At 34.5% G+C, this 48,361-nt stretch carries 39 protein-coding genes and 1 pseudogene (1 of these 40 only partly in view); 37 read left to right on the top strand and 3 right to left on the bottom strand.

Annotated features, from left to right (window positions below):
• Positions 1-228 precede the first annotated feature (228 nt).
• The 11 genes from JOD07_RS06105 to JOD07_RS06055 all read left to right on the top strand — a co-directional run bounded on the left by JOD07_RS06105 (position 229) and on the right by JOD07_RS06055 (position 13,066).
• Positions 229-1,032, top strand: a complete 804-nt coding sequence (locus JOD07_RS06105; RefSeq protein WP_204612843.1) for a hypothetical protein — start codon at positions 229-231, stop codon at positions 1,030-1,032.
• Between the two features lie 287 nt (positions 1,033-1,319).
• Entirely contained in the window at positions 1,320-2,837 is a 1,518-nt protein-coding gene (locus JOD07_RS06100) for a type I restriction-modification system subunit M (protein WP_158739484.1), read from the top strand.
• Positions 2,838-2,852: 15 nt separating this feature from the next.
• Positions 2,853-4,154: a restriction endonuclease subunit S gene (locus JOD07_RS06095; protein WP_204612841.1), complete on the top strand. Its 1,302-nt coding sequence runs from the start codon at positions 2,853-2,855 to the stop codon at positions 4,152-4,154.
• A 168-nt stretch (positions 4,155-4,322) separates the two neighbouring features.
• On the top strand, positions 4,323-4,901 hold the full coding sequence (locus tag JOD07_RS06090; protein WP_158739486.1) for a hypothetical protein: 579 nt from the start codon (positions 4,323-4,325) through the stop codon (positions 4,899-4,901).
• 28 nt (positions 4,902-4,929) lie between these two features.
• Positions 4,930-8,124, top strand: coding sequence for a type I restriction endonuclease subunit R (locus JOD07_RS06085; RefSeq protein ID WP_330636173.1), 3,195 nt, complete (start codon positions 4,930-4,932; stop codon positions 8,122-8,124).
• A 48-nt stretch (positions 8,125-8,172) separates the two neighbouring features.
• Positions 8,173-8,886, top strand: coding sequence for a M48 family metallopeptidase (locus JOD07_RS06080; RefSeq protein ID WP_204612837.1), 714 nt, complete (start codon positions 8,173-8,175; stop codon positions 8,884-8,886).
• Positions 8,887-9,149: 263 nt separating this feature from the next.
• Positions 9,150-9,536, top strand: coding sequence for a hypothetical protein (locus tag JOD07_RS06075; RefSeq protein WP_204612835.1), 387 nt, complete (start codon positions 9,150-9,152; stop codon positions 9,534-9,536).
• 560 nt (positions 9,537-10,096) lie between these two features.
• Positions 10,097-10,471 carry a helix-turn-helix domain-containing protein gene (locus JOD07_RS06070; protein ID WP_158739490.1) on the top strand — a complete coding sequence of 125 codons (375 nt, stop codon included), beginning with the start codon at positions 10,097-10,099 and terminating at the stop codon, positions 10,469-10,471.
• A gap of 13 nt (positions 10,472-10,484) precedes the next feature.
• A complete protein-coding gene (locus tag JOD07_RS06065; protein WP_158739491.1) occupies positions 10,485-11,279 on the top strand; it encodes an ImmA/IrrE family metallo-endopeptidase in 795 nt (264 codons plus the stop codon).
• Positions 11,276-12,145, top strand: coding sequence for a hypothetical protein (locus JOD07_RS06060; RefSeq protein ID WP_158739492.1), 870 nt, complete (start codon positions 11,276-11,278; stop codon positions 12,143-12,145). The genes JOD07_RS06065 and JOD07_RS06060 overlap by 4 nt, the downstream gene beginning before the upstream one ends.
• 402 nt (positions 12,146-12,547) lie before the next feature.
• The gene (locus JOD07_RS06055; protein ID WP_158739617.1) at positions 12,548-13,066 is read left to right on the top strand and encodes a GrpB family protein; all 519 of its coding nucleotides are present in this window, start codon (positions 12,548-12,550) and stop codon (positions 13,064-13,066) included.
• A 101-nt stretch (positions 13,067-13,167) separates the two neighbouring features.
• On the opposite strand, the pseudogene JOD07_RS15370 reads toward JOD07_RS06055, so the two are convergent.
• Positions 13,168-13,281, bottom strand: a pseudogene (locus tag JOD07_RS15370) (integrase core domain-containing protein); the annotation flags it as partial.
• Between the two features lie 38 nt (positions 13,282-13,319).
• Between JOD07_RS15370 and JOD07_RS06050 the strand changes: the two are divergent.
• From JOD07_RS06050 to JOD07_RS06040, 3 genes are all read left to right on the top strand, one after another.
• The gene (locus JOD07_RS06050; protein ID WP_204612833.1) at positions 13,320-14,498 is read left to right on the top strand and encodes a metallophosphoesterase family protein; all 1,179 of its coding nucleotides are present in this window, start codon (positions 13,320-13,322) and stop codon (positions 14,496-14,498) included.
• Positions 14,499-14,891: 393 nt separating this feature from the next.
• The gene (locus JOD07_RS06045; protein WP_204612831.1) at positions 14,892-15,566 is read left to right on the top strand and encodes an ATP-binding cassette domain-containing protein; all 675 of its coding nucleotides are present in this window, start codon (positions 14,892-14,894) and stop codon (positions 15,564-15,566) included.
• Between the two features lie 133 nt (positions 15,567-15,699).
• Positions 15,700-16,479 carry a hypothetical protein gene (locus JOD07_RS06040; protein WP_204612829.1) on the top strand — a complete coding sequence of 260 codons (780 nt, stop codon included), beginning with the start codon at positions 15,700-15,702 and terminating at the stop codon, positions 16,477-16,479.
• 167 nt (positions 16,480-16,646) lie between these two features.
• Here the strand turns inward: JOD07_RS06040 and JOD07_RS06035 are convergent, their stop codons facing one another.
• Positions 16,647-17,669: a LacI family DNA-binding transcriptional regulator gene (locus JOD07_RS06035; RefSeq protein WP_204612827.1), complete on the bottom strand. Its 1,023-nt coding sequence runs from the start codon at positions 17,667-17,669 to the stop codon at positions 16,647-16,649.
• A gap of 344 nt (positions 17,670-18,013) precedes the next feature.
• Here JOD07_RS06035 and JOD07_RS06030 point away from each other — a divergent pair, with 344 nt between their 5' ends.
• The 23 genes from JOD07_RS06030 (at position 18,014) to JOD07_RS05920 (ending at position 45,735) form a co-directional block, all read left to right on the top strand.
• Entirely contained in the window at positions 18,014-19,504 is a 1,491-nt protein-coding gene (locus tag JOD07_RS06030) for a sugar ABC transporter substrate-binding protein (RefSeq protein ID WP_204612824.1), read from the top strand.
• 79 nt (positions 19,505-19,583) lie between these two features.
• Complete coding sequence (locus JOD07_RS06025; RefSeq protein ID WP_158739498.1) at positions 19,584-20,936, top strand: carbohydrate ABC transporter permease; 1,353 nt, start codon at positions 19,584-19,586, stop codon at positions 20,934-20,936.
• 4 nt (positions 20,937-20,940) lie between these two features.
• Positions 20,941-21,813, top strand: coding sequence for a sugar ABC transporter permease (locus JOD07_RS06020; RefSeq protein WP_243429255.1), 873 nt, complete (start codon positions 20,941-20,943; stop codon positions 21,811-21,813).
• A 12-nt stretch (positions 21,814-21,825) separates the two neighbouring features.
• A complete protein-coding gene (locus JOD07_RS06015; protein WP_158739500.1) occupies positions 21,826-23,151 on the top strand; it encodes an alpha-amylase family glycosyl hydrolase in 1,326 nt (441 codons plus the stop codon).
• Between the two features lie 89 nt (positions 23,152-23,240).
• Positions 23,241-25,622: a glycoside hydrolase family 31 protein gene (locus tag JOD07_RS06010; protein WP_243144537.1), complete on the top strand. Its 2,382-nt coding sequence runs from the start codon at positions 23,241-23,243 to the stop codon at positions 25,620-25,622.
• A 303-nt stretch (positions 25,623-25,925) separates the two neighbouring features.
• Positions 25,926-28,019 (top strand): putative bifunctional diguanylate cyclase/phosphodiesterase, encoded by a 2,094-nt coding sequence (locus tag JOD07_RS06005; RefSeq protein WP_204612816.1) that lies wholly within the window; start codon positions 25,926-25,928, stop codon positions 28,017-28,019.
• 39 nt (positions 28,020-28,058) lie between these two features.
• Positions 28,059-28,424, top strand: coding sequence for a hypothetical protein (locus tag JOD07_RS06000; RefSeq protein WP_204612814.1), 366 nt, complete (start codon positions 28,059-28,061; stop codon positions 28,422-28,424).
• A 63-nt stretch (positions 28,425-28,487) separates the two neighbouring features.
• Complete coding sequence (locus JOD07_RS05995) at positions 28,488-29,351, top strand: HDOD domain-containing protein (RefSeq protein WP_204612812.1); 864 nt, start codon at positions 28,488-28,490, stop codon at positions 29,349-29,351.
• A 330-nt stretch (positions 29,352-29,681) separates the two neighbouring features.
• A complete protein-coding gene (locus tag JOD07_RS05990) occupies positions 29,682-31,217 on the top strand; it encodes an ATP-binding protein (RefSeq protein ID WP_204612810.1) in 1,536 nt (511 codons plus the stop codon).
• Between the two features lie 23 nt (positions 31,218-31,240).
• A complete protein-coding gene (locus tag JOD07_RS05985) occupies positions 31,241-32,326 on the top strand; it encodes a response regulator (protein ID WP_204612808.1) in 1,086 nt (361 codons plus the stop codon).
• A gap of 169 nt (positions 32,327-32,495) precedes the next feature.
• Positions 32,496-32,651, top strand: a complete 156-nt coding sequence (locus tag JOD07_RS05980) for an aspartyl-phosphate phosphatase Spo0E family protein (RefSeq protein WP_204612807.1) — start codon at positions 32,496-32,498, stop codon at positions 32,649-32,651.
• Between the two features lie 27 nt (positions 32,652-32,678).
• Positions 32,679-34,565 (top strand): bifunctional diguanylate cyclase/phosphodiesterase, encoded by a 1,887-nt coding sequence (locus JOD07_RS05975; RefSeq protein WP_204612805.1) that lies wholly within the window; start codon positions 32,679-32,681, stop codon positions 34,563-34,565.
• A 325-nt stretch (positions 34,566-34,890) separates the two neighbouring features.
• Positions 34,891-36,063 (top strand): phosphopentomutase, encoded by a 1,173-nt coding sequence (locus JOD07_RS05970; protein WP_204612802.1) that lies wholly within the window; start codon positions 34,891-34,893, stop codon positions 36,061-36,063.
• Positions 36,064-36,077: 14 nt separating this feature from the next.
• Positions 36,078-36,503 carry a cytidine deaminase gene (locus tag JOD07_RS05965; RefSeq protein ID WP_204612800.1) on the top strand — a complete coding sequence of 142 codons (426 nt, stop codon included), beginning with the start codon at positions 36,078-36,080 and terminating at the stop codon, positions 36,501-36,503.
• Positions 36,504-36,523: 20 nt separating this feature from the next.
• Positions 36,524-38,056, top strand: a complete 1,533-nt coding sequence (locus JOD07_RS05960) for an ABC transporter ATP-binding protein (protein ID WP_204612860.1) — start codon at positions 36,524-36,526, stop codon at positions 38,054-38,056.
• Positions 38,046-39,143, top strand: a complete 1,098-nt coding sequence (locus tag JOD07_RS05955; protein ID WP_204612798.1) for an ABC transporter permease — start codon at positions 38,046-38,048, stop codon at positions 39,141-39,143. The genes JOD07_RS05960 and JOD07_RS05955 overlap by 11 nt, the downstream gene beginning before the upstream one ends.
• Positions 39,140-40,093: an ABC transporter permease gene (locus tag JOD07_RS05950; protein WP_204612796.1), complete on the top strand. Its 954-nt coding sequence runs from the start codon at positions 39,140-39,142 to the stop codon at positions 40,091-40,093. The genes JOD07_RS05955 and JOD07_RS05950 overlap by 4 nt, the downstream gene beginning before the upstream one ends.
• A 24-nt stretch (positions 40,094-40,117) precedes the next feature.
• Positions 40,118-41,443 carry a pyrimidine-nucleoside phosphorylase gene (locus JOD07_RS05945; protein WP_204612794.1) on the top strand — a complete coding sequence of 442 codons (1,326 nt, stop codon included), beginning with the start codon at positions 40,118-40,120 and terminating at the stop codon, positions 41,441-41,443.
• An 11-nt stretch (positions 41,444-41,454) separates the two neighbouring features.
• Positions 41,455-42,294 carry a purine-nucleoside phosphorylase gene (locus JOD07_RS05940; RefSeq protein ID WP_204612792.1) on the top strand — a complete coding sequence of 280 codons (840 nt, stop codon included), beginning with the start codon at positions 41,455-41,457 and terminating at the stop codon, positions 42,292-42,294.
• A gap of 29 nt (positions 42,295-42,323) precedes the next feature.
• A complete protein-coding gene (gene deoC / locus JOD07_RS05935; protein ID WP_204612790.1) occupies positions 42,324-42,989 on the top strand; it encodes a deoxyribose-phosphate aldolase in 666 nt (221 codons plus the stop codon).
• Positions 42,990-43,004: 15 nt separating this feature from the next.
• Positions 43,005-44,144 (top strand): BMP family lipoprotein, encoded by a 1,140-nt coding sequence (locus JOD07_RS05930; RefSeq protein ID WP_204612857.1) that lies wholly within the window; start codon positions 43,005-43,007, stop codon positions 44,142-44,144.
• A gap of 117 nt (positions 44,145-44,261) precedes the next feature.
• Entirely contained in the window at positions 44,262-44,879 is a 618-nt protein-coding gene (locus JOD07_RS05925) for a YczE/YyaS/YitT family protein (RefSeq protein WP_204612788.1), read from the top strand.
• Between the two features lie 124 nt (positions 44,880-45,003).
• The gene (locus JOD07_RS05920; protein ID WP_207756839.1) at positions 45,004-45,735 is read left to right on the top strand and encodes a Crp/Fnr family transcriptional regulator; all 732 of its coding nucleotides are present in this window, start codon (positions 45,004-45,006) and stop codon (positions 45,733-45,735) included.
• Positions 45,736-45,846: 111 nt separating this feature from the next.
• Here JOD07_RS05920 and JOD07_RS05915 read toward each other — a convergent pair whose 3' ends face one another.
• Positions 45,847-48,361 carry the 3' portion of an EAL domain-containing protein gene (locus JOD07_RS05915; protein WP_330636174.1) on the bottom strand. 296 nt of this gene lie beyond the right edge of the window, so only the last 2,515 of its 2,811 coding nucleotides appear in the window; its start codon lies off the right edge, out of view — the gene reads right to left on this strand; its stop codon occupies positions 45,847-45,849.

Below are 48,361 nucleotides of genomic sequence, written 5' to 3'. Positions count from 1 at the left end.
CTGAGAAGTATAAAGAATAGTGGCTATATTATATGAGTTATCCCAAAAAGAGGGTTAACCTGCTTTTTAAAAACCGAGAACAAGTTGACACTGACACAATGCAGTTTGCTGTTGACAAACGAATATTGCAAATTGTAACATCAAAATATAGATAGAGAGGATATGTAATGATTTTGTGGTCATTAAAGGCCAAATTATATTCAGTTTTAGTATAAAAAGGAGAAAAATATGAGTGTAATGATTAAAAAGGATTCATGGAAAAGGTTTATTTTAGCAGCTGTCCTGCTGGCAGCAGGCCTTGCAGGGTTGACTGGTTCAGAAAGCCTTGCAAGTTCTAATGATATGATCAATAGCAATATTCTTTCCAAGAATATTATTGACTTTAACAAAGATTCATATAATGAAAATCTTATCTTAAAAATGACTGATGGCAGGTATTATGAAGAAAAAGAACCAGGGCCATATATGGGTCCCAATTGGGAGGGCAAGTTTTATATTCAACTTATTGACCAAAAAGGAAAGATCCTTTCGGAACTGGACCTCAATAAAGCATTCAATGAGCAGAAGCTGATTTTTCAGAGCGTTTTTAATATAGAATTTGATGATTACAACAATGACGGCAGTATGGACTTTGCTATTGGACAATATGTTTCAGGCAACAGTAATGCCTATAAATTGTTCACGATCACCTCTGATGGAAAAATAGAAGAACTGCCCATAAAAGACCAAGCAGAAATTCTTAGCAGCGGTGGCAATAAGTATTCTAAAGAGTTTGAGAAGATAGATGAAGTTTCTTTTAAAAATCAATGCTATGACAATATCAAAGGAGAAATGGTTGAAACTTGTTATACATGGTCGGATACTGAAAAACAATTTATAAAGTATGTACTCCCCCTTACTCCTGAAATCCAAAAGATTATTGCAGATGATTATGTAAAAGATATGAAATGTACCAGGGAAGTATTGAAAAGATCTTTAAATTTATATTTTTCATGGGCTAGCAGGACGCTTCCTGTTTATATGTGTTTTTAATAAACTTGGATATGGCCAAATTTACATCATAAGTGTTAAAAAAATAAATAGTGTAGAATTTTATTATAGAATCTAAAAATTTTGAGAGAAGAGATGGTTTAATCCCGTTTTTTCTCTTTTTATTTTTTATTATATTTATAGAAGAAGATCATTCTTTGTATATAAAGTTATATTCGAAAGGAATAAAAGTAAGAAAAGTATGAACAGAATATGAGAATATGGTAAAATATAATTTACAAAAACTGATGATTTTTTATTTTATTATACATATGCAGGGAGAGAGAACTATGGAGAAACTGACACAACAGCAATTAGAATCAAAACTTTGGGCTTGTGCTGATGTACTTAGAGGAGAACTTTCGGCTACCCAATATATGGATTATATCTTTGGAATGTTATTTTTAAAAAGAATGAATGATGAATTTAATTCTGAGAGAGTCATTAGGGAAAAAGAATTTAGAGAACAAGGGATGGAAGAGGAAGAAATCCAGGAGCTTTTAAACGATCCTTCTATATATGAAACTTTCTATGTTCCAGAACAGGCCAGATGGGATAAGTTAAAAAACTTAAATCTAAACATTGGACCTGAATTGGACAAGGCATTTAAAGCAATTGAAGATGAACCTAAAAACAGTGAATTAATAGGGGTCCTAACGACCGTAAATTATAATGATAAAGAAAGAGTACCCGATAAGAAATTAAATCAATTACTACTTATATTTGATAGTATGAATTTATCCAATGAATGTATAGAGTCTGAAGATATTCTCGGAAATGCCTATGAATATTTAATTAAGCAATTTGCTGATGAAGGTGGTAAAAAGGGAGGAGAATTCTATACCCCTACAGAGGTCGTTAAAGTGATGGTCAATCTATTAAAACCCCAGGAAGGAGATCGCATCTATGACCCTACCTGTGGTTCTGGTGGTATGCTGATTCAGAGTCTTAGATATATCAAAGAGCATGGGGGTAATTACAAAAATATTTCTTTATATGGACAAGAAATCAATCTTTCTACCTGGGCTATTTGTAAAATGAACATGATTTTACATGGGGCTAAAGGAGCAGATATTCAAAAAGGTGATACTATAAGAGAACCAAAACATACAGAAGGTGGAGTATTAAAGACTTTTGACAAAGTTCTTGCAAATCCTCCGTTTTCACTAAAGCATTGGGGATCAGAAGAGGCAAGTACCGATCAATACCACAGATTTCCTTATGGAATACCTCCTAAGTCATATGGTGATTTGGCTTTTGTGTCCCATATGATTGCAAGCTTAAATGCAAAGGGTAAAATGGCTTCTGTAGTTCCTCATGGTGTTTTATTCAGAGGAGGAGCAGAGGGAAAGATCAGAGAAGGATTTCTTAAAGATGATTTGATAGAAGCAGTCATTGGACTGCCACAAAACATCTTTTATGGAACAGGTATCCCCGCAGCGATCCTTGTGATTACTAAAAATAAGGATGAAAAAAGAAAGAATAAGGTTCTCTTTATTGATGCAAGTAAAGACTTTGTTAAGGATGGTAATAAAAATAAATTAAGAGATGAAGACATTGAAAAGATTGTAAAAACTTTTGATGCATATGAAGATGTCGAAAAATATGCCAATGTCGTAGATTTGGATACCATAAAAGAAAATAATTATAACCTGAATATAAGCAGATATGTGGATACTACAGAAGAAGAGGAAGAAATAGATATTGATTTGGTATTGCAGGACATAAGAGAATTGAAATCTAAAATAGCAGATGCAGAAGAGCAGTTAAACCAGTACCTCGAGGAACTAGGATTTGACATAATATAGAGGCAGGTGAGAAGAGTGGAAAAGGCTAGAGAAGGATATAAGATGACAGAACAGGGAGAGATACCTATCCACTGGGAAATTGAAAAATTAGAAGATCTTTTTAACTTTTATAGTGGAATATCTATTTCAAGAGATAATTTATCAGAACATGGTATCTATTATTTGCATTATGGTGATATCCATAAAAAAAATAAGAATTACTTTAGTATAAAAGAAGATAGTGACTGGTTACCTAAAATTGATATTGAAGTTAACAAATTAAAAGAAGAATTATTGTTGAATACAGGCGATGTAGTTTTTGCAGATGCGTCCGAAGATTATGAAGGTATAGGAAAAAGTGTAGTAATTATTAATGATAATAATGAAAAATTTGTAGCAGGTCTACACACTATTGTTGCAAAAGATAAAATTAAAAAACTCCATACTTTATATAAAAAATATTGTTTTAGTACAACACAAGTTAGAAAGCAATTTGTAAAATTAGCCACAGGTGCGACAGTATATGGAATATCTAGATCCAATATAAAGAATATAAAAATATTAGTTCCATCTATTGAAGAACAAAAAAAGATAGCATCAATTCTATCATCTGTAGATAAGCAAATAGAAATTACTGATAATCTTATAGAAAAAACAAAGGAACTGAAAAAAGGACTTATGCAGAGGCTTCTTACAAAAGGAATTGGCCATAGTAGGTTTAAGGATACGGAGCTAGGAAAAATACCAGAAGAGTGGGAAATACTCAGGATCAAAGATGTAGGAGATACTATAAGTGGAGGGACTCCAAGTAGATCTCATAAAGAGTATTACGAGAACGGGACTATTCCGTGGTTAAAAACTGGTGAGCTGAACCAAAAATATATTTTCGATTCAGAAGAAAAAATCACAGAAAAAGCTGTTTTAAAATCATCAGCTAAATTAATACCCATTAATTCAGTTTTGATAGCTATGTATGGAGCAACAATAGGTAAAGTATCGATATCGAAGAGAGAGCTAACAACTAATCAAGCCTGTTGTGCGATTATATGTAAGGAAGAAATACTAAGTTATGAATATCTATATTATATTTTGAGTTTTAATAAAGAAAATTTGATTGAATTAGGAGCAGGGGGAGCTCAACCAAATATAAGTCAAATGATTATTAAAGAATATAAAATCGCTGTGCCTTCTATTAAAGAACAGGAAAAGATAGCTACAATTTTATCTTCTGTAGATGAGCAAATAGAACAATATGAATTAAAAAAAGAAAAACTTCAGAAACTCAAAAAAGGACTTATGCAGAAACTTTTAACAGGAAAGATTAGGGTAAAAGTTTAGAGTAGGTATATGTAATAAGGCATGGAAAAGTTTGATATGAGATACTATTAAAACATTTTTAGAAAAATATAAAAATTGTAAATAAATCCACACAAGACGCATAAATGAACTGCAGAAATTTTGGATTTTGTATATTGAGAGGTTATAGAGGTATAGGGGAATAGATTGATGAATGAAGCGATAATTCAGAATTTTACCAATAAGATTTTATCAGTAGATTTAAAAGAAATTTTTATTAATGGAAATCAATTCATATTAAACAAGGGACATAGTTATAGTATTAATAATCAAGCTGGCGATTTGGCGGAAACTAATTTCTTTGGTAAAGACTTAGAGTTTACAATAGTAAGTAATGATTTTGAAATGCCAATTTCTATTCAGTTATACGAAAACATTTCAGGATATTATAGAATTTTTGTATATAACAATAGAGGGATGCTGACATCGATTAATTTAAGTATGGGCTATTCTGATGGAGAAATTAGTTTGGAAATACAGCTAAAATTATTTAGTAGAAACATGACAAAAGAAGAAAGAGAAAGAAATAGAGATATGCTAGTTATGGATCTTGCAAGAGAGGGAATTGATATAGTAAAAAAGAATACGGTTTGTTTTGGAAAATATGATGTCATTAATGATAAATTTATAGATACAACCGAAAAAAAGTTTTTAGAGCAACTCATTAAAGTTGCAATAATTAAAGGACATTATATGAAAAATAAAGGGTATGAGTTAGCTATATTATAAAGTAAAGGGTAAGATGTGGGGGATCATAGTGAGTAATTATCTTGGTAATGAAGAAACACTTGTAGAACTTCCAGCTATTGAATATATGCAGAATGTCTTACATTACGACTTTATCCATGGGAAAGAACTGATTCCTGAGAAGGGAGAAAGGGAAACTTTTACAGAAGTCATATTGGGGAATAGGTTAAAAAAGGCTTTAAGAAGACTTAATCCATGGATGGATGAAGATAATCTTAATAAGTCTGTTCGGTACCTAAGCAGACCAGAGAATCTGGGGACAAGCCTTTTGGAGATCAATGAAAAGCTATATGACGCCATTGTAGACTTAAAATTTACTGTAGACCAGGACATTTACGGGAATGGTCAAAAGAAGCCTCAAACCGTATATTTTATCGATTGGGAGAATGTAGATAATAACGATTTTCTAGTCACAAGGCAGTTTGAAGTAAAGACCCTTTCGGGGAAATCGATTTTTCCTGATATCGTAGTGTTTGTCAATGGCATTCCTGTAGTGGTTTTAGAATGTAAATCTCCTTTTTTAGAGAGAGGGAAGAATGAAAACATAGGAAAAAAAGAAGCCTTCGAACAACTAAGACGATATATGAATGAAAGAGACAGAAATACTTTAGAAGGCAATCCACGACTTTTTTATACCAACTTTTTTACAGGGATACTTAATAAATATCATGCCTATGTTGGAACCATCAGCTCAAAATACAATCACTATTTGGAATGGAAAGATCCCTATCCAATAAAAAGAGATCAGGTTTCAGGGATTAAAGAAAATGGGCAGAATTTATTTTTACAAGGGCTATTAGAAAAAAATAATCTCCTTGATATTATGAGAAATTTCATTGTGTTTGAAACCGATAATGGAGTCACTATAAAGAAAATTTGCAGATATCAGCAGTTTAGAGCTGTAAATAAAGCTATTAAAAGACTTAAAGAAGGTAAAGATCCCCTGTCCAGGGGTGGGGTTGTGTGGCATACCCAAGGATCAGGAAAATCTTTGACGATGGTTATGCTGGCAAGAAAGATCAAGAGGACTAAGGAACTTTCTGACGCTACCATTGTGATTGTTACAGACAGAATTGATTTAGACAAGCAAATATATGCTACATTCATAAGAACCTTATCTAAAATCACTACACCGGAAAGAGCTGACAAAATCGCTACTATGAAGCGGCTCTTGTCAGAAGCTCAGCCCAAGATTATTATGACCACCATTCAGAAGTTTGAAAGTGAAACAGAAGAAAGAGAAGTTATTGAGAATGGAAAAAAGATAAAAAAGAAATTTATCCTCCCTTATCCGGTATTAACTACAAAATCCAATGTTATTGTTTTGTCCGATGAAGCCCATAGAAGTCAGTATAAAGATACAGCTTCTAATATGAGAACAGCCCTCCCCAATGCAACTTTTATTGGATTTACCGGTACGCCTATTGATAAAAGGGATAAGTCCACACCAAGAACATTTGGAGGATATATAGATAAATATGGAATAAAAGAAGCAGTGGATGACGGAGCTACGGTAAAAATCGTCTATGAAGGCAGGATGCCGCAGCTTCATATCAAAGATTCCAGCCTTGATGAGCTATTTAATGAAGCTTTTGAAGACAGAACAGATGAAGAAAAAGAAGCCATTAAACAAAAATATGCCAATAAAAAGGCGATAGTAGAATCAAAAGATCGGATTAATGATATAGCCATTGATATATTAAAACATTATAGAGACAATATATTGCCTAATGGATTTAAGGCTCAGATAGTATGTGTGAGCAGAGAAGCCTGTGTGAGATACTACAAAGCACTTATGGAACACATGAAAGACATCATTGGAGAAGAACTGGAGTGTAAGGTTATTTTCTCAGGCAATTTAAATGACCCACCCCATTTAAAAGAACATTTTACAAGTAAAGCAGAGCAAGAAATCATTATAGATAGATTTAAAATGCCGATTGAAAAGGATAAACTTTGTTTTATTATCGTAAAGGATATGTTGCTCACAGGCTTCGATGCACCTATCGAACAAGTGATGTATCTGGACAGACCTTTAAAAGAACATAATCTTTTGCAAGCCATTGCAAGAGTTAATAGAACTTGCGTTATGGATGTTACCCGAGTGGATAAGGACAAAGTAAAAAAAGCTAATATTGTGAAGCAATGTGGTTATGTCGTGGATTATTATGGAGTGTCTGACTATCTGGAGGAAGCGCTGGCTATTTTTGACAAAGAAGAACTAGGAGAACCCATGCAATCTATGAACGACTTGTATAAAGAAATGCTTTCCTACAGAGAAGATGTTATGACTCTGTTTAAAGGCATAGATAAAAATAATCTGGATGAACTCATTAAGGTATTAGAGCCAATGAATAAAAGGGCTGAATTTGAGATTGCTTATAAACGTTTTTCAAGTACAGTAGAAATATTACTGCCTTCCCATGTGGGAACAGATATCTTAAATGATTTAAAATGGTTAGGATATATTCGGGCAGGAGCAAAAGCAAAATACAGTCCGTCAGAAGAATTGGATATCAGCGATTGTGGAGAAAAGGTTAGGGAGATTATCGAGGAGTATTTAGAATCCCTTGGAGTGATCCAGTGGATAGAACCTATAACTCTTTTTGAAGATGATTTTAAGAAAAAGATTAATACATTAAAATCTGACGAAGCTCAGGCATCAGCCATGGAACATGCAATAAAACATGCGATACATGTTAAAATGGATGATAACCCGGTATTCTATACCAGTCTGTTAGAAAAGCTTCAAAAAATACTGGATGAGACAAAGAATGACTTCATCGAGCGAAAAAAGAGACTGGAAGAATTTATTAAACGAGAAGTCGAAGAAGGAGTAAAATCCCAATCAGAAAACTTGGGTCTTGATGAAAAAGAATTTGCATTTTTTGAAGTAGTAAAGAAGTATATTGTAGACGAAGCTATGGATGGCCATAGAATAAAGGATGGATCAGAGAGCTACATAGGAAATGATGTCATAGAACTATCAAAAAATATTGCTATTGATGTTCGAAAAGCAGTAGAAGATAATTATGCAGTGGATTGGGTTAATAATCCAACGAAAACCTCCGATATTGAAAGATCTATTTTCATGATGCTCAATAAGAAGTATTTCAAACAAATCAAGCTCAATATCAGAAAACAAATGGTGAATCCGCTGCTAAACTTAGCCAAAAAACATTTTGCACAATTAGAAAAAGAGTAACTTCTTTCCTATTAAAATTAAACGTGAAAAGACATAAGAGGGAATGGCATGGAATTAGAAGTTCAATATGGAACAACCAATTTATCATTTAAAGTAATCTATGCAAAAAGAAAAACTATGGAGATTGCTGTTGAGCCTCCTGATATTATTACAGTCACAGCTCCCATCGATGCAACTATGGAGCAAATTATTGAAAAAGTAAGAGAAAAAGGGAGCTGGATCATTCAAAAACTATATTCTTTTAAGCATATGAATTATCAGCCGATCAAAAGAGAATATGTTAACGGCGAATCCTTCATGTATCTGGGGAGAAACTACTCTCTTGAAATAGGAACAGATACCCGTATTAAAAGGCCGGAGGTAAAACTCTTTAGGGGAAAATTTATTGTTACAGCAAACAATAAAAATGAAGAAATCATAAAAAAAGCTATGGAGCAGTGGTACCGAGATAAGGCTAAAGAAGTGATCAGTGAAAGAGTTAAATACTATCAAAGATTTTTTGATCAAACGCCAACTCATATTAAAATTAAAGAGCAAAAGAAAAGATGGGGGAGTTGCACATCAAAAAATGAACTTTTATTTAATTGGAGATGTATCATGGCGAAATCCAATGCTCTTGATTATATAATAGTTCATGAAATGTGCCATATGTATTATAAAGACCACTCTAAAGAATTCTGGAACCTTTTAGCCTCTGTATTGCCCGATTATGAAGTAAGAAAAGAATGGCTGAAGAACTATGGGGTTAGGATGGATTTATAGATAGTACAGAGGGTTTACTTTAATATTGCTAATTCAAAGAAATGAATTAGTAAAATATTTTTAGTAAAATATTTGAGAGTAAATTTTATCAAACCTTAATATCTGTTTTTTTAACTTTTATAACTTTTTTCTTTATAAGTGATGATATAGCAATAATGAAGCGATTAGGATATTCTTGGGGTGTCATATTTATTTTTGTGTGTTGGATGTTAATTATTGAATCAATTTTAGTTCTAGTGAAATACATTAAGAAGATTTTTTCGATGATACGTGATAATCAATATAGAGATGCACAAAGAGAGCAACAGACTAAAGAAATATTAGAGGCTTTATGGACTAGAGTTGATGAAATGTCATCTGTTGAAAAAGAGTACCTAAAATATTTTATCAATCATAATAACAAACCGTTACTGGATAGAAATATTAGTTATCCTTATGAGCATTTATTAAATTCAGACTGGGTTCATAAAACACAGTATACGGGCAATAAGCTTATTTCACGAAAAGTTAATATAATTAATGATAATGGACAAACTGAAGCTAAAGAATTCACATATTCTGTAAAATATCAATATATTTTGAAAGAACCTATATATAAAATATTAAAGTATTCATGGGAAAGGTATGGGAGAATTTCTCATTTTGATTAAATAAAATATAATTTGACGAAATAGTTTGCTAAACATTATTACATGCAAGTTACTGAATGATTTGGATTCGAATCAATAGAGTAGACACAAAAAGTTTAACTTCCTATTACAGTTCCTTTGTGAACTGAATTAAGAATGATATTATTAGTGGAAGCATGAAGCCTTTTTCAGTCATTCTAGGATTCAATAAATTACAATATCGTCCTTGGGTATATTCCGCTAGGAGCTTCCTAAAAACAGAATATAATTGATGTATATTTCAAAGCTTTCTGTAACAGATGAAATTAATAAAGAAATTAATGTATAGTTGGCATTCGAGAAATGCACTTATGGATAAATTTCCTTTTGGTAGATTTATTTCATAGGTGCATTTATTATATACAAAATAACGTATGAATGAATCATATATTTTAAGCTATTTCAGAATTTTAGATTCTGATGAAGCTTTTTATAATAAATTTTACAACTGAAAGGTAACGGGAGGTAATGTAAAAAAATTTTTTACAAATCCATATCGTCTTTTGTATTTTTGGTATATAATAAAGTAGGAGGTGAAAAAAATGAGTATGGAGTTACTATTTCAAAATAGAAAATTAATTGGAGAAAATATATTAAAGCTTATTAAAGACAATGGGTATACAAAGAATTCTTTCTCAACGCTTATTGATGTTTCAAGACCTACTTTAGACAAGTTAATTAAAGGAGAGATTGATAATCTCACTACATTTAAAAAACATATCCAAAAGATTATGCAAAGCCAAAATATAAATGAAGAACAGCTGTTAAACTATACTCTAAAATACAGTGAGAAAAAAGAACTTGTTTTTGCTTTATCTGATAATGCTCCAGAAAATCATGCGTTAAAACCTACTGCTCAAGAGATGTTTGGTATTTTAGAAGATATAGTTCATATGTACGAACTATATTACAATTAAGAAGGTGTAGAATATGTCAGAATTAATAACCAGTAAGAACCTTGAGCAAGTTATTGAAAAAAATAAACAGATTAAAGATGATATATTAAGATTGATCAATGATTTTACAGTCAGGTTTAATAAGTTAGGAGTAACAGGGCAGGATAAACTAGCTCTTTCAGTATTAAAAGAGAACCATTTAATTCAGATTCCAATAGACGATGAATATTGGGGTGGTGCTATTATTACAAAGGGAAAGATTAAAATACCCGTTATTAATACAGCTCAGCCTCGTGTGTATCAAGATTTTGTAGCGTGGCATGAAATATACCATTTGTTCTATGATCCCAGTTTAAGCGATGAGACTCATAATATTGCCATTGATATGGATTTAAATGAAAGAAAAGCAGATTATTTTGCAGCAAAAATGATTTTCGGAAACGTATACCAGTACTACTATTCATTAGATGATGAAGAGTTTATTGATAGAGTTATAAAATGTATGGATGTATATAAGGCGCCATACAAAGCAGTATTGATAGAACTGTTTGAAGAAGCAATTACAAAATATAATGATTTGGATTTAAAAGAAAAAGTCCTGGAGCATTTTGATGATAAGCCAAAGAACTTGGTTCAGAAGTTTATAGATTTAGAATTAGATCCGAATATAGTAAAGCCTTCATATGTTGTGAATTTTGGAGGATTGGAAAAGAAAATAGAAAAAGCTATAAAAGAGAATTCAGATGTTTCTTATCATCAAGATAACTATCAATTTCTCATTACCTTAAAAAATAGAATTAAAAAAGGAGTGGAGGAGTTGGTTAAATGAAAGAAAACGATATAGATGACTTAAAAAAATACTTCTCCACGAACAAGTCTCTCAAAGTTTGTATCTTGGATAATAACTCTATTGAGTTTTTAACCTGGATACATGCTATTATTAATCCTGAAAAAATATTTAGTTTATATGATATAATTTTTATTCCTCGATGGGTATGGGTTGAAGTTTGTGATAGCGAAAATAGAGAAAGGTATATAAACCATTTAAAACAGATTTCAAAAGTTGAAATTATAGATGAAGTTGATTATTTATCATTAGTTAATTATAAAGAAGTAGAATTATACTATTTCTTTTTGTACTGCTGTTACAATGTGAGCAGACTGGTGAGTTTTATCAAGAGAAATATCTTAAAGAATAGACCTGTAGAAGATTTAGATCCCTATGAACAATGGCTTACTCTTTTTTATGAAGAGGGATTAGACCAAAAAAGGCTTTCAAATGACAGGATTCAAAGGAAAAATGCAGGAGAGATATCTATTGCTGTTTTAAGTTACATCCTTTCCTATTATTATAGTGAAAGTATTGATACGATTACTATCTTTAGTAGTGATAGGGATACCTATGAATTTGTTTCTAAGGCTAGAGAAATGCTTAATAAAGATGAACGCTTTACACACAGGAGCAATACATCTATAACTTTTAAATCAAATGACTTTTTGATTTATGAATGGACAAGGTCTGGATATATAGATGAACAAAGTATATATAACTTTGTAAGAAATTACAGACAGACAAGAAGAATAAAATTCACGAGAAAAAAGCAGGATTATTCCATTGAGGAACAAGAAAAATTAATAGATAATACAGCGTTTTTGGAAATGCTACAAGATAATACACTCCATTTAATCTTTTAAATATACTGGAATATAAAAAGGTTTTAGTAGATTTTTATCTTACTAGAGCCTTTTATTGTTATAGATTATAACGTTAAAACTCTTGAAATGGAAATTTTGAAAAGAATACTGAAAAATGCGCTCAATTAAGCTGAGAGTATTTAAAGTGTATTAAAAGATTACCTGTATTTTCGGTATAGGAATGAGAATAGAATATAAAAACACAGTTATTTAAGAAACTCACTCTTTTTTAACTCTTTTAAAATGAATAGATTTTATTTTGGATTGTAGCATGATAATATTATGCAATTGGGAAAGCCGAATTAAGAAAACAAAGAGCAGACTTTAAATAATTATATGGTGCTGGAATAAGGAGATGTACAGACTATCAGGTTTTCTGCCCATAGAAAGGATGATTATATTATGAAAGTAGAAGTCGTAGACTATAATCCGGAATGGCCCATTTTATTCAGGGAAGAAGCCGAAAAAATTAAGGGTATTCTTGGGGATGAGTTAATCGAGATTCATCATATCGGGAGCACTTCTGTTGAAAATCTAAAAGCTAAGCCTGTTATTGACATTATGCCGGTGGTAAGGGATATTACAAAGATTGATGCCTGCAATGAAGCATTTGAGCGTTTGGGTTATGAGCCAAAAGGGGAATTTGGTATACCTGGCAGGAGATTTTTCAGAAAAGGAATAGAGGTCAGGACCCACCATGTTCATATATTTGACATCAGTAATTCTAAGGAGGTCAAAAGGCATCTGGCAGTACGGGACTATTTAAGAACCCATCCTCAGGATGCTTTTGAATATGGAGAACTAAAGAGTAAATTGGCTGCTCAATACCCTTCAGATATAGAGGCTTATTGTGATGGAAAAGATGCTTTTGTTAAAGAATTAGAAAGAAAAGCATTAAAGTGGAATGAAGAATTCAATTGATAATAAATTAAGAACTTCTTAAAATCGCTCTAAAAGCGATAAATATTTAATAGCAAGTGAATTAAATAAAAAAGTTCATGGATTGTCAACAATTTTCTTGACAACTTTTTAAGGGTAGTCATCCGCTGGTCTCGTGGAGTTAGATATCCCAGCGAAGAATGAATTCGATGATTGTTATACCAATTAACTTAATCAGCTGGTTTATATTTTAATTCATAATTTAGTATTAAAATTTATTAAAAGGATGATAGATGTGAAAGCAAATAAACTAGCTATTATTTCGGATATTAATGGAAATATGTATGCTCTAAATAGTTTTTTGGATTATGTGAATGCAGATCCTCAAATTGAATATGTAATTAACTTAGGAAATTTTATTGGATATGGTGGTTTTTCGAAAGAAATATTTGATTTAATAACAACAGATCAACGCTTTATTAATATCATTGGGCCTAATGAATATCGCATTATGAATCCAAAGGATGATAAAGATAGTATGTCTATTCGGGAAGAATTTGGTGAGCCAAGAATTCAACAGTTAAAAAATATTCCGGGTGTAATGGAGATACAACTTTATGATAAAAAATTTTTAATGATGCATTCGAATAGATATTTGGATAGTTATTCATTAGAGAAAAGACTAAAGTTTTTATTTATGGATGAATATAAAGATACTCACTATGCCCAGCAACATTTTGTGTATGATTATATTTTATATGGCTGCAGTGGGATATCCGAGGTCAGTACATATATTGAACAGCCATTTAAAAGAAAGGCTGAAGTTATAATAAGTCCGGGAGATTTATACATGCATTTTTATAATACGATATGTTTTTGCCTTATGGAGTTTAATGGCAGCAAAGTAGATATTACAATAAAAAATGAAAAAACCAATACAAATAAAATGGTAGAAAAAATCATCAGTATGAATCGAGATCACATATCAGTATTATCAAATTACGGGTATTTTAATGTTGATGGGGATAAAGGAACTTTAATCATTGAATTATTACATGATGAAACGATGTTTTCCCAATACTATAAACATTTTTGGGAGCAATCCATAGAATTTATTTTAAAAGAGGCAGAATATGTTGGATTTGATATACCTAAAAAAGATGAGAAAATAGCTAAGGAATTAAAAGAAAGTCTGTTAGTTTATTCAGAGCACAATAGGAATCGTGAATTCTGTCAGATAGAAGGAAAAATCAATGATGCAGTTAAAAAACTTTTATCAAAAAACTACTTGGATCAGGACCAAAGTTTTAAATGGTCAGAGATTTGGTTATTAGATAAAAATAAGAATTTATTATTTTCATTTTTGAAATATGATGGTAAGTGCCAATTTTGCGATTTGGATGAAGAAAAAATGGCATATATGAAAAGTATCGTTGCAAAATCAGATCAATTAATTTATAGAGTTTATGAGTAAAGTCTTTAATTGAATGAGTAGATTTTAATACCTAAAGTTAGTTTTATACATTGTTATTTTAATTGCAAATAAATTATTGATATTAGCGATAAAAGAACATGTGATGAACGAATAAAGAATTAATTAATCAGATATTAAAAATAAAGCTTGAACTTGTGTCTACTCTATTGATACAAGTTCACAGAATATCATGGATGTATATTAAAATCCCGCAGCAAGTGCAGAGAAGTTTTCATTTGCTGTGGAATTTTTTAGGCTAGGTTTACAAATAGGAAAATAAAGGATATAGGGGTAGATATTTGAACGACAATGGTGTAAAATAAAGGGAATAAAATAGGAATAGTTATAACATATTACCGTTTTATCAAACCGAACTAGGGAAGGACTGTTTCCATGATTGAGGTCAATAACTTATCTAAAAGTTATGCTAATATCCCTGTCCTGAAAAATATAAGTTTAAATTTGAAAGGGAACCGAATTCATTTTATCATGGGCAAAAATGGAAGTGGAAAAACAACTTTCATTAAGTGTCTGTTGGGGTTAGAACATTATGAAGGCACGATCACATATAGCGGTAAAGTATTGGAAGATGTACGGAAAAGTATTTTTGCCATATTTGACGATATTCCACTTTACAATGATCTAAATGGTTTTCAAAATATAAGATTAATGTTATCCGATAAAAAATTCTTTGATAAAAACTATATTTCAGAACTTGGATTATTAACAGACCAGAAGTTAAAGGAGTATGTAAAAAATTATTCATTAGGCGAACGCAAAAAGCTGGCGTTGATTGCAGCGATCCTTAATAAGCCCCGATATCTTATTATAGATGAAATTTCAAATGGACTGGATATTGAAACGCTTGAGAGTTTACAAGAGAAATTGAATGATTTAAGTCATCATTCCTTAATCCTTGCCACAGGTCATCACTTTGAATTTTATGAAAATATCGTTAACGAATTATTGGTCCTTAATGTTGGAACAATAACCCATATTTCAAATTATAAAAAAGGTGGTGACAAGCTATATGAAATCTATAAACAATATATTACAAGTAGCAAATAAAGAACTGTACTATCAATGGCATTCAAAAAAAATTGTGATTTTGGTTTTTATACTTCTTGTCATAAGTACATCACACCTTATAGGGTTACATAATCGTGTAATATCTTCTCATAACAGATATCAGAGGACAGAAATGGCTTATAAAGAAAATGGGATAGATATAGTAGAGGCATTACAGGAACCTAATAATATCTATGTTGAAGACAATTCAAAAATAACAAGCAATCCATTAAAAGATGATTTCATATCCCTTGCCATTGCTATCCAAAACTTAAAGCCACGAAATATTATCAGTAATACTCTTGAGTATTTAGTTTTTGTTTTTTGCACTTTAATTTTCGGTATCTATGCCGCTTATGTTGCTACATATGACTTTAAATACAAGACATACAAATTTGTATCTGTTGGCAACAACCAGAGGGATATCGTTTTAGGAAAGTTATTATCTGTTATTGCTGTAATGATTGGAACAATGTCGTTTATACTTATTTTTACCTTTATAGGATCTCTTGTTGTAAATCCAATTGTTGCTGCCAAAGTACCAGTAAAGAATTTTACAATAGATATTTTTAATTATGAGCATGGAATTATACCACAGTTATTTTTATCATTTATAGTAATGCTGTTTTACGTAATTGTTGGATTTTCACTAGGATTCATTTTGAAAAGTATGGTGATACCAACGATAGGGCTACTGCTTTATGGCTTGCTTATTCCTGTTCTGGGAGCTTATGATTTTAGAAACATTTTTTCCTACTTTTCTTATCAAGTATTTACTTTTACAGCACGATTTGTGATGTTTGAGCCCATACCGATTAATGGAATGATCGGCATACTGCTAACGCTAGCAACAGTAGTATGTCTGTTTGTTCTCCTTTTTACAGTGGCAGGGAAACGCAGTGCATATCATTAAATGATCAGAATTAATACATACCATCCTTTTATGTAGTGGGAATTTTAGGATGCACTTGTGAATGGATCCTCTTTCTAGTGTGTTAAAGTTGGATTTATTTCATAAGTGTATTTTATTATGCAAAAAAACAGATGTTGAAATACATGAATGAACCATGTACTCCAACATCATCTTAATGGTATCGCTGACTGTCTTTCGATGATTTCCACATCAAGGACGGGCCTTTTTTCCGGGGTTGGCTCATCATTAATCTGTTTCATCAGCAAATCAATTGCGCATTCTGCTTTTTTTGGGATATTCTGTGAAACGGTTGTCAGCTTGGGACTACAAAAAATAGAAGCTTCTATATTATCAAATCCGACGATGGATAAATCATTAGGGAGAAGATATCCGTTTAAGCGGGCACCTTCCATGATCCCAATTGCCATAACATCTGCGGTGGCAAGAACTGCAGTAATCTCTCCTTTTCGTTTGCTGATTTCTCTGCCTGCGACTATACCCATGTCATAAACTGGCGCAAAAGGGTATACAAAAGACTCATGGAATTCGATGTTTGCTTCCCTAAGAGCGTCCTTATAGCCTTTAAAACGCTGATTTACAACACATTTAACACCGTCTTCCCCAATTGAACCTGCAAATGCAATCCTGGTGTGTCCCAGGCTGACCAGATATTTTGTTGCAATATAGCCACCTTTGTAATCATCAATACCCACACTGAAAATATCCGGATTATCCGAATAGCTGTCCCAAAAAACCATGGGTAAATCGTTTTGGGCAAGGATTTGATGTGCGATATGATCATAATAAGGGAGCAGGAAAATAGCCCCATCCATATTCCAGGTTTTAAGGAGGGTTGAAATATCCGCAGCATGGATTACAGAGCGCACCATCGCATAATAGCCTTTTTTTCTGAGCAGATGTTCAATCACACCGATTAACTCACTTAAATATGGATCTTTAAAAAAGTTGTAGTCATCATCTCCAACGGGAACGATGATTCCTATAATTTTGGTAGATTTAATGGCAAGACTTTTAGCTGTTAGATTGGGAACATAGTTCTTTTCTTCGAGCAATTTTAAAATCAGTTTAATTTTTTTCTCGGAAACCTTAGAGTAGTTACCATTTATTACATTGTAAACAGTCATTACACTGACGCCGGCTTCCGCAGCAACTTCTTTAATGATGGACATATCTTATACCCTCCCTTCATTTGCACTTGTTTTTTATATTATATTATTTTCATAAGATTGACAAGTTAAAAGTAATTCAGAACTTTATTGGTTTGCTTACTGCTATCCCTCTTAGGTTTAACGATATACCTTTTATAAATTTTTTGAGCAAAGCAGCGCTAAAAATAAGTGCATATATTAACAAAAATGCCAAATACAACGTGGATTCGATATGAGAATATATGAAATTATTACAGTAAAACTTTAAAATATGGAAAAAATTATATTGACAGTGCGCAATAAAAGTGATATGTTTAAACTGGTTTATCGATAAACCAATCAAAACCTAATAGGGGGAAAAGTAAATGAAAAGAATAAGTATTTTGCTACTTACTTTAGCCTTTATATTTTCAATGACTGGGTGTAAAAAGAATGTGACAGCTAAGTTTGCAGAAGATTTGACCTGGGATGAGACTAAACAGGAATATGTATTTGAAAAAGGCGCAAAGTTAAAACTTTGGACAGATAATGAAGCTTATGCGAATAAGATTATTGAGATTTGGAGTGCAAAATATCCTGACGTTCCTCTTACATGGGAAAATGTCGGAGCTGCTGATGTTGCAAATAAGATGAAACTTGATGGACCTGCAGGACTGGGTGCAGATGTTTTCTACATGCCTCACAACAGTGTAGTAGATATGAGAGAAGCTGGACTTTTGTTCCAGATTCCGGAACAAGATGAACAACTATTTAGAGAATTAATGCAGGATTCCGCAGTAGATGTAACTTTATATGAAGATAATATGTATGCCGTTCCTTCCAGTGTTGAAAATATCGCTTTGGTTTATAACAAACAGATTCTTGCTGCGCTTCCTACCTTACCAACCATCCTACCTTTAACAGCCACCAATCTTTTGGAACAAATTGAAAGAGATGAGATTTATCTTGAAGAATTATTTGATGGAGTTGCTTCCTGGGGGAACTCTTTTGCAGGGACAGGAGCAGAAATTCCATATATGCAAGACAGGTTTGAAGACCAGGCTGAAGATAAACATACGGTTTTGGCATGGCAGCTTTATGATGCTTACCATAACTATTTCCTGTTAACAAGAGATGGCTATCGTGTATTTGGTGAAAATAACAATGATCCTACAAAGTTTGATATTACATCACCACAGGTAACCTCTTCAATTCAATCTGTAACAGGTGACTGGTATGGCAACAGAGATGGTTCGAGATTATTCCCGGGCCTGGCTACCATTCAGGATATGACATGGGATCAGGCACCAGCACGTTTCCAGAAAGGGCAGATTGGAATAACCTTCAGTGGTCCCTGGGTAATTGCGGATATGAAAAAGAATTTTGAGGAATGGATTGCAGAAGGGAAATTTGGTTTAACACAGGATTCTAAGCTTTCCGATATCGTTGGAGCAAAGAAGCTACCACGTTTTAATAATGGTGCACAACCGGTTACATTCTCCGGAGTTCAGGTTACCGGTATGAATATTTATACCGATTATCCTAATGCTGCAATGAATCTGATGCGATTTTTAGCCAGTGATGAAGCCATGAATGCTGTTTATAATGTTCTGGGCAAGATACCGGCTGTAAAGAATTCTGACAGCATACCAGGTTTAAATGAGGATGAAATCAGTCAAGGATTCCTGGAACAAGCAGCTTATTCCCATGCAATGCCTGTAATTCAGGAAGGCAATTACATGTGGGATCCGCTTCGTGATGTATGGACCAACATCTTTGATGAAAAAATGTCCATTGAAGATGCTCAGGCCAAGTCAGAAGAAGATTACCAAAGTACTTTGAAAAACTCAGGAAGACAGGAACAAGAACAAGAATAAAGCAATTATATCAGAAAGGAATTGCAAAATCTTTATCATAAGACTTTGCAATTCCTTTGAAAGGTAAGGGGATATTTCTATGAGTGTAAAAAAATCATTAAAATGGTGGCAAAAGTTAATAGGACCCAAAATGACTCCTTCTGGCTGGTTATCATTCTTTGTACTTGGTCTGGGCCAGCTGAGAAATAAACAGAAGGGGAAAGCAGTATTTTTCTTTGTTTTTGAACTTATTTATATATTGATTGAGATACTTACCAGTTCTCTGGTATCGCCTGGCATACCCGGACAGCCTAAACACTGGGGCTATGGCTTTTTCAGAAAGAGTCTTCATGGCTTTATTACTTTGGGAGAAATTACAGGAGGGAAATTCCGGGATAATTCTCCGGTATTAATGATCGAAGGTATTTTGGCAGTATTTCTCCTTCTAGTCCTTGCTGTAATATGGCTTATTAACATAAAAGATGCTAATGAAACTTATATAAATTATAGAGAAACAGGAGAGCTTCAGTCTACCAAAGAGTTTTACAAACAAGTATTTGAAACCAGCTTTGCTTATATTGTGAGTGCGCCAGGTTTGATTCTGATGCTGTTTGTGACCATACTTCCTATTGTCTTTTCTTTCCTGATTGCTTTTACCAACTGGGATGCTTATCATAATCCCCCTGCAGATTTGATCGACTGGGTAGGCTTTTCAAATTTCGGCAATATTTTAAAACTTCCGGGCTGGAGAAGTACCTTCTTTGGTGTGGCAGGATGGACAGTAACCTGGGCTTTCCTTTCTACCTTTACTACCTTTTTTGGAGGTCTGTTTTTTGCTGTAATTATTAATAATAAAAGAGTTGTCTTTAAAAAGATATGGCGTACCATTTTGATCTTACCGTGGGCAATTCCAAATATGGTATCCCTTTTGGTGTTTAAGAATTTCCTCAACCAGACCTACGGTCCCCTGAACCGAATGTTAGGGGCCGATATACCATGGTTAAACGATGCCACACTGGCAAAAATAACTTTGCTGATTGTAAACTTCTGGCTGGGAGTTCCTTATTTTATGATGCTTATGACAGGAATCCTGACCAGCTTTGATAAAACTTTGTATGAAGCTGCAAAAGTGGACGGAGCCAGCAATGCCCAGAGTTTCTGGAAGATAACTTTTCCAATTCTGCTTTCACAGGTTACGCCGCTTTTAATTATGTCCTTTGCATCGAATTTCAATAACTTTGGTGTAGTATTTTTCCTGACAGGAGGGGGACCGAGAAATATCGCTTATGAATATGCAGATCACACAGATATTTTGATCACCTGGATTTACAATATGACAAAGGAATATAAAGTTTATAATATGGCGTCAGTAATGTCTATTTTGATTTTCATTTTGATCGGCAGCATATCTGTGTGGAACTTTTTAAGAAGCGATGCGTTTAAGGAGGATTAGTAATATGGATAAAGTAAAGAAACATAGACGAAAAATGTCCACTAAAGAACGTATTAAGGATATTCTTGCCTACATCGGCATATATACTGTGCTGATAGTTACGGCAATCGCCATATTGTATCCAGTTGTCTGGGTTATAGGGGCCTCTTTTAACCAGGGGTCATCTCTGGCATCAGCCACCGCTATACCTAGTCATCCGACACTTAACAACTATAAACGGTTGTTTGCGGAAACGGATTATGAACGTTGGTATCTGAATACTCTTGCGATTGCAGTGGTAAACATGGTAGTATCTGTAGTATTGGTAGGAACTATGGGTTATGTTTTTGCTCGTCTGAAATTTGCAGGGAAGAAAGTGGGCTTATTAACTATCCTTATTCTTCAGATGTTCCCTTCATTTATGGGCATGATTGCCATATATGTATTGTTCCTGAATTTTGGCCTCTTAAATCAACCTCTGGCTTTGGTATTAATCTATTCGGCAGGGCAGATACCTTACAATACCTGGCTGATCAAAGGCTACCTGAAAAATGTATCCAAATCCATGGATGAAGCTGCTATGATTGATGGAGCAAGCAAGCTTCAGATTTATACCAAAATCATTCTGCCGCTTATGTTCCCTATCCTTACCTTCGTGGCAATAACCCAGTTTATGGCACCATGGTTTGACTACATCTTACCAAGTTTCTTAATTTCATCTACTCATAAAAAGACACTGGCTATAGGCCTCTATGATTTGATCAATTCGCAGACCAATAAGAACTTTACCATGTTTGCGGCAGGTGCGGTATTGGTTGCTGTGCCTATAACGATTCTGTATCTGTTCCTGCAAAGATATCTCATTGAGGGACTCAGTGCTGGTGCAAACAAAGAATAAGGAGGTGAAAAAATGGCCCAAAATACTTCAAAAGCTTTAAGGAACAAAGTAATATACTCTGTCTATGTGAGAAACCATGGGAAGACCGGCAAATTTAATGATGTATTGGAAGATCTTCCGAGAATAAAGAAACTGGGTGTAGATATAATATGGTTTATGCCCATACATCCGATAGGACAGGTGAATAAAAAAGGGATTGGCTGCCCTTATTCCATACAGGATTATACTAAAGTTAATCCTGAATATGGGACAATGGAAGAATTTAAGGAACTGATTGATGCAATTCATGATATGGGCATACAGGTAATGATCGATGTTGTATACAATCATACCTCCCATGATGCCGTATACGTGAAGGAACATCCGGAATATTATTTTAAACGGGACGGACAATTCGCTAATAAGGTTGCAGACTGGTCAGACATTATTGACCTAGATTATAGGCAGCCTGAACTCTGGGACGCTCAGATTAATGCTTTAAAACTCTGGGTTAAACTGGGTGTGGACGGCTTTCGCTGTGATGTAGCGCCTTTGGTCCCTATGGAATTCTGGAAGAAGGCCAGGGAAGAAGTGACAAAAATTAATCCAAATATTATTTTCCTTGCAGAGACGGTTCATCCCAGTTTCATAGAATATGTAAGAGGCAAAGGTTATTATGCAGCTTCTGACAGTGAAACTTTTGAAGCTTTTGATATTTGCTATGACTATGATACTTACGGGGATTTGCTAAACTATTTCAGAGGAAAAGAAAGTCTGGAAAGAGTCCTGGAAAAGAAAAGGCAGCAGGAAGCAATTTATCCAGAGAATTATGTGAAGTTAAGATTCTTGGAGAACCATGATAATCCAAGAGCTGCAGCACTTATTCCAGATGAAACAATGTTACGGATGTGGACTGCTTTCATGTATTTTGAAAAAGGTGCAGCTTTGATTTATGCAGGACAGGAAGCAAAAGATCCACATACCCCTTCTCTGTTTGCTATAGATCCAGTGGATTGGAGAGGACTGGATGAGGACTTCGTGAATTATCTGATCAGACTGAGGAATATTAAAAAGGATAAAATCTTTGCCCATGGCATGTATAAAATACATCCCATGCCAGCGGACCAGGTGATTTATGCCAGCTATTTCCTTGAAGATGAGCTTTTGTTAGGTATATTCAATGTTGGGCTAAAAAGTGGAGAGATTGATCTTACAGTAAATGATGATATATCTGGTTTGATCAACCAGATTCCAGATGGCGAATATCTGAACCTGGTCAATGACAAAGTGGTTACTCTAAAAGAAAGACGTCTGATTCTTGGGAAGGAACCAGTGATATTGCGCATCAAAGCATCATGATTCAAATCATAAATTAAACTTTCAATGTGCATTCATATTGAACAAACAGACTGCACACAAAAAATGGCATAGAGAGGATACTGTTGCGTATGGTGTATCGATTTGAAACTAACCCACTTTGCATTCCGGAAAACGTAGTGCAGGGCGATTGCTATCGTTTTACAATACTGACTCCATACCTTATTCGTATGGAATATGATGAGAAAGGAAAATTTGAGGATAGGGCCAGTCAGACGGTTATTAACAGAAATTTTGAGCCTCAAAATTTTCAGGTCATGGATGATGAGCAGGGCCTTCAGATTATTACAGAGGGTATCCATCTTACATATGATAAGAAGAAGTTTTCTCCCAATGGCTTGACCGTTAAGGTAAAAGGAAATCTTACTGCATACCATAGTGTCTGGCATTATTTAGATCCTGTGAAAGATCTGGGTGGAACGGCAAGAACTCTGGATGAGGCTGACGGACCGGTGAAGCTGGAGCCAGGTGTATTATCCAGAAATGGATTCTCCGTACTCGACGACAGCAAGTCTTTCCTTATCGGGGAAGATGGCTGGCCAGTACCGAGGGAGAATGACTCGATCGATCTTTATTTTTTTGGATATGGCAGGAATTATCTCAGATGTCTTAAAGACTTTTATCGTTTGACTGGTTTCGTGCCACTTCTCCCTAAATATGCCCTTGGCAATTGGTGGAGCAGATACTATCCTTATACTGAGGAAAGCTATAAAAAGCTTATTGAGCATTTTGAAGAAGAAAAAATTCCATTAACAGTTGCTGTTTTGGATATGGATTGGCATTTGGTAGATATTCCTTCAAGGTTTGGAAGTGGCTGGACAGGGTATACCTGGAATAAAGAGCTGTTTCCGGACCCAAAAGGTTTTATGGATTGGCTGCATAAGAAAGGATATCATATTACTCTTAATGTTCATCCGGCTGATGGTGTCAGAGCCCATGAAGAGATGTATGAAGATATGGCAAAAGAGCTTGGAGTGGACTATAAGAATGAAATACCCATTCAATTTGATCTTACAGATCCTGATTTCGTAAAGGCGTATTTTAAATATTTGCATCATCCCAATGAAGAAGCAGGTGTTGATTTCTGGTGGATTGACTGGCAGCAGGGAAGCAAGTCGAAAATAGAAGGACTTGATCCCTTGTGGATGCTGAATCATTTCCATTATCTTGACATGAAGAGGAATGGAAAGAGATCTTTAATTTTATCCAGGTATGCAGGAGTTGGCAGCCATCGTTATCCTATTGGATTCTCCGGCGATACAGTCATCTCCTGGGAATCTTTGAGATTTCAGCCTTACTTTACAGCGACTGCTTCCAATATAGGCTTTTGCTGGTGGAGCCATGATATCGGTGGACATATGTTTGGTAAAAGGGATGATGAGCTGATTACCAGATGGCTGCAGTTTGGTATATTTTCTCCGATTATGCGTCTGCACAGCACAAGAAATCTGTTTGCAGGCAAGGAGCCATGGCGCTATAATGCCATTGCGCATGAAGTTATGAATAACTTCTTAAGACTTCGTCATAATATGATTCCTTATTTATATACCATGAATTATCGCTGTCATATGGAAGCTGAGCCTTTGATTCAGCCGATGTACTACCAGTACCCGGAAAGAGATGAGGCTTATGAGGTGAAAAACCAGTATTATTTTGGCAGCGAGCTTATTGTGGCACCAGTCACAGATCCTATGGATCCAAAGCTGCAACTGGCCTGTGTCAAAGTTTGGCTTCCTGAAGGAATATATATTGATTTCTTTAATGGAAGAATTTATGATGGTGACCGATATGTGGAAATGTATCGCGGACTCGATACGATTCCGGTTCTTGCGAAAGCTGGTGCCATCATTCCCATGAGATACGAGGAAACATATGATAATGACCTTGGTAATCCGATGGATCTTAATATCAGAGTATTCGCCGGAGACAGCGGACATTTTTCTTTGTATGAAGATGATGGAATAAGCCTTGACTATACACAGGGTGCCTGTGTAAAGACTGACATGTATCTTGACTGGCAGGAGGGAGTATTCTGTATTAAAGGAGCAAAAGGCAAGCTGGATCTTATTCCACAGAAGAGGAATTACCGCCTAAGTTTTGTTGGATTTGCTGATTGTGATGAAATCAGTGTGGAGCTGGATGGAGACAAGATTCCCTATGCCAAAAGCTATGATATGGATCAAAATACTCTTATCATTGATCTTGAAGGTGCAAATGTTACAAAGGAACTTAAGGTACAATTTGGCCAGAAATTAAATCTTGCAGTCAATAATATAGAAAAAGATCTCTACCACTTGCTCAATCAGGCACAGATTGAATATCAGCTAAAAGAAAAGATCTATTTTCTGATCAAGAATCAAACAGACCGGTTAAAGACTATTTCCCAGTTACATTCATGGAATTTGCCCCATGGTTTGTTTGGAATGCTGTGTGAGCTTATTTTGGCAAGATAAGGTTATGCCCATAGTAAATCGGACAGAAAGTCTGTTTTACTATGGGTTTTATTTATAAAAAAATTAAGGATTTCACTTTTAAGCCAACATAAAAAGTATGCATAATTAATTACTTAAAATGACAAAACACGGCAAAAATTTGCAAAAATGCTTGTATCTGAACATGAAAACAGTTAAAATATAATTACAAAGTACAATTAAACAAAATTTGAAATTTAACATCGATTTAGATTTCGTTTAACCATAGACTTGCTTTGTTGGGCAAGTCTATTTTTGTAATTAGAGTTATTGGGGGAGAAGCTCATGAAGGCATTTAAAATTATGAAAAGTAATTTGCAGGTAAATGCAAAAGGAGACATTGACTACTATAAGCAGAATAATTACAAAATTAATCCTTTATGGGAAGCTATCAAGTTTACTGCAATTTATGGGTTGGCAGGAGAGTTGTGGATTTTATTATCTGATGAATTAGCCAGACGATTCTCAGGGAATCTGGAAAGGTATCAGGAAATACAAACATATAAAGGCGGAGTATATGTTTTTGCAACAATGATGTTAATCTTTTTCCTGGTATTCAATAAAATGCGCCTTCTGAAAAAAGCCTTCAAAGAAATAACATATCATTATCAGGAACTTAAGTCTAAAAATCAGGAATTAGAACAGTTGGAGCAAGAGCTTAGAATGCAAGTGGATGAATTGGAAAAACACAGAAATGCCCTTGCAGTCAGTGAACAGAGGCTGGAATTGGCTATTGAAGGATCACAGAGTGGTATTTGGAATTGGGATTTAGAAAGCAATATGTTTTATATTTCGCCGAAATGGAAAGCTTATCTTGGATACACACTTGATGAAATTGATGATATGCACAAAACTTGGTTGAATTTGATCCATCCAGAGGACAGAAGTGCAGTTGTTTCAAAAATACGCGCCTATATCCTGTCTCCAAATAATGCCTTTGAACATGTTATTAGGATCAACTGTAAGGATGGAAACTATAAATGGATTCTTACCAGAGGAAAGGCAATAAAAGGCGACGATGGAAAAGTTGTTAGAGTAGCTGGCTCCCTCATTGATATAACGAAAGAAAAGCAGTTTGAGGAAAAACTGCATGTATTAGCTTATTATGATCAGCTTACAGGTCTCCCCAACAGATATTTATTTGAAGAGAAAGTCGATGCACTTATAAATGAAATTAAGGACACAGATAAGAAGTTTGCTTTATTATATATGGACATTGATAATTTTAAGGATATAAATGATACCCTGGGACATACCTCAGGAGATTTACTCCTTCAAAATACTGCACACATATTACAGCAGCAAATCAAAGAACCAAATTTTGTGACGAGATTGGGCGGAGATGAATTTGCAATTATTTTATGTGATATAAAAGGAAGACAAGATATCATAAACCAGGTGCAAAGTTTGACACAAGCTTTGAGAAGACCATGGATTCTTGAAGGCCGGGAATTTTTCATCTCTTTTAGTATTGGTATTGCCATATATCCAGAGCATGGGGATGGTTTGTATACATTACTTAAAAATGCAGATATCGCTATGTATTTGGTAAAGAAAGATCTTAAAGATAATTACTGTTTTTATTCTCAGGAATTGCAATATAAAAGCATAGAACAGATCAAAATGATTAATTATATAAGACATGCCATAGACAATAATGAATTTTATCTTCTGTATCAGCCTATTATTGATTTGAAAAATGGCAATTTAATAGGCGCTGAAGTTTTAATACGATGGGATCATCCGAAACTTGGAATTATTTCTCCTATGAAATTTATACCTTTAGCAGAAGAAACAGGTCTTATATATGATATAGAAAAATGGGTATTAAAAACAGCTTTAATGCAGAAAAAAGAATGGCTGGAGAAGAATTATCCAAACTTAAAAATATCTATTAATATTTCAGGAAAAAGAATTACCAGTGCAGGGATCATTAATGAAATCAGAGAATTATTACATGAAACACAATTAAAAGCTGATGAAATACAGCTTGAAGTAACGGAAACAGCAGTCATGAAGAATTTAGAGACATCCATGGAAATCTTAAATGAAATTAGAAATATGGGGATACACATTGCTCTTGATGATTTTGGTACAGGCTATTCCTCTCTAACATATCTTGAAAAATTACCTATTGATTTTGTAAAACTGGATAGAGAATTCATTAAAAATATATCTATAGAAAATAATGATCGGTTGATCATAGAGCATATTATTAAGCTGATACAGGAATTAAACCTAAAGATAGTGGCTGAAGGTATTGAACTCCAGGAGCAGGTAGCTATTCTGAAAAATAACAACTGTGATTATGGACAAGGGTATTTATTCGGAAAGCCTGTTACCAAAGAGGAGTTTGAAAAATTAATGCTTTCTAATTAGCCTTTTTATAAAATACCCTAGATATTTGAGGAGGAGATTATGCATCACTTTACAAGAGAAGAATTAGAAAATGCTCTGCGTGTGGTATCTTCAACGATTAGTAATTGTGAAAAAATGCAGCCCAAATTCCAGGAAGGTACACCCCAATATACCCTTCTTAAAAACAGGATAAAAGCGCTGTATCTTTCAAAATCTCTCATAATAGGTGAAAACACTGTCTATAAATATACGGATGGAGAATTGAAAGAAGCATTAGCACCAGTATCTTCAATTATCAGCAAATGTGAAAAAGCGCAGTTCAAATGTAAAGAGGGCTCTGCACAATATACCCGATTAAAAAATATAATAAAAGCAATGAATATTTCAAAGCTTTTAATAACCGAAGCAATAGATAAGAGAAGTTAGTACAGAGAGTTTCAATTTTAATATAGAGGTTGTAAATAAATTTAAAGGAAAGTAGGATGGTGTATGGAGAATCATAAAATTATTCAACTCATAAAGAACTCTAATCATTTACCTGAAGTTCCGAAATCTTTTGGAGAAATCTTAAATATGCTTTTTGATCCCTGTAATTATAATATGGATGTATGTATTGAAAAGTTTTCCCATCATCCCCAACTTGAAAAGGTTTTAATTCAGGTATTAAATGATCACTCTAAATTAAAGCGCGAGATTGTAAGTATAAAGGACGCAGTGGTTTATCTTGGCGCAAAAAATGTTAGGATTATTGCAATCGCATATATTATCCGATTATTATTGCCAGACAGAACAGGAAGAGCTCAGATTTTTGACCATAATATTTATATGAAACATTGTATTGGAACATCCATTGCCAGTTCAATGATCGCAGAGAAAACAGGGTTATGCGATAAAGACAAGATGTTTGTTTATGGGCTTATTCACGATATTGGAATTATAGTTTTAGATGTATGTTTGCCTGAATCTTTGGATAAGATTTATGACCTTCAAAAGAAAGGTGTGCATCAAATTGTAGCAGAAAAAATAGTTTTAGGTGGTATAACCCATTCAGAAATTGGTCGATGGATATGTAAAGAATGGGGATTGCCGGATGAAATTGCACAAATTGTAGGATTTCATCATACGCCATTTTTATCGAACCAATATACAACAGAAATACAGATCGTACATTTAGGAGATTCCATCAGTGCGAATTATTATGAAAAATTAATAGGCAATAAAACAGCATTTATTTTTTCTGAAAAGGTGATGGAATCTTTAGGAGTGAATAAAGAATTCGTGATTGAAATTATTAAAAAGCTGCCCAAAGAAGTAGCTAAAATTAATCAAATCATAAACTTCAAGTTTTTATAAACTTTTTAGATAGCCATTTATATTTTATTCTTCATATGTCATACATCCTTCTTCAAGAAATCGTTGCAATAACACGAAGCTAGTATCATCTGGACAAATAATAGACATAAAATAAAGAATTTTGTTGAAAGAGATTAATAATTGCAGTATAATTTCCTTTGTTGGGTTAGCAATTTTTATATAATAATGTAAAACCTTATTTGGATTTCCTTTATATAGGATGAAATGATATAGGGTATAATAAAAGTTTCCGCTGAGAAAAAGCTTTGGCGGAAATTTTTTGAGAATCGACGAAACCAATAAAGGCAGTATGGTTATTGGAGGGATTCGATGATAAAAAGGGACAGGCATTGGCCTAAAGTAGTATTTGGCTTTTTCATATTCGTTTTAGTCAGTTTAGGCGAAATGCAGTATAATTATGCAGAACAATCTCCAAAAAACATACTTATTCTCAATTCTTATCACAAAGAACTTCCCAGGATTGATGACCAGACGAATGGCGTCAATGAGAAGGATATCTATACCTGTTTTGGGATATATCGTGATATAGTCATTATCGCAGTGTTTGTCTTTATTATATTGGCAAGTTTTATTTGTATGTTGCTTTTTCATATCAAAAAGATTAATAGAATGAAAAAAGAGCTAGAAATGAAGCATAAAGAGTTAAGCCATCTTAATAAAGAATTGAGTGCTTCTGATCATAAAATTAAGAGCCAATATAAAGAATTGATAAAGACACAAGAGAATTTGATGCTTAAAGAACATCAATATCGTTTGTTATTTGAAAAAATGTTGAATGGCTTTTTTGTAGTTGAACCCATATTTAATGAAGATAAAAAACTAGTAGATATTAAGTTTTTAAATGTCAATCCGAGTTTTAAAAAACAAGTAAACATACATATTGACAATGTTGTTGGGAAAACATGGGTGGAAGTCTTCGGTTATCCCAACTTAGAACTAAACATTTTTGAGAGAATATTGGAAACAGGCAGGACTGAACGATTTGAAACATATTATGGAAAAGCGAATGCTTATTATATAGTCAATGCTTTTAAGATATCAGACAATCAAATAGGTGTTATTTTTGAGAATATTTCAGAATATAAAATGGCCATCAAAGAAATTAAAAAACTCAATGAAGAATTAGAGGAAAGAGTTTCTGTAAGAACTGCAGAACTTAGTAAGGCGATAGATGAATTAGAATCTTTCACATATACTGTATCCCATGATTTAAAATCACCCCTTAGGGCTATAGACAGTTACAGTCGAATCATGTATGAAGACCATGGAGAGAACCTACATAGCGATGCCGTAGATATTATTCAGAATATAAGAGGCATATGTAAAGATTTAATCAGTATGATTAATCATCTTTTAGAGTATTCCATGACATCAAAAAAAGAATTAAATAAAGAAGAAATTAATATAAAAGAAATGTTTCTTTCCGTATTTAATGAATTACAGCTTACAAATTCAGAAAGAGAAGTCACTTTAGTCATTGAGACAGTCCTTCCCAATGTTTATGGGGATAAACTTTTATTAAGACAAGTAGTATACAATATTCTTTCTAACGCCTTTAAGTTTACAAAAAACACAGAAAAACCAAAAATCACTATAGGCAATACGATTACTTCAGATGAATATATTTTCTATGTCAAAGATAATGGCATAGGATTTAATATGGATTATTCAAAAAAGTTATTTGGAATTTTTCAAAGGTTACATACCAGTGATGAATTTGAAGGGACAGGCATAGGGCTAGTGACGATTAAAAAAATCATAGAAAAACATGGAGGCAGGACCTGGATAGAAGGACAAGTTAACGTTGGAGCCACGATATATTTCACTTTGCCATTTTCCTGGTAAGAAGGTTTAGGAGGAGAGAAAAAGTGCTTAACGTGCTTATTGTGGATGATATGGATATTGTTCGAAGAGAAATCAAGCGGCTTAGGGTATGGGGAGAATCGACAGGCTTTGTCATTTTAGAGGAAGCATCCAATGGACAGGAAGCTCTGGAGATTCTGGAACAAAAATCGATGGACTTAGTGATAACCGATATCAAAATGCCGAAGATCAACGGGTTGGAACTGCTTGAAAAAATTATGGAGAAAGATTTATGTCCATGTGTTGTATTATTAAGTGACTATACAGATTTTACATATACGAGGCAAGGCATTATATTAGGAGCCTTTGACTATATGTCCAAACCTGTTTGTGAAGAAGAGTTTAAGAAATTACTCCATAGAGCCAAAAAGCATATCATAGTCAAAAGCAGGGAAAAAGAAAAATTAAAAAATCTTCGAAAAAATTTAGAAGAAATTGTAGAAGTATTCTTTTCTGATACAGAGGTGAAGCAAATTGCACATCTTATAGAGCATGGAGATATGGAATATATCGAGGCATTATCACGGATGTTAGATAGAATAGAAGTTCATCTGGATTTTGAATTTCTTAAAATAGAAAGAGCTTTAAGAAAGGTATTTCGTGCGATCTTAGACAATATAATAGAGAACAAAAAGTGGCTAGAAAAATTTATTCATTCAAAGGAAATAGATGGGATTGATTTTTTAAATTGCAAGGATATCAGGGAGCTTAGAGAAGCATTCATGGATAAAATAAAAAGTATTTTTGATCTTCTGGATCAATTGTATTGTACTAAAACTTATAATGATACGATTGTTCAAATTTGTGATTGTGTATTGAAAAATTCTGAGGACAAACTTTCTCTCACCTTTATTGCAGAAAAACTATACATGCATAAAAATTATATCAGTGAGGTATTTAAGCAAAAAACAGGAATGTCTATTAAGCAGTATCTTACAAGAATTAAGATGGAGAGGGCTAAAGTTTTGATAGCAGAAGGTAGACTGAAGATATATGAGATCAGTGACATGCTAGGATATAAGGATGTTGAATATTTTAGTAAGATATTCAAAAAATATACTGGTATGACTCCAAGTCAATTTAATAAATAACCTGATTTTTTTCGGGGTATATACTTATTTTTTTACATTCTTTCCAATAAAAAATCTTGTATTATATAGAAGAACATGGTACAAAACTTTTCTTGGAAACGTTTCTGGTAATTCCAGGAGAAGTTATACGATGAATAAAAATTTATAATATAGGTAGGAGAGGGAAAGTGTGTGTAACAAATTAAAAGAGCTACAGGAATCTTTAAACGAAATGATTGCATCAGAAGAGTATACTTATGAAGAAATCTTAAATATCAGTCAGAAGTTAGATTTTTTAGTGGTTAACTATTTAAAAGAGCAAAATTGTGAGAAGAAGGAATTGTAGCAAATAGGTATAAAAGAAGGTGCTAAGATGCTGGAGAATGAAAAAATATATGACTATAAAAAAATAGCCATTAAGATATGCTTAATATATCTATTTATAGGAGTTTTGTGGATTTTAATGTCGGATATAGTCGTTGTTGCTGTTGTCAAAGACATAGAATTAATGACCTCTGTCAACATGATCAAAGGATGGGGGTATGTTCTTACCAGTGGAATTCTCATTTACTGCTTTACCTATTTGACCTTAAAAAAAGTGAGTGAAAAAAGATATAGGTTCATTACAGAGGCTGCCAATGACGCGATATGGGAGGAAAAAAATAATCAAAGAGTATTTTCAGCCCGTTGGTATGAGATTACTGGTTATACTCAGGAAGATATGGAGGCTTTAGACGGTTGGGAAGTTCTCATTCATCCTGAAGATAAAGATATTATCCAGAAAGTAATCTCAGAGCATAAAAAAAATAAAACGCCTTTTTATCAATGCGAATATAGAATTAAAACTAAAGACGGGAAGTATAAATGGATACAGGAAAGAGGAAAAGTTTCCTTTGATGAAAAAGGAGCCACTTATTATTTAGTGGGATCCCATACAGATATTACAGAAGTAAAAGCATATGAACAGAAATTACAGCATCTTGCTTATCATGATCAATTAACAGGTTTAAAGAATAGAAATGCCTTTACCCATACGTTGAGTGACCTTATGGATCAGGAGCACCCTAAAAAAATAGGATTACTTTATGTAGATATTGATAATTTCAAATATATCAATGACTCCATGGGGCATACTTTAGGAGATTTCTTACTGAAAGAAATAGGCCAAAGGCTGACAAAATTTCAGAATGAGCATACCAGTATTTATAGATTAGGTGGAGATGAATATATCATCTTACTGGAAAACTTTGAAGAAATAAGTGATGTTGAGAAATTAGCAGTCAATGTATTAAGGGATTTGGATAAACCTTTGGAAATTAACAGAAGTTCCATGGTCATAACGGCCAGTATAGGAATATCCATATTCCCGGAACATGGAAAAACCATTGATGAGCTCCTAAAAAATGCCGATATTGCTGTGTTTAGAGCAAAAGAAGCAGGTAAAAATAAAATTATTATTTTTAATCAGCCGATGAATGAAGCCATGACCGAACGTACTCGGATAGCAAAGCATCTTAGAACCGCTTTAGAAAAGAATGAATTTGAATTATATTATCAGCCTCAGTTAGATATCAGTACAAACCGGATTTCGGGTTTTGAAGCTCTTTTAAGATGGAAGAACCCTGAACTTGGGTATGTTCCCCCGAACAAATTTATCAGCGTTGCAGAAGATACCCGTTTAATCATACCCATTGGAGAATGGGTATTAAGAAACAGCTGTATGTTTTTAAAGCATCTTCACGATAGAGGGTATACGGATTTGACCATGTCTGTTAATATTTCTATGCTGCAGTTATTACAAGACGATTTTGTAGATATGGTGACAGAGATTCTGGAATTGGTAAAAATTGATCCTCAATATATAGAGTTAGAGATTACAGAATCTATTCTTATGGAATCTTATGAAACCATAGCAAAAAAATTAAAACTTCTAAAGGCGATAGGTGTAAAGATTGCATTAGATGACTTTGGTAAAGGCTATTCTTCCTTGCATTATTTAAAACATCTTCCTATATCTACATTAAAAATTGATAAAACTTTTATTGATAATATCTGTTTAGACAAAAGAAATAAGTCTTTAATCCATTTGATGGTGAAAATAGGAAGAATCATGGATTTGTGTGTTGTAGCTGAAGGCGTTGAAACAGAAGAACAAATGGAATATTTGAGAAAACAAAAATGCAATAAAATACAAGGTTATCTATTTTCAAAACCATTACCATACAATGAAATCCTCAAAAAATTGGAAATCAATCAATAAATCATCTCCTTGTTGATACTCTATAGAGGGACAGTTATACGTCTCTTCTATAGAGTATTTTTTATTGGATTGTAGGATATTTCGGCGAATTTTTAAGTTCAGACAATAAAATTGTGCATTGTATCCAAAAAAATCTGTAAAAATTTCAGTAAATTATATAAAAATTATTTTGGCTCCAAAAAGGGACAAGTGACCTTTTGTGAATTTAGCAAAACAAATATAATACAGTTAAAGTACTAAATAATTAATTTACTGATATTTAATTAAATTTTTTGGAGCATGTGGAATTGAAAATGTTATTTTGTGAGCAGATAAAGGAGGCAATATGAAAGCGAAAAGAGTTTTCTTAATTGTATTAGATAGTTTTGGCATTGGAGAATTACCGGATGCCGCTTTATTTGGAGATGAAGGAAGCAATACCTTAGGGTCTATTGTAAAATCCAGTCAATACCATACACCCAATATGAAAAAACTTGGTTTATTTAATATTGACGGTGTATCCTGCGGAGATAAAGAAGTCTATACACTAGGTTCTTACGGAAGAATGGCTGAAAAGTCCATGGGTAAAGATACCACCATAGGCCATTGGGAAATAGCCGGATTAATCTCAGAAAAACCCTTCCCTACCTATCCTAACGGATTTCCTGAAAAAATACTAAATGAATTCAGAAAAAGAACCGGAAGAAATGTTTTATGCAATAAGCCATACTCCGGAACGGATGTTATTCGTGATTATGGACAACAGCATGTAGAAACAGGGGATTTAATTGTTTATACCTCTGCTGACAGCGTTTTTCAGATTGCAGCCCATGAGGACATCGTTCCTTTAGAGGATTTATACAAATACTGTACTATTGCAAGAGAAATCTTACAGGGAGAGCATGGCGTAGGAAGAGTCATTGCAAGACCTTTTGTGGGGGAATATCCAAACTTTAAAAGAACAGCCCATCGCCACGACTATTCTTTGATTCCACCAAAGAAGACAATGTTAGATTACTTAGAACAATCTGGACTTGAAACCATAGGCGTTGGGAAAATATACGATATTTTTGCCGGAAAGGGCATACAGAAAACCGTTTCGATTGTCAGCAATACAGATGGAATGAACAAAACTCTGCAGATTATGGATGAAGAGTTTAATGGTTTATGTTTTGTTAACCTGGTGGATTTTGACATGATTTATGGTCATAGAAACGATATCGACGGATATGCTAAGGCGGCTACAGAGTTTGATAAGCAATTAGGGTTATTCATAGACAAAATGAAAGACGATGATATTTTAATCATTACAGCCGATCACGGCTGCGACCCGGGAACGCCCAGTACGGATCATTCCAGAGAATATACTCCAATGCTTGTCTATGGAAAGAAAATTAAAGAAAACACATCCATTGGAACAAGAGATACTTTTGCCGATATCGGAGCAACCATTCTTGATATCTTTGATATCCAGGGAGACATCGGCGGTACAAGCTTTTTAAAGGAGATATTAAAGTAAAGGAGCAATCTTAAATGGCAGATTACAGGGAACTTATCGAAAAAGCATTTCAGGCAAGGGAAAAATCCTATTCTCCCTATTCCAAATTTAAAGTGGGTGCTGCTTTGCTGGGGAGTAACGGGAAAATTTATTTAGGATGCAATATTGAAAATGCCTCTTATACCCCAACAAATTGTGCGGAAAGAACTGCTTTTTTTAAGGCTGTTTCAGAAGGGCAAATGGATTTTGAAGCCATTGCCATCGTAGGAGGACCCGCTGCAGTTAAAAAAGGTGAAGGGGATTACTGCGCACCCTGTGGCGTATGCAGACAGGTCATGGCTGAGTTTTGCGATCCAAAGCGCTTTAAAGTAATTTTAGCAAAAAGCGAAACAGAGTATAAGGAATATTTGTTGGAAGAATTGTTGCCGTTAAGTTTTACAAAAGCCGATTTGCAATCATGAGTAAGGAGGGGCTGTGGATGGTGGAAAATGTAATAGAGATGAATCATATTACGAAAGTCTTTGGTAACTTTAAAGCAAATGATGACATCACCCTGCACGTACGAAAAGGAGAAATTCATGCCCTGTTAGGAGAAAACGGAGCAGGGAAATCCACTTTAATGAGTGTTTTGTTCGGACTTTATCAGCCGGAAAAAGGAGAAATTAGAATCAATGGGAAACCGGTAAAAATCAATAACCCCAATGATGCGAACAATTTAGGTATCGGTATGGTGCACCAGCACTTTAAACTGGTTCATAATTTTACTGTATTAGAAAGCATTGTATTAGGAAGAGAAACCACCAACAAAGGTTTTCTTAAAATGGATGCTGCAAGGGAAAAAATCCTAGAATTAAGTGAAAGATATAAATTTAAAATCGATCCGGATGCTTATATCTCGGATATTACCGTTGGTATGCAGCAGAGAGTAGAAATTTTAAAAATGCTCTACTGCGACAACGATATCCTTATCTTTGATGAGCCTACAGCAGTTTTAACACCTCAGGAAATCGATGAACTTCTAAAAGTCATGAAACAACTGGTTTCTGAAGGCAAATCCATTATATTCATAAGCCATAAATTAAATGAAATCAAAGCTGTAGCGGACCGATGCAGTGTTCTCCGCAAAGGCAAATACATCGGTACAGTGGATGTTGCAACCACTTCCAAAGAAGAACTGTCGGAAATGATGGTTGGAAGAAAAGTAAACCTCTCTGTAGATAAGAAAGCAATGAATCCGGGAGAACCGGTATTGGAAGTTCAGGATTTATGCATCAAATCAAAGCACACCCACAAACATATTGTAAAGAATGTTTCCCTTCAGGTGAGAGCAGGAGAAATTGTCTGCATAGCCGGTATTGATGGCAACGGTCAGTCAGAATTGGTATACGGCATTACCGGGTTGATGCCCATCGATGGAGGCAAGATAAAACTAAAAGGAAAAGACGTCACAAACGAAACCATTCGCAATAAATGCCTTGACGGACTGGCACATATTCCGGAAGACAGACAAAAATATGGCTTGGTATTAGATTATACCCTGAAAGAAAATCTGGTGCTTCAATCTTATTTTGAGCCGAAGTTCCAGAAGAAAGGGTTTTTAAAATTTGGAGAAATCAGTCAGTATGCTAAATATCTTATAGAAAAATTTGATATCCGCTGTGGCCAGGGAGAAGATTCAATTGTCCGTGGTATGTCCGGAGGAAATCAGCAAAAAGCGATTATTGCCCGGGAGTTGGATAGAGACCCTAATTTTATTATTGCGGTTCAACCGGTAAGAGGCCTTGATGTAGGGGCCATTGAATATGTGCATAAGCAATTGGTTGAACAAAGAGATAAAGGCAAAGGAGTTCTTTTAGTATCCTTTGAATTAGATGAAGTAATGACTTTAAGCGATAGAATTTTAGTTATGTATGAAGGAGAAATTGTTGCTGATGTAAGACCGGAGGAAGTGACAGTTCAGGAACTTGGTCTTTATATGGCAGGTACGAAAAGAGGTGTATCCAGTGCCAGCTAATAAAAAACAAAAAGGGGAAAATAAAGCGCTTCTTAATTTTTCTTCATCCGTATTAGCAATTATAGCAGGTCTGTTATTTGGTCTTCTGATACTTTTATTCAGTAATCCATCCCAGGCGTTTCCGGGATTTCTGATGATTTTACAGGGAAGTTTTGCGGATGGAGCCTTTGGAATCGGTCAAATGTTCTACGTAGCGACTCCTATTATTATGACCGGTTTATCCGTAGGGTTTGCTTTTAAAACTGGATTATTTAACATTGGTGCTTCAGGACAATTTACCATGGGTGCCTTTGTAGCGGTTTATATCGGAGTAAAGTGGACCTGGTTGCCAGATCAGATTCACTGGGTTGTTGCCATTATAGGCGCTGCGGCTGCAGGAGCATTATGGGGACTTGTTCCGGGACTTTTAAAAGCCATAGCCAATGTGAATGAAGTTATTTCATCCATTATGATGAATTATATTGGAATGTATCTTGTCAATATTTTAGTGGTTAAAAATGTTTATGACCAGGTAAAGAACCAATCCAAGCCCGTTGCACAGAGTGCCAATTTACCAAGAGCAGGTTTGGATCAATTCCTGGGGCCTAATATGACCATCGGAATTTTTATAGCGATTCTTTTTGTAGTCCTTATCTATATTTTAATTGAAAAAACTGTTTTCGGATACGAATTAAAAGCCTGCGGATACAATCCATTTGCCAGCAAATATGCAGGGATTAATTCTAAAAGAAATATTGTTTTATCCATGGTCATTGCCGGGGCTTTATCCGGAATAGGAGGCTCACTGCTTTATCTTGCAGGTTCAGGAAAATATATTCAGGTATTAGACGTTATAGCGCCGGAAGGCTTTAACGGTATATTTGTGGCATTGCTTGGATTATCCAATCCAATCGGCATTTTATTTGCAGGACTGTTTATCGCCCATATCACCGTTGGCGGATACAATCTTCAGCTTTACAACTTCGTACCGGAAGTTATTGATATTATCATTTCGGCAATTGTTTACTTTGGAGCCTTTGCGTTATTATTCAAAACCATTATCCGTACACTTATGACAAACAGCAAGAAGGAGGGTGAGCAAATATGAGTATCTTATATTTCATTGTTCAGCAGACGATGTTTTTTGCGATTCCTCTTTTAATCGTTGCATTAGGCGGTATGTTCTCTGAGCGAAGCGGTGTCGTTAACATTGCTTTAGAAGGCATTATGGTAATGGGCGCTTTTATCAGTATCTTTTTTATCAATATTTTTCAAAATACTTTAAGCGGTCAGGGACTTTTACTATTGGCAATTCTTATTGCCGGTGTCAGCGGAGGGATTTTTTCACTGCTTCATGCCTTTGCATCTATTAATCTTAAGGCAGACCAGACCATCAGCGGAACAGCATTAAACATGTTTGCTCCGGCAGTGGCAATTTTTATGGCAAGAATGATTCAAGGGGTTCAACAAATACAGTTTACAGATACTTTCCATATTGCCAAGGTTCCTGTTTTGGGAGATATACCCCTTATCGGTCCTATGTTCTTTCAGAACTGCTATATTACAACATATATCGGTGTGGCAATATATATCCTTTCAAACATCCTGATTAATAATACAAAATTCGGATTAAGACTAAGAGCCTGCGGAGAGCATCCTCAGGCAGCCGATTCCGTAGGAATCAACGTTTATAAAATCCGATATGCGGGTGTAATTATTTCGGGGGTGTTAGCCGGTATAGGAGGACTGATATTTGTTATCCCAACTTCAACTAACTTTAACGGCAGCGTTGCCGGATATGGATTCCTGGCATTGGCAGTTTTAATCTTTGGACAGTGGAGAACGAGAGGGGTTTTAGGAGCAGCCTTTTTCTTCGGGATTATGAAGACATTAGCCAGCACCTATTCAGGTATTCCAGTCCTCAAAGACTTGCCGATTTCCAATGAAGTTTATAAGATGATTCCTTATATGGCTACGCTTATTGTTCTCGCTTGTGTTTCTAAAAATTCTCAGGCGCCAAAAGCGGCAGGAATTCCATACGACAAAGGCAGCAGATAATGATAGAAAGGATTTGTTTTACCAATGAGAATGTATGACCTTATTATGAAAAAAAGAAATGGTGAAGCTTTAACGGAAGCAGAAATCAGATACCTGATTGAAGAATACGTTGCAGGGAATATTCCTGATTATCAAATGTCGGCATTTTTAATGGCCGTATACTTTAAAGGAATGACTGAGGAAGAAATTTTTATCATGACAGATGCAGTGGCCCGTTCCGGAGATACGGTAGATCTTTCAGGTATCGAGGGCATTAAGGTAGATAAACATTCAACAGGGGGCGTAGGAGACAAAACCACTTTAATCATTGCGCCTATCGTAGCTTCCTATGGCGTAAAGGTAGCAAAAATGTCCGGAAGAGGTTTAGGGCATACAGGAGGGACCATTGATAAGATGGAATCAATTCCCGGTATCAAGTTGTCCCTGACCCAGGAAGAATTCTTTGATGTGGTCAATAAAGCAGGGTTAAGTGTCATCGGACAATCGGGGAATTTAACCCCGGCAGATAAAAAGCTGTATGCTTTAAGGGACGTAACTGCTACGGTAGACAGTATTCCTCTTATTGCAGTTTCTATTATGAGTAAGAAATTAGCTGCAGGCAGTGATTGTATCCTTCTGGATGTTAAAACCGGAAGCGGAGCCTTTATGAAGAGTCTTGAAGACTCAATTGCCCTGGCAGAATGCATGGTAAAAATCGGAGAAAACTCAGGAAGAAGAACCGCTGCTTTAATTACGGATATGGACATCCCTCTTGGCAATAATATTGGAAATGCACTAGAAGTGATTGAAGCGGTTGAAACTTTAAAAGGGCATGGTCCGGAAGACCTGACAGAAATTTGTATTCGTCTGGCAGGGAATATGCTGTATCTGGCAGGAAAAGGAGAACTTCCGGAATGCATACAAATGGCAAGAGACGCTATTGCAAACGGAAAAGCCCTGGAAAAACTTATCAGCATGGTAGAAGCTCAGGGCGGAGATGCTTCCGTAATAAAAGATACGGATAAGTTTGAAAAAGCTAAGTGGTCTTATGAAGTGAAAGCGCCAAAATCAGGATATATTACCCGTATCAATTCAGAAGACTGTGGTATAGCATCGATGCTTTTAGGTGCCGGCAGAGAAACCAAAGACAGCGCGATTGATTATTCAGCAGGCATTATACTTAGGAACAAAGTAGGGAAATATGTAGAAAAAGGAGAAGTTCTAGCTACTTTATATGCGAATAATCAAGAATTATTTAAGGCATCAGAAGACAAACTAATAGAAGCATTTACTATTGAAGATACTACACCTACGGAAAGACCTTTAATCCTTGCAAGGATTGAAAAAGATAAAATAGTGAAATATGTATAAAGGAGGGCAGTATGAACAGAAGATACAACAAACTTTTAAGATGTTACAAATGCTACAAAGAAAAAATTCAATTTCAGCCTAAAGTAGCCTTGGTATTGGGCTCTGGTTTAGGAGATTATGGGGATTCCATACAGGTGGAAGCTGTGCTTGACTATCATGATATTGAAGAATTTCCCGTATCTACAGTTCCGGGGCATAAAGGAAGATTTATTTTTGGATATGTGAATCAGGTTCCGGTAGTGATTATGCAGGGCAGAGTTCACTATTACGAGGGATACTCTATGGATGATGTGGTCCTTCCCATAAGATTGATGAAGCTTATGGGAGCAGAAGTATTATTTCTGACCAATGCTGCCGGAGGAACAAATTATGATTTTAAGCCGGGAGATTTCATGCTCATTAAGGATCAGATTGCGAGTTTTGTTGAATCCCCATTAAAAGGAGCAAATATTAACGAATTAGGGGTTCGCTTCCCCGATATGAGTGAAATCTATGATAAGAACTTAAGAAATATCATTAAAGATGTGGCAGCTTCCTTGAATATTTCCTTGAAGGAAGGGGTTTATCTCCAGCTTTCAGGTCCTAACTATGAAAGTCCCGCAGAAATAAGGATGTGCAGAACCTTAGGGGCAGATGCGGTAGGGATGAGTACAGCCTGTGAAGCGATTGCAGCAAAGCATATGGGAATGAAAATATGCGGAATTTCTTGTATTTCGAATTTGGCTGCCGGAATGAGTGAGCAACCTTTAAGCCATGAAGAAGTACAGGAAACTGCCGATAAGGTAGCTCCATTATTTAAAGAATTAATCACAAAATCCATTACCGAAATAGGGAAGACATTAAAAGATTAAACTTAATACACCTTGAAAAGGGGGATAAAATGACAATACAAGAAATGCTGCAGCATGTGGACCATACACTGCTGAAAGCTGTTGCTGCATGGGAAGATATTCAAAAGCTCTGTGAAGAAGCGATAGAATATCAAACAGCGTCCGTATGTATTCCACCATGTTATGTAAAAAGAGTCCATGATACCTATGGAGAAAAAATCAATATTTGTACTGTAGTAGGCTTTCCATTGGGCTATAGTGTGAAAGAAGCAAAGATGGCTGAAGTTCAGAAAGCATTGGAAGATGGCGCCAGTGAAATTGATATGGTTATCAATATCAGCGATGTAAAAAATAAAAACTACGAAGCAATTAAAGATGAAATAGCTGCACTTAAAAAGCTTGTGGGAGACAAAATTTTAAAAGTGATTATTGAAACATGTTATCTTACAGAAGAAGAAAAAATCGCTATGTGTAAAATCGTTTCCGAAGCAGGAGCAGACTATATTAAGACCTCTACAGGCTTTGGAACAGGTGGTGCAACCATAGAAGATATTAATCTGTTTAAAGCCCATATTGCTCCCGGTGTCAAGATGAAAGCTGCCGGTGGCGTAAGAAGTCTTAAGGATTTAGAGATGTTTTTAAATGCAGGGTGTGAGCGAATAGGCACAAGCTCTGCAGTTCAATTCATAAAAGGTGAAAAACCAAAAAATTATTAGGGGGAGAAAATAATGATGAAAAGAAAATTAATCAGTTTAATGTTGGCAGCAGCAGTAAGTATTACAGCATTGGTTGGCTGTGGCCAAAGCAATACAACAAAGACTGAAGAAACATCAGGTGGAGCAACTCAGGAAACTACAACAAAACAGGACAACTCCGCTGGAGCAGAACTGGCATTGATTACTGACGTAGGAACTATTGATGACAAATCCTTTAACCAGGGCTCATGGGAAGGGGTTAAAGCCTATGCAGAACAAAAAGGTATTTCCTATAAATACTATCAACCCTCTGAGAAATCAGACGATGCGATTATGACCTCTATTGGCCTTGCTGTAAAAGGTGGTGCAAAAGTGATCGTATGTCCAGGATATCTTTTTGAAGTGCCTGTATATAATGCGCAATTAAAATATCCTGATGTAACCTTTATTCTTATAGATGGTGCGCCTCACAGCGGAGATTATAATTACGATATCAAATCCAATGTAAAAGCAATCTATTATGCTGAAGAACAAGCAGGATTTTTAGCAGGTTATGCAGCAGTACAGGATGGATACAGACAGCTTGGATTTATGGGTGGTATTGCAGTACCTGCAGTTGTACGTTTCGGCTATGGATTCATCCAGGGTGCAGATTATGCAGCACAAGAATTGGGATTAGCTAAAGGCGATGTTACTATCAAATACACCTATGTAGGTAACTTTGATGCATCTCCGGAAAACATGTCTAAAGCAGCAGCATGGTACAATGAAGGAACAGAACTTATTTTTGCCTGTGGTGGTGGCGTTGGAAACTCTGTTATGAAAGCAGCTGAAACCGCAGGAACTAAAGTAATCGGTGTTGACGTTGACCAATCCGGTGAATCTGAAACTGTTATCACATCTGCGATGAAGAATTTAAGTAAATCTGTTTACGATGCAATTGATGAATATTATCGCGGTACTTTTGAAGGCGGTACTGCAGTGACTCTCGATGTAAAAACCAATAATGTTCAATTACCAATGGAAACTTCAAGATTTAAACAATTCACACAAGAACAATATACTGCTATTTATAATAAAATTGCAGACGGAAGTATTCAAATCAATAAAAACGACGTAGCAGAAAACGTAGCAGACTTACCAACCAATCTTGTAAAAGTTGAACCCATTCAATAAGTTTTAAAGATATGAAAACAAAAGCCATCTTAAAGAGAATACTTTTTAAGATGGCTTTATTCCTACTTGGATTGTTTAGACAGAAGTATAACTTAGAACTACAGGAAGAGGACCGATATGAAACTAAAAAGCGGCATGAAAATGATTTACGGACTAATAGGTATTTTTTTCGTGGGAGTTGGAGTAGCTTTTAATGCTTCTACGATGCTTGGAAATGATCCTATTGGCATTGTATATGACGGCGTAAGAAATTTTTTTAATTTATCCACCAGGCAGTTAGGAATGGCTTCTAATGTCGTTAATATAGGACTAATCATTTTATTATTATTTATAGGGAAAAAATATGTGAACATTGGAACATTTATATATATTGTCCCCTATGGCTTTTTTGTAGACATAGGAACAAAACTTTATAGTGCATTGGCAGTCTCGGATACACTGACATTGCGCATCCTTGCAGGGCTAACAGGATGTTTTTTGCTATATACGGGAGTGGCGATTTTTATCGTTATGGATATCGGATTAGACCCGTTCACCGGACTGGTGATGACCATTAAAGACAAGCTCTCATGGGATTATAAAAGGACTAAGATAGTGTTTGACATATCTATGGTATTAATCGGCGTTTTATTAGGTGGTAAGCTGGGTGTGATTACTTTAGTGACTGCATTTACAGCCGGGCCTATGATACAAGTCATATCGGAAAGACTGGAAATTCTTTTGTTTAATAGGTAAGAAGCATATTAGTGAAAAGATTGTTAATAGAAAACAAGAGAGTGGAAATTTCCTAGAGTTTCTTAAAGCTATTTATAAAGGACCTTATAAAATATGATATAATGATCTCAAGGGGGAACCGATAATGACTCAGACGGAAAGCAATATTAAGAAACTGATGGCATTACAAAATACTCTAAAAGGTTCCGAAAAAGAATATTTAGAGGCATATCTAAAAAACGCACCTATGTGGCTGCTAGATTCTTTTCAGATTGTTCACATGGAAAAGGATCATGTGTTTATCAGAGAAAAAAATGAAGTAGATACGGTTTATATCTTAGTTGAAGGTATTGTTAAAGCTTTGGATTATAGAATTTTTGGGATTGTATACAACTATATGTGGTTTTATCCTGTTAAAACCTTTGGCTCTATGGAAATACTACTAGACCTTCAGAATTATATGACCACCCTTACAACAGTGACCCCCTGTACAATGTTGGTGATTTCAAAGGATAAATTTGAAAGATGGATGAGAAATGATATTAATACCTTATTGCTTGAAACAAAGTCCATGGGAAGTTATCTTTTAGAACAAGCAAGAAAAGAACGGATTTTTCTATTTTCCCAGGGGGTCGATAGAGTTATCCTTTTATTTATTCATTTATATGAAAAGATGGCTGAAAACAATAAATGTGTTTTAAAATTCACTCGCCAGGATATTGCTGATCAGTCAGGCTTAAGTATTAAAACCATCAATCGATCGATTAAAAAGATTGAAGAAGAGGGATATATATCCAGAGAAGGCAATAAAATTATTATTTTGGAAGCCCAATATAAAAAAATGCAAGAGTATATCACCAACAAAGTTGAAGAATAATTCATTTAAAAGTTATTAAGGTGGTTAAGGATATATTTAGTATAAAAACATAAATGCTGTGATATATGATTGATTCATATATCACAGCATTTATACTATTCATACTTGGCATTATAAGTTGACAATTTCTGTAGCAAAATATTTTTTTGCAGAATATGGTGTGAAGTTTCCTTCAGCAAACAATAAATCTTTTTTCATTTTGATTTGTACTTGATTTAAAATTTTGATCAAATTGCCTCTTTCATTTTCATCGATAATAAATTCAACGCCATATTCATATATATTAGGCTCAAGTTCTTCCGCCCAAACAAGGTGGCCACATACCTGGATTTCTTCTCCTATCAATTGAGTCGAGCATTGTATAATAAAATGTTTCTTGATAGGCATTTTGATGTTGGAAAGAAAGCATAGTCCTCCTGGGCCAATATTTTTTACCAATACTTTGGTATCTCCTACATTTACTTTTTTTCCTTGTATCTCTTTAATGGTTATACTTGCTTCTAGTAGCTGATAAAATTGAATTCTAAAGTATTTTCGTCTTTCTTCCCGAGATATTAGAGGCGTATTATTAACGACAACAGGTTTGCATTTTCCTGTAGCTAACATTTTTTCGAATTCTTTTAATGGAACAGGACCGGCATATAAGGAACCTTGTCCTGCATAACAATTTAATTCCCGCAAGTAATATAACTGTTCCCATGTTTCAATACCTTCAGAAACAACTCTGAGTTTAAGTTTTTTAGCGGTATCAATGATGGCGCTGAGAATGATATTACACTTTGGATCCGCCATACAATTTTGTATAAAGAAATTGTCAATTTTTATAATATCAATATTCATAGTGTGTAAATGAGCAAGAGTGGAAAAACTTTTTCCAAAATCGTCAATTGCCAACTGTATTCCAGCGGATTGAAGCTTTTTAATAGCACGTAAGAACCTTCCTTTTTTCTCCATGATAATACTTTCGGTAATTTCCATGATAAGAAAGTCCGGATTTAAATTAAATTCTTTAATAATATCCAGAATATTATCTTCAAAATTATTTTCCATAAACTGGACACTAGAAAAGTGAATACATACTTTTATGTTAGGGAATCCTTTTTGGAGCCATTGGCTATAATTATAACAAACTTGTCTTAACATCCATTTTCCAATATCAATGATTAATCCAGTTTCTTCCGCTAAAGGCATAAATTCATCCAGCAATATCATTCCCCACATAGGGTGTTCCCAGCGAATCAATGCTTCAGCTGCTAATATTTTATTGTCTTTTAAATTAACTATAGGTTGATAATAAACTTTCATTTCATTTTTTTCTATTGCATGATATAAATGTGTTCGCATGATATAATTTTTATAATTCTGGATGCCTAAATCAGAATTATAAAATTTAAATCTATTTTTACCTTCTTTTCTTCCTCTGAATAAAGCGATCTTTGCATTTTTGCTAAGAGAATCCACATTTCGTGCATCCGTTGGGTACATGCAGATTCCTATATTGACGGTGATATCTAATTCATATTTTCCTATCTTATAAGGCTTTTTTAATAATTCAATGAGTTGTCGGGCAATATGTGCATATTCCTCAGAAGTTTCCTGACCTTTTACAATAATCCCAAAAGTACTATCTGAATATCGGCTAATAAATATTTCTTGATATGAAAAATTCTTCAATCTATCAACAATTGCCATAATCAGTTTGTTTCCTGTTTCGTATCCTAAAGAATAATTGATATTTTTTAGCCCATCAATATCTAGCATCATAAGAGCAAAGTTACTTCTTTTCGAATTACTTAATTGACATTCATTTCTTAATTGTTTTTTTAAATAAGTTTGATTCGGAAGACCTGTTAAAGTGTCATGGGTAGAGATATAAGCCATTTTTTGTTCCATTTTTATTCTATTTGTAATATCCCTAAAATTGACTACAATTCCTTCTATGACAGGTTCATGTATTAAATTTTTCAGATGGACGTCCAGATAAATATTGTTAAAAAGAATATTGCCATGAACGACTTTATCAGGATATTCTATTGCAGCTTTGACCATACTTTTTACTCTATCTAATTGAACGCCCTCATAGAAATCATATATATTTTTGCCTATTCTATCTTCCGGTTTGTATCCGATAATTTTTTCAGATGCTTCGCTTACATATTTTATTGTTCCATCAGGAGCAATTATTTCAAAAACATCATTCGATTCTTGTACAAGAATTTGAAATCTTTTTTGAATTTTTTCGATTTCTTGCTGTAATCTTTTTTGTTCTGTAATGTCTTGTATTGTTCCTAGAATACTTATAACTTGTCCATCTTGATCTACTGTTGGAAGTCCTTTTGCAATAATGTATTTTAGAGAGCCGTCGTTTAATAAAATACGACATTCCATTTCATAAGGTTTTCCTGCCAGATATGTATTAATCGCTTCTTGAACTTTGGGTTGGTCGTCAGGATGTATTAATTTAAGTAAATTTGTATAATCGCCATCGTTATTTTCTAGTTTGCTGCCATAAATATTAAACATTTCAGGAGAACCCCAGAATTTTTCTTCTAAAATATCATATTTCCAGCTTCCAATTCCGGAGAGCATTTGTGCCTGATTCATATGTTCACTTATTTCTTTCAGA

Source organism: Defluviitalea raffinosedens (assembly GCF_016908775.1).
GTDB classification, from domain to species: Bacteria; Bacillota; Clostridia; order Lachnospirales; family Defluviitaleaceae; genus Defluviitalea; species Defluviitalea raffinosedens.
The sequence above is the reverse complement of the archived record's forward strand: the minus strand, read 5'-3'. Positions and strand labels throughout refer to the sequence as shown.

Excerpts from the sequence above, each read along its gene's own strand:
- JOD07_RS06105 (WP_204612843.1), top strand. The coding sequence starts at position 229 with ATGAGTGTAATGATTAAAAAGGATTCATGGAAAAGGTTTATTTTAGCA.
- JOD07_RS06100 (WP_158739484.1), top strand. The coding sequence starts at position 1,320 with ATGGAGAAACTGACACAACAGCAATTAGAATCAAAACTTTGGGCTTGT.
- JOD07_RS06090 (WP_158739486.1), top strand. The coding sequence starts at position 4,323 with ATGAATGAAGCGATAATTCAGAATTTTACCAATAAGATTTTATCAGTA.
- JOD07_RS06080 (WP_204612837.1), top strand. The coding sequence starts at position 8,173 with ATGGAATTAGAAGTTCAATATGGAACAACCAATTTATCATTTAAAGTA.
- JOD07_RS06075 (WP_204612835.1), top strand. The coding sequence starts at position 9,150 with ATGATACGTGATAATCAATATAGAGATGCACAAAGAGAGCAACAGACT.
- JOD07_RS06070 (WP_158739490.1), top strand. The coding sequence starts at position 10,097 with ATGAGTATGGAGTTACTATTTCAAAATAGAAAATTAATTGGAGAAAAT.
- JOD07_RS06065 (WP_158739491.1), top strand. The coding sequence starts at position 10,485 with ATGTCAGAATTAATAACCAGTAAGAACCTTGAGCAAGTTATTGAAAAA.
- JOD07_RS06060 (WP_158739492.1), top strand. The coding sequence starts at position 11,276 with ATGAAAGAAAACGATATAGATGACTTAAAAAAATACTTCTCCACGAAC.
- JOD07_RS06055 (WP_158739617.1), top strand. The coding sequence starts at position 12,548 with ATGAAAGTAGAAGTCGTAGACTATAATCCGGAATGGCCCATTTTATTC.
- JOD07_RS06045 (WP_204612831.1), top strand. The coding sequence starts at position 14,892 with ATGATTGAGGTCAATAACTTATCTAAAAGTTATGCTAATATCCCTGTC.
- JOD07_RS06040 (WP_204612829.1), top strand. The coding sequence starts at position 15,700 with ATGGCTTATAAAGAAAATGGGATAGATATAGTAGAGGCATTACAGGAA.
- JOD07_RS06035 (WP_204612827.1), bottom strand. The coding sequence starts at position 17,669 with ATGTCCATCATTAAAGAAGTTGCTGCGGAAGCCGGCGTCAGTGTAATG.
- JOD07_RS06030 (WP_204612824.1), top strand. The coding sequence starts at position 18,014 with ATGAAAAGAATAAGTATTTTGCTACTTACTTTAGCCTTTATATTTTCA.
- JOD07_RS06025 (WP_158739498.1), top strand. The coding sequence starts at position 19,584 with ATGAGTGTAAAAAAATCATTAAAATGGTGGCAAAAGTTAATAGGACCC.
- JOD07_RS06020 (WP_243429255.1), top strand. The coding sequence starts at position 20,941 with ATGGATAAAGTAAAGAAACATAGACGAAAAATGTCCACTAAAGAACGT.
- JOD07_RS06015 (WP_158739500.1), top strand. The coding sequence starts at position 21,826 with ATGGCCCAAAATACTTCAAAAGCTTTAAGGAACAAAGTAATATACTCT.
- JOD07_RS06010 (WP_243144537.1), top strand. The coding sequence starts at position 23,241 with ATGGTGTATCGATTTGAAACTAACCCACTTTGCATTCCGGAAAACGTA.
- JOD07_RS06005 (WP_204612816.1), top strand. The coding sequence starts at position 25,926 with ATGAAGGCATTTAAAATTATGAAAAGTAATTTGCAGGTAAATGCAAAA.
- JOD07_RS06000 (WP_204612814.1), top strand. The coding sequence starts at position 28,059 with ATGCATCACTTTACAAGAGAAGAATTAGAAAATGCTCTGCGTGTGGTA.
- JOD07_RS05995 (WP_204612812.1), top strand. The coding sequence starts at position 28,488 with ATGGAGAATCATAAAATTATTCAACTCATAAAGAACTCTAATCATTTA.
- JOD07_RS05990 (WP_204612810.1), top strand. The coding sequence starts at position 29,682 with ATGATAAAAAGGGACAGGCATTGGCCTAAAGTAGTATTTGGCTTTTTC.
- JOD07_RS05975 (WP_204612805.1), top strand. The coding sequence starts at position 32,679 with ATGCTGGAGAATGAAAAAATATATGACTATAAAAAAATAGCCATTAAG.
- JOD07_RS05970 (WP_204612802.1), top strand. The coding sequence starts at position 34,891 with ATGAAAGCGAAAAGAGTTTTCTTAATTGTATTAGATAGTTTTGGCATT.
- JOD07_RS05965 (WP_204612800.1), top strand. The coding sequence starts at position 36,078 with ATGGCAGATTACAGGGAACTTATCGAAAAAGCATTTCAGGCAAGGGAA.
- JOD07_RS05950 (WP_204612796.1), top strand. The coding sequence starts at position 39,140 with ATGAGTATCTTATATTTCATTGTTCAGCAGACGATGTTTTTTGCGATT.
- JOD07_RS05945 (WP_204612794.1), top strand. The coding sequence starts at position 40,118 with ATGAGAATGTATGACCTTATTATGAAAAAAAGAAATGGTGAAGCTTTA.
- JOD07_RS05940 (WP_204612792.1), top strand. The coding sequence starts at position 41,455 with ATGAACAGAAGATACAACAAACTTTTAAGATGTTACAAATGCTACAAA.
- deoC (WP_204612790.1), top strand. The coding sequence starts at position 42,324 with ATGACAATACAAGAAATGCTGCAGCATGTGGACCATACACTGCTGAAA.
- JOD07_RS05930 (WP_204612857.1), top strand. The coding sequence starts at position 43,005 with ATGAAAAGAAAATTAATCAGTTTAATGTTGGCAGCAGCAGTAAGTATT.
- JOD07_RS05925 (WP_204612788.1), top strand. The coding sequence starts at position 44,262 with ATGAAACTAAAAAGCGGCATGAAAATGATTTACGGACTAATAGGTATT.
- JOD07_RS05920 (WP_207756839.1), top strand. The coding sequence starts at position 45,004 with ATGACTCAGACGGAAAGCAATATTAAGAAACTGATGGCATTACAAAAT.